Annotated in this window: 40 protein-coding genes and 1 tRNA gene (2 of these 41 running past the window's edge); 18 read left to right on the top strand and 23 right to left on the bottom strand. The window is 71.4% G+C overall.

Going from position 1 to position 57,671, the window contains the following annotated elements; all coding sequences use genetic code 11:
* The 9 genes in view from ACIRD7_RS03905 to ACIRD7_RS03865 are tightly spaced (at most 45 nt apart) and all read left to right on the top strand, a layout consistent with a single transcriptional unit that may run on beyond the window.
* On the top strand, positions 1-5,757 hold the 3' portion of the coding sequence (locus tag ACIRD7_RS03905; protein ID WP_403449326.1) for an amino acid adenylation domain-containing protein. Its footprint begins 1,359 nt before the window's first position; the window shows 5,757 of its 7,116 coding nt (coding positions 1,360-7,116); its start codon lies beyond the left edge, outside the window; the stop codon is at positions 5,755-5,757.
* A gap of 5 nt (positions 5,758-5,762) precedes the next feature.
* Positions 5,763-7,478 (top strand): thioester reductase domain-containing protein, encoded by a 1,716-nt coding sequence (locus ACIRD7_RS03900; RefSeq protein WP_403449325.1) that lies wholly within the window; start codon positions 5,763-5,765, stop codon positions 7,476-7,478.
* Entirely contained in the window at positions 7,475-9,229 is a 1,755-nt protein-coding gene (locus tag ACIRD7_RS03895) for a fatty acyl-AMP ligase (RefSeq protein WP_403449323.1), read from the top strand. The genes ACIRD7_RS03900 and ACIRD7_RS03895 overlap by 4 nt, the downstream gene beginning before the upstream one ends.
* On the top strand, positions 9,226-10,917 hold the full coding sequence (locus ACIRD7_RS03890) for an acyl-CoA dehydrogenase family protein (RefSeq protein ID WP_403449322.1): 1,692 nt from the start codon (positions 9,226-9,228) through the stop codon (positions 10,915-10,917). The genes ACIRD7_RS03895 and ACIRD7_RS03890 overlap by 4 nt, the downstream gene beginning before the upstream one ends.
* Positions 10,914-12,692, top strand: coding sequence for an acyl-CoA dehydrogenase (locus tag ACIRD7_RS03885; RefSeq protein ID WP_403449319.1), 1,779 nt, complete (start codon positions 10,914-10,916; stop codon positions 12,690-12,692). The genes ACIRD7_RS03890 and ACIRD7_RS03885 overlap by 4 nt, the downstream gene beginning before the upstream one ends.
* Before the next feature lie 20 nt (positions 12,693-12,712).
* The gene (locus tag ACIRD7_RS03880) at positions 12,713-12,988 is read left to right on the top strand and encodes an acyl carrier protein (protein WP_403449316.1); all 276 of its coding nucleotides are present in this window, start codon (positions 12,713-12,715) and stop codon (positions 12,986-12,988) included.
* Positions 12,989-13,019: 31 nt separating this feature from the next.
* A complete protein-coding gene (locus ACIRD7_RS03875) occupies positions 13,020-14,213 on the top strand; it encodes a cytochrome P450 (protein WP_403449313.1) in 1,194 nt (397 codons plus the stop codon).
* A 45-nt stretch (positions 14,214-14,258) separates the two neighbouring features.
* Positions 14,259-15,515: a cytochrome P450 gene (locus tag ACIRD7_RS03870; RefSeq protein ID WP_403449310.1), complete on the top strand. Its 1,257-nt coding sequence runs from the start codon at positions 14,259-14,261 to the stop codon at positions 15,513-15,515.
* A gap of 5 nt (positions 15,516-15,520) precedes the next feature.
* A complete protein-coding gene (locus ACIRD7_RS03865) occupies positions 15,521-16,078 on the top strand; it encodes an NADPH-dependent FMN reductase (protein WP_403449308.1) in 558 nt (185 codons plus the stop codon).
* 128 nt (positions 16,079-16,206) lie between these two features.
* Here ACIRD7_RS03865 and ACIRD7_RS03860 read toward each other — a convergent pair.
* From ACIRD7_RS03860 to sucC, 4 genes are all read right to left on the bottom strand, one after another.
* Positions 16,207-16,291 (bottom strand) — tRNA-Leu (locus ACIRD7_RS03860).
* Positions 16,292-16,482: 191 nt separating this feature from the next.
* Positions 16,483-18,024: an aldehyde dehydrogenase family protein gene (locus tag ACIRD7_RS03855; RefSeq protein WP_403449307.1), complete on the bottom strand. Its 1,542-nt coding sequence runs from the start codon at positions 18,022-18,024 to the stop codon at positions 16,483-16,485.
* A 107-nt stretch (positions 18,025-18,131) separates the two neighbouring features.
* Positions 18,132-19,016 carry a succinate--CoA ligase subunit alpha gene (gene sucD, locus ACIRD7_RS03850; RefSeq protein ID WP_403449304.1) on the bottom strand — a complete coding sequence of 295 codons (885 nt, stop codon included), beginning with the start codon at positions 19,014-19,016 and terminating at the stop codon, positions 18,132-18,134.
* Between the two features lie 14 nt (positions 19,017-19,030).
* Positions 19,031-20,164 (bottom strand): ADP-forming succinate--CoA ligase subunit beta, encoded by a 1,134-nt coding sequence (gene sucC, locus ACIRD7_RS03845; protein ID WP_403449303.1) that lies wholly within the window; start codon positions 20,162-20,164, stop codon positions 19,031-19,033.
* A 145-nt stretch (positions 20,165-20,309) separates the two neighbouring features.
* On the opposite strand from sucC, the gene ACIRD7_RS03840 reads away from it, so the two are divergent.
* The 5 genes from ACIRD7_RS03840 to ACIRD7_RS03820 all read left to right on the top strand — a co-directional run bounded on the left by ACIRD7_RS03840 (position 20,310) and on the right by ACIRD7_RS03820 (position 28,300).
* Entirely contained in the window at positions 20,310-21,992 is a 1,683-nt protein-coding gene (locus ACIRD7_RS03840; RefSeq protein ID WP_403449300.1) for a thiamine pyrophosphate-binding protein, read from the top strand.
* Positions 21,993-22,002: 10 nt separating this feature from the next.
* Positions 22,003-23,253, top strand: a complete 1,251-nt coding sequence (gene frc / locus ACIRD7_RS03835; RefSeq protein ID WP_403449297.1) for a formyl-CoA transferase — start codon at positions 22,003-22,005, stop codon at positions 23,251-23,253.
* Positions 23,254-23,257: 4 nt separating this feature from the next.
* Complete coding sequence (locus tag ACIRD7_RS03830) at positions 23,258-25,402, top strand: acetate--CoA ligase family protein (RefSeq protein WP_403449295.1); 2,145 nt, start codon at positions 23,258-23,260, stop codon at positions 25,400-25,402.
* Positions 25,403-25,521: 119 nt separating this feature from the next.
* Positions 25,522-26,910, top strand: a complete 1,389-nt coding sequence (locus ACIRD7_RS03825; RefSeq protein WP_403449292.1) for an OFA family MFS transporter — start codon at positions 25,522-25,524, stop codon at positions 26,908-26,910.
* A 1-nt stretch (position 26,911) separates the two neighbouring features.
* Entirely contained in the window at positions 26,912-28,300 is a 1,389-nt protein-coding gene (locus tag ACIRD7_RS03820) for an OFA family MFS transporter (RefSeq protein ID WP_403449289.1), read from the top strand.
* Positions 28,301-28,377: 77 nt separating this feature from the next.
* Here the strand turns inward: ACIRD7_RS03820 and ACIRD7_RS03815 are convergent, their stop codons facing one another.
* The 19 genes from ACIRD7_RS03815 to ACIRD7_RS03725 form a co-directional block, all read right to left on the bottom strand.
* Positions 28,378-29,427 (bottom strand): sugar phosphate isomerase/epimerase family protein, encoded by a 1,050-nt coding sequence (locus tag ACIRD7_RS03815; protein WP_403449287.1) that lies wholly within the window; start codon positions 29,425-29,427, stop codon positions 28,378-28,380.
* Between the two features lie 87 nt (positions 29,428-29,514).
* Positions 29,515-30,978, bottom strand: coding sequence for a nucleotide pyrophosphatase/phosphodiesterase family protein (locus tag ACIRD7_RS03810; protein WP_403449285.1), 1,464 nt, complete (start codon positions 30,976-30,978; stop codon positions 29,515-29,517).
* Positions 30,975-32,144 carry a metabolite traffic protein EboE gene (gene eboE / locus ACIRD7_RS03805; RefSeq protein ID WP_403449283.1) on the bottom strand — a complete coding sequence of 390 codons (1,170 nt, stop codon included), beginning with the start codon at positions 32,142-32,144 and terminating at the stop codon, positions 30,975-30,977. Before eboE ends, ACIRD7_RS03810 begins: the two co-directional genes overlap by 4 nt.
* A gap of 3 nt (positions 32,145-32,147) precedes the next feature.
* Complete coding sequence (locus tag ACIRD7_RS03800; RefSeq protein WP_403449281.1) at positions 32,148-33,068, bottom strand: TatD family hydrolase; 921 nt, start codon at positions 33,066-33,068, stop codon at positions 32,148-32,150.
* Complete coding sequence (locus ACIRD7_RS03795; RefSeq protein ID WP_403449279.1) at positions 33,068-33,973, bottom strand: EboA domain-containing protein; 906 nt, start codon at positions 33,971-33,973, stop codon at positions 33,068-33,070. The genes ACIRD7_RS03800 and ACIRD7_RS03795 overlap by 1 nt, the downstream gene beginning before the upstream one ends.
* A complete protein-coding gene (locus tag ACIRD7_RS03790; protein WP_403449276.1) occupies positions 33,970-34,935 on the bottom strand; it encodes a sugar phosphate isomerase/epimerase family protein in 966 nt (321 codons plus the stop codon). The genes ACIRD7_RS03795 and ACIRD7_RS03790 overlap by 4 nt, the downstream gene beginning before the upstream one ends.
* Positions 34,932-35,969: an SCO3242 family prenyltransferase gene (locus tag ACIRD7_RS03785; RefSeq protein WP_403449274.1), complete on the bottom strand. Its 1,038-nt coding sequence runs from the start codon at positions 35,967-35,969 to the stop codon at positions 34,932-34,934. The genes ACIRD7_RS03790 and ACIRD7_RS03785 overlap by 4 nt, the downstream gene beginning before the upstream one ends.
* A complete protein-coding gene (locus tag ACIRD7_RS03780) occupies positions 35,959-37,200 on the bottom strand; it encodes an inositol-3-phosphate synthase (RefSeq protein ID WP_403449272.1) in 1,242 nt (413 codons plus the stop codon). The genes ACIRD7_RS03785 and ACIRD7_RS03780 overlap by 11 nt, the downstream gene beginning before the upstream one ends.
* A gap of 85 nt (positions 37,201-37,285) precedes the next feature.
* The gene (locus tag ACIRD7_RS03775; RefSeq protein WP_403449271.1) at positions 37,286-41,005 is read right to left on the bottom strand and encodes a ThuA domain-containing protein; all 3,720 of its coding nucleotides are present in this window, start codon (positions 41,003-41,005) and stop codon (positions 37,286-37,288) included.
* 416 nt (positions 41,006-41,421) lie between these two features.
* Entirely contained in the window at positions 41,422-42,420 is a 999-nt protein-coding gene (locus ACIRD7_RS03770; RefSeq protein WP_403449269.1) for a sugar phosphate isomerase/epimerase family protein, read from the bottom strand.
* Between the two features lie 37 nt (positions 42,421-42,457).
* A complete protein-coding gene (locus ACIRD7_RS03765) occupies positions 42,458-43,714 on the bottom strand; it encodes a Gfo/Idh/MocA family protein (RefSeq protein ID WP_403449266.1) in 1,257 nt (418 codons plus the stop codon).
* A 169-nt stretch (positions 43,715-43,883) separates the two neighbouring features.
* Positions 43,884-44,921 (bottom strand): substrate-binding domain-containing protein, encoded by a 1,038-nt coding sequence (locus ACIRD7_RS03760; protein WP_403449263.1) that lies wholly within the window; start codon positions 44,919-44,921, stop codon positions 43,884-43,886.
* 48 nt (positions 44,922-44,969) lie between these two features.
* Entirely contained in the window at positions 44,970-45,989 is a 1,020-nt protein-coding gene (locus ACIRD7_RS03755) for an ABC transporter permease (RefSeq protein WP_403449262.1), read from the bottom strand.
* The gene (locus tag ACIRD7_RS03750) at positions 45,986-47,506 is read right to left on the bottom strand and encodes a sugar ABC transporter ATP-binding protein (RefSeq protein ID WP_403449260.1); all 1,521 of its coding nucleotides are present in this window, start codon (positions 47,504-47,506) and stop codon (positions 45,986-45,988) included. Before ACIRD7_RS03750 ends, ACIRD7_RS03755 begins: the two co-directional genes overlap by 4 nt.
* A 112-nt stretch (positions 47,507-47,618) precedes the next feature.
* Entirely contained in the window at positions 47,619-48,800 is a 1,182-nt protein-coding gene (locus tag ACIRD7_RS03745; RefSeq protein ID WP_403449257.1) for an ROK family protein, read from the bottom strand.
* Positions 48,801-49,175: 375 nt separating this feature from the next.
* Entirely contained in the window at positions 49,176-49,853 is a 678-nt protein-coding gene (locus ACIRD7_RS03740; RefSeq protein WP_403449254.1) for a GntR family transcriptional regulator, read from the bottom strand.
* 182 nt (positions 49,854-50,035) lie between these two features.
* A complete protein-coding gene (locus ACIRD7_RS03735; protein ID WP_403449251.1) occupies positions 50,036-50,974 on the bottom strand; it encodes a beta-ketoacyl-ACP synthase III in 939 nt (312 codons plus the stop codon).
* Positions 50,975-51,124: 150 nt separating this feature from the next.
* Positions 51,125-51,253 (bottom strand): hypothetical protein, encoded by a 129-nt coding sequence (locus tag ACIRD7_RS03730; RefSeq protein ID WP_403449250.1) that lies wholly within the window; start codon positions 51,251-51,253, stop codon positions 51,125-51,127.
* A complete protein-coding gene (locus ACIRD7_RS03725; protein WP_403449247.1) occupies positions 51,228-52,595 on the bottom strand; it encodes an OFA family MFS transporter in 1,368 nt (455 codons plus the stop codon). The genes ACIRD7_RS03730 and ACIRD7_RS03725 overlap by 26 nt, the downstream gene beginning before the upstream one ends.
* A 262-nt stretch (positions 52,596-52,857) precedes the next feature.
* Here ACIRD7_RS03725 and ACIRD7_RS03720 point away from each other — a divergent pair, with 262 nt between their 5' ends.
* The 4 genes in view from ACIRD7_RS03720 to ACIRD7_RS03705 are tightly spaced (at most 5 nt apart) and all read left to right on the top strand, a layout consistent with a single transcriptional unit that may run on beyond the window.
* Entirely contained in the window at positions 52,858-53,829 is a 972-nt protein-coding gene (locus ACIRD7_RS03720; protein ID WP_403449245.1) for a 2-dehydropantoate 2-reductase, read from the top strand.
* On the top strand, positions 53,826-55,745 hold the full coding sequence (locus tag ACIRD7_RS03715) for a molybdopterin oxidoreductase family protein (RefSeq protein ID WP_403449242.1): 1,920 nt from the start codon (positions 53,826-53,828) through the stop codon (positions 55,743-55,745). The genes ACIRD7_RS03720 and ACIRD7_RS03715 overlap by 4 nt, the downstream gene beginning before the upstream one ends.
* A gap of 5 nt (positions 55,746-55,750) precedes the next feature.
* Positions 55,751-57,568: an NADH-ubiquinone oxidoreductase-F iron-sulfur binding region domain-containing protein gene (locus ACIRD7_RS03710; protein ID WP_403451638.1), complete on the top strand. Its 1,818-nt coding sequence runs from the start codon at positions 55,751-55,753 to the stop codon at positions 57,566-57,568.
* On the top strand, positions 57,565-57,671 hold the beginning of the coding sequence (locus ACIRD7_RS03705) for a 2Fe-2S iron-sulfur cluster-binding protein (protein WP_403449241.1). It continues 754 nt past the right edge of the window; 107 of the gene's 861 nt are visible here — the first part of the coding sequence; it begins with the start codon at positions 57,565-57,567; the stop codon falls past the right edge of the window. The genes ACIRD7_RS03710 and ACIRD7_RS03705 overlap by 4 nt, the downstream gene beginning before the upstream one ends.

Raw genomic sequence — 57,671 nt, 5'->3', positions numbered from 1 at the left:
GACTACGGCCCGCCCGCACGCCTGCACGAGCTGATCGAGGCCCAAGCGGCCCGTACCCCGGACGCGGTCGCCGCCCAGATCGCCGGACCGGCACTGACGTACCGTCAACTCGTCGACAGCGGCCGTCGGCTCGCCGCCCATCTGACGGAGCGCGGGGTGACGCCGGGCGAGGTCGTCGGTGTGCACCAGGAACGCTCGCTGGATCTGGTGGTGTCGCTGCTCGGTGTGCTGATGTCCGGGGCGGCCTATCTGCCGCTGGACCCCGAACTGCCCACGGCGCGCCTCGCGTTCCAGATCGAGGACGCCGCGGTCACCACGGTGTTGAGCACCTCGAACCTGGCCGCACGGCTGACCGGCACCGGCGTCATCGCGGTGGACCAGGTCCTGCCGCAACTGCCCGCCGTGGACCGCGCGTTGCCCGTCGGCGACCCGTCCGACACCGCGTACGTCATCTACACGTCCGGCTCCACCGGCACGCCGAAGGGCGTCGCCGTGCCGCACCGCGGAGTGGTGAACCGGCTGCTGTGGATGCAGGAGGAGTACGGGCTGGCACCGCGCGAGTGCGTGTTGCAGAAGACGCCGTTCACCTTCGACGTGTCGGTGTGGGAGTTCTTCTGGCCCCTGCTCGTGGGCGCCCGGCTGCATCTGGCCGAGCCCGGCGCGCACCGCGACCCGCGCGCACTGGCCGACGTCGTCCGCGAACACGGCGTCACCACGGCGCATTTCGTGCCGCCGATGCTGGACCTGTTCCTCGCCGAGCCGTCGGCCGCCGACGTGCCGAGCCTGCGCCGGGTGGTGTGCAGCGGCGAGGCGCTGCGGCCGGAGACGGTCGCCCGGTTCCGGTCCGTGTACGGGACCGGCGCGGACGCGCCGGAGCTGTTCAACCTGTACGGGCCGACCGAGGCGTCCATCGACGTCACCCACTGGCGGTGCACCGAGGCGGACACCAGGGGTCCGGTGCCGATCGGCCGGGCGGTCGCCAACACCGGGCTGTACGTGCTGGATCCGGGCGGTGAGCCGCTGCCGTTCGGCGTCCCCGGCGAACTGCACATCGGCGGCGTCCAGGTCGCGAACGGCTACCTCAACCGGCCCGAGCAGTCCGCCGAGCGCTTTGTCACCGACCCGTTCGGGGAGCCCGGCGGCATGCTGTACCGCACCGGCGACCTCGCCGCGCTGCGCGAGGACGGCGTCGTCGAGTACCGCGGCCGCATGGACGACCAGGTGAAGGTGCGGGGCTTTAGGATCGAGCCCGGCGAGATCGAGTCCGCGCTGCTGGCGCTGCCCGGAGTCGAGAGCGCGGTCGTCACCGCTCCCCGACAGGCGGACGGACAACGGCAGTTGATCGCCCACGTCGTCGCCCCCGCCACCACGGACACGGACCTGACCGCGGCGCTGCGCGAGCGGCTGCCCGCCTACATGGTGCCGTCGCGCATCGTGCCGCTCGACGCGCTGCCCCTGCTGCCCAACGGCAAGGTGGACCGGCGCTCACTCCCCGTCCCCACGGACACCGCGCCCGCCCGGGAACCGGCGGACGCCGAGCCGCAGGACGACGCCGAACGGCTGGTGCACGACGCCTTCGCCGAGGTTCTCGGCGCCGGACGCGTCGATCTCACCGCGTCCTTCTTCGCGCTGGGCGGCGACTCGATCCTCAGCATCCGGATGCGCGCCGCCCTGGAGCGCGCGGGGCTCACCTTCGCCCTGCCCGACCTGTACGCGAACCCGACCGTCCGCGGGCTGGCGCGGCGCACCCGGCCATACCTCCCCAACGGCCCCCGCACCGAGCCGTTCTCGCTGCTGAGCGCCTCGGACCGGGAGCTGTTGCCCGAGGGTGTCGAGGACGCGCATCCGCTCAGCAGCATGCAGTCGGGCATGGTCTTCCACGCGGAGTACGAGGAGAGCTCGTCCGTCTACCGGGTGGTCACCAGCATCCGCGTGCGACTCCCGCTGGACGAGGGGAGGTTGAGCGCGTCCCTGGACGGCACCGTGCGCCGCCACCCGGCGCTGCGCAGTTCCTTCCACCTGACCGGGTACAGCGAACCGCTCCAGCTCGTGCACCGCGAGGTGCGCGTCCCGCTCACCGTGGACGAACGTCTCCTGGGCGTAGCGGCCGGCGCACGGGACGCCCACCTCGCCGAGTGGGCGGAGGCGGCCAAGCACCACGACTTCGACCTGACCGCCGCCCCGCTGCTGGCCTTCACCGCCCATCCGCTGGACGCGGACTCCTTCCAGCTGAGTGTGGTGGAGCACCATGTCGTGCTCGACGGGTGGAGCGACGGGGCGATGCTCGACGAGATCGTGGAGCGCTACCGCGCCGCGCTCTCCGGCGAGGACCTGTGGCTGCCCGAACTGCCCTTCACCTACCGCGACTTCGTCGCCGCCGAACGGGCCGCGGCCGGGTCGCCTGAGCATCGCGCCTTCTGGGTCGAGGAGTTGGCGGGGGCCGAGCCCGCGCCGCTCCCGCTGCGCACCGCCGGGCGGCCCGCCGGGGCCCGCCACCGCCGTTTCGACGTCCCGTTGGACGCGCCGACCGGGACCCGGGTCATGGCGGCGGCCCGCGCCGCCGGTCTGCCGCCGAAGTCGTTGCTGGTCGCCGCCCATGCGGCCGTGCTGCACTCCGTGACGCCCGGCGCCGAGGTGCTGACCGGCGTGGTCACCCACGGCCGCCTGGAGGAGGACGGCGGTGACCAGGTGATCGGCGTGTTCCTGAACACCCTGCCCCTGCGGCTCACCGTGGACGACGCGTCCTGGCTGGAGCTGGCCCGTCGGGTGCACGCGCACGAGCGGCGCACGGTGGCGCACCGCCGTTACCCGTACGCCCGCATCCTGCGCGATCACGGGGACCTCTCCGTAGACTCGTACGTCAACTTCATGGACTTCCATCAGGAGTGGGGCTCCGAGGCCTCGGTGGAGGGCGGGTTCGGCATCGCCGAGACCAACTTCCCGCTCGCGGTGAACTTCCTCGTCGACCCGTCGGGCGGCAGGCTCGGCCTGTGGCTGGACTGCGACACCTCGCTGCTGGACCCCGAGTTCTGCGCGCGGCTGACCGGCTACTACGCCCGCGCCCTCGCCGCACTCGCCGCCGACCCGGAGGCCATGCCGCCGGCCGAGCTGCGGGACGCGGACGAGCGCTGCCGGCTGCGGGCGTGGAACGACACGGCGGCGCCCTTCGACACCACCGCGACCGTTTCTGAGCTGATCTCTCGTCAGATCGCGGCCACACCCGAGGCGATCGCCCTCGTCGACGGCCACGCGCGGCTCACCTACGCCGAGTTGGACGAGCGCGCAGCCCGGCTGGCACACCATCTGCGGGGACGGGGCGCGAGGCGCGGCAGCCGGGTCGGGGTGAGCGTCCGCCGCTCGGCCGACCTGGTGGTCACGCTCCTCGCGGTCGCCCGCAGCGGGGCCGCGTACGTCCCGATGGACCCGGACTTTCCCGCCGACCGGCTGCGCCACATCGCCACGGACGCGTCCCTCGACTGCCTGGTAACCGGCCCCGGCGGCCCCGAAGAACCGCTGCCCGCAGGCGCGCTCGTACGGCTGGACCGGGACGCGGCGGACATCGCCGCGTGTCCCGCGGAACCGCTCGACGGGCCGGCCGGCCCGGACGACCCGGTGTACGTCATCTACACCTCCGGCTCCACCGGACGCCCCAAGGGCACGGTGCTGCTGCACCGCAACGTCGTGAACTTCTTCACCGGCATGGATCTGCGCATCGGTGTCACCGCCGACGATGTCGTCCTTGCGCTCACCAGCGTCTCCTTCGACATCTCCGTGCTGGAGCTGCTGTGGCCGCTGACGCGCGGGGCGACGGTCGCGGTGGCCGGCGAGCGGATGATCGAGCGGCTCGTACCGGCCGACGGCGAGGACTCCTTCCGTGAGCTTGTCGTCCGGCACGGCGCCACCCTGGCGCAGGCCACGCCCTCGTTCCTGGCGGCCGTGGCCGCGCAGCCGGAGGCACTGGACGCGCTCCGGCCGCTCCGGGCGCTGCTGGTGGGCGGCGAGGCCTTCCCGTCCGGGCTCGCCCGGCGGCTGCTCGGCACGCTGGAGTCGGTGCGGGTGTTCAACATGTACGGGCCGACCGAGACGACCATCTGGTCGACGGTCCACGAACTGGACCGCGCCCGTGACGTCCACGCGGCGGCGCTGCCGATCGGCCGTCCCATCGCCAACACCCTGGTACGGATCACGGCGGCCGACGGCCGGGAGACACCGGTGGGGGTGGCCGGCGAGCTGTGGATCGGCGGCCACGGGGTGGCGGCCGGCTATCTGGACCGGCCCGAGCTGACCGCGCAGCGGTTCGTCGAGGCGGGCGGCGACCGCTGGTACCGCACCGGCGACCGGGTGCGGTGGCGGTCCGACGGCGCCCTGGAGTTCCTTGGCCGGATCGACCGGCAGGTGAAGATCCTCGGCCATCGCGTCGAGCCCGACGAGGTCGAGAGCGTGCTCTCCCGGCACCCCGAGGTCGCCTCGGTCGCAGTGGTCGCGGCCCAGCGGCCGGGCGGCGGCGCCGAACTCGTCGCGTACGTCTCCCCGGTCGCCCACGGCGAGGACTCCGACGGCGAGCACGCACACGTCGACCGGTGGCGCGAGGTGTGGGAGGGGGCGTACACCCCGGGGGGCGCCGACGGCGGCACCGAGGAGCCCTCCCGTCCGGCCGGACCCACCGACGACGAACGGGACTTCGCGGGCTGGCTCAGCAGCTACACCAAACGGCCGATCCCCGCGCACGAGATGCGCGAGTGGCTCGGGCACACCGTGGAGCGGATCCGGGCGACCGGTGCCCGCCGGGTGGTGGACGTCGGCGTCGGCGTCGGCCTGTACCTGCGGGAACTGGCCCCGAGCGCCGACTCCTACCTGGGCATCGACCTCTCCCCCGCGGCGCTGGCCACCGCCGCCGCGTCGGTCTCGGTGCGCGGCCGGCTGCCCGAGCACATCAGCCTGCGCCAGGGCGAGGCCCTCGCGTTGACCGGACTGCCCGACGCCAGCGCCGACCTGGTGCTGTTCAACTCCGTGGTGCAGTACTTCCCGGGGGCGGACTATCTGCGCCGGGTCCTGGTCGAGGCGGTCCGGGTGGCCGGTCCCACGGGTGCCGTCTTCGTCGGGGACGTGCGGGATCTGTCCCTGCTGCCCGCCTTCCACGCGGACACCCAGCTGCGCCGGGCGCCCGCCTTCGGCCCGGCGCGCGAGGTGTCCGCGGCGGCGTCCCGCGCGCTGGCGGAGGAGCGGGAACTCTGCCTGACCACCGGCTTCTTCGAGGAGTTCGCCGCCTCGGTGGGGGCGGGCCTGCGCATCGAGCTCAAGCGTGGCCACAGCGCCAACGAACTCACCCGGTTCCGCTGGGACGTGACCCTGTTCGGCCACGCTCGCGTGCCCGGCCCGCCGGCCGACGGCAAGCGGCTGGCGTGGGACGACGTGGCCGGGGCCGAAGCCCTGGAGGAACTGCTCGGCGGCACGGCACCGGAGCGGACCCTGACCGTCACCGGGATGCCGGACCGCCGGCTGGTCCGCCCGCTCGCCGCCCTGGCCCTGCTCCACGGCGAACCGGACGCCGGGACGACGGCCTGGGACCTGGAACGGGCCCTGTGGGAGGCGAACGACCGCGACGCGCTCGCCCCCGAGGACATCGCCGCTCTGGCGGCCCGCCACGGCCGTGCCGTCCGCCTGAACCCGCCCGACACGGGCCGGACGGGTGAGTTCGACGCCCTGTTCGAGCCCGCCGACCACGTGGGCGACGCCTTTCAGCCGAGGGAGCGGTGAGCACCGTGAACGCATCCGTCACACCGACGGCCAACGACCCGCTGGCGCAGGCCGCGTGGGCGTCCTTCCGGACCGGGCTGCGGGGCTTCGCCGCCGAGCAGCTGCCCGACGCGATGGTCCCGTCCCGCTTCGTGGTCCTGCCCGAGCTGCCCAAGCTGCCCAACGGAAAGGTCGACCGGGGCAGACTGCCCGCCGTGGCGGAGGACGACTCGCCGGCCGCCGCCACCTATGTGGCCCCCCAGACGCCCCAGGAGGTCCAGGTCACCGCGATCTGGGCCGACGTCCTCGGCGTCGGCCGGGTGGGCCTGAAGGACAACTTCTTCGAGCTGGGCGGGGACTCCCTCGCGGCAGCGCAGATGGCGGCCCGGCTGCAGGCGGCGACCGGCGCCCGGATCAGCCTGCGCAAACTGTTCGACAACCCCACCGTGGAACGTCTCGTACGGCATCTCGGCGCCGCGGACACCACGGCCGCCGCCGGGGGCCCGGCCGGCCATCCGCGGTCCATCGCCGCCGAGGATCTGGCCGCCGAGGCCCTGCTGCCCGCCGACATCGTCCCGGCGCCGGACGCGCTCCCGCCCGGGTCCGCGCCGTACGGCAGTGTGCTGCTGACCGGCGGCACGGGCTACACCGGCGCCTTCCTGATGCGCGAGCTGCTCGACCGCTCCACCGCCCGGCTGTACGTCCTGGTTCGCGCCGACAGCCCCGGGCAGGCGGCGGCCCGGGTCAGGGCCGCCATGGAGGGGTACGGCGTGTGGCGGGACGGCGACGAGCAGCGGTTCACCGGGGTGCCCGGCGACCTGGCCCGCCCGTACTTCGGGCTGGACCGGGAGACTTATCTGCGGCTGGCCCGGGACGTCGAAATGATCGTCCACAACGGGGCCTGGTCCAGCTACGCGCTGCCGTACCGCCGGCTGAAGCCGGTCAACGTCCTCGGCACCCAGGAGGTGCTGCGGCTGGCCGCCCGGCACCGGGTCAAACCCGTGCACTACATCTCCTCGCTCGCCGTCTACCCCGGCCGGCCCGGCGAGCACCGGTGGGCGGAGGACGCGGCGACCGACCCCGAGGGCGTGGTGGGCGGATACCGGCAGACCAAGTGGGTCGGCGACCGCATGATGGCGCAGGCCCACGCGCGGGGACTGCCCACGTGCGTCTACCGTCCCGGCCAGATCACCGGCGCGCAGAGCACCGGCGCCTGTGCCACGGACACCTTCCTCAACGCGACCGTGAAGGGGTGCGTCCAACTCGGCGCCGCCCTTGAGTTCGATGTCTTCCTGGAGCTGACACCGGTCGACTTCTGCGCCGCGACGGTCGCCCATGTGGCGCTGGGCGGGCAGTGGCACGGCACCTCATTCAACCTGCCCGGCGGGCATCCGCTCGCCTGGGACCGGCTGGTCGAGCTGCTCGCCGAGTGCGGCTATCCGCTGCGCAGGCTGTCGTACGGCGACTGGTACGCCGAGCTGACGGCGGCGACGGAACGCGGCGAGGAGAACGAACTCGCCCGGTTCCTGCCGCTGTTCGGGCCGGAGCTGCCCGCGGAGGACCTCGGCTACCGGGGCAGCAGGCCGGTCTTCGAGACCGCCAACCTGCGGGCGGCGCTGGCCGGTTCGGGCATCGCGTGCCTGCCGCCCGAGCGGGAACTGATCGGCCGCTACCTCGACTACTTCGAATCCACCCGCTATCTGCCCGCGCGTGCGCGGAGGGCCGAGAGGACCGCACCGTGACCGACTCCCCGCTGACCGAGCGCAGCGCCCTGCACCTGTTGCGCCGCCACGCCGTGGAGCGGGCGGGGCGCGCCGCCGTCACCTTCGTCCACGACCACGACGCGGCCGCCGGCGCCCGTACCCTCGACTACGCAGCGCTGGACGCCGAGGCCCGCCGGGTCGCCTCCTGGCTGCAGCAGCGGTGCGCCCCCGGCGACCGGGTGATGCTGCTGCACCCGCCGGGCCTGCCCTTCGTCACCGCCTTCCTCGGCTGCCTGTACGCCGGTGTCGTCGCCGTGCCCTCGCCGATGCCGGGGCAGTTCCGGTACCAGCAGCGCCGGGTCACCGGGATCGCCCTGGACGCGGGGGTGCGCGTCGCCCTCACCGACACGGGGCAGCTGGACGAGGCCCGCCGGTGGAGCGAGAGCGAGGGCCTCGGCCTCACCGTCGCGGCCAGCGACACCGACGGCTTCGGCGACGCCGACGGGTGGCGCGACCCCGAGGCCCGCTCCGGCGATCTGGTGCTGCTGCAGTACACGTCCGGATCGACCGGCGACCCCAAGGGCGTGATGGTCGACCACGCCAACCTGCTGCACAACGCGGACAGCCTGCGGCGCGCGCTGGGGCTGACCGAGGACACCAACTTCGGCGGCTGGATCCCCCTGTACCACGACATGGGGCTGATGGGTCAGCTGCTGCCCAGCCTGTTCCTCGGCAGCAGCTGCGCGCTGATGTCTCCCATGGCGTTCCTGAAGCGCCCGCACCAGTGGCTGGCCCTCATCGACAAATACGACCTCGGGTATTCGGCGGCGCCCAACTTCGCCTACGAGCTGTGCGTACGCCGGGTCACGGACGCCCAGCTGGAGCGGCTCGACCTGTCGCGCTGGCGGTTCGCGGCCAACGGCTCCGAGCCGATCCAGGCCTCCACCCTGCGCGACTTCGCCGACCGCTTCGCCGCGGCGGGCTTCCGCGCCGAGTCCCTCGCGCCGTGCTACGGCATGGCGGAGGCCACGGTGTTCGTGTCGGGGCGGGCGAGCCGGCCGCCGCGGATCGAGGCCGTGGATCCCGAGGCCCTGGAGAAGCACACGCTGGAGCCCCCGCGGCCCGGCGAGGCGGCGCGGGAGCTGGTCGGCTGCGGCGATGTGCCGGACTTCGACGTACGGATCGTCGACCCGGCCGACCACCGGGTGCTGCCCGACGGCAGCACCGGGGAGATCTGGCTGCGCGGGCCCAGTGTGGCGGCCGGCTACTGGGGGCGGCCCGAGGCGACCGAGGCGACGTTCGGTGCCCGCACGGCAGACGGCGAGGGCCCGTTCCTGCGCAGCGGTGACCTGGGCGCCGTCCTCGACGGCGAGATCTATGTGACCGGGCGCATCAAGGACCTGCTGATCGTGCACGGCCGCAACCTCTACCCGCACGACATCGAGCACGAGCTGCGGCTGCAGCACGCTCCGCTGGCGACCTTGGCGGGCACCGTCTTCACCGTGCCGGTGCCGCACGAGGAGGTCGTGGTGCTGCACGAGATCCGCGGCCGGTTCGGACCGGAGGAACTGGCGGAGCTGGCCGTGGCTCTGCGGGCCACCGTCCAGCGCGAGTTCGGGGTCCGCACGGCCGGTCTCGTCCTGCTCAGGCCGGGTGCCGTGCGCAAGACCACCAGCGGCAAGGTGCAGCGGTCCGAGATGCGCCGGCTCTTCCTGGAGGGTGCGCTCACCCCGGTGTACGCGCAGATCGACCCGGCAGTGCGTGCCGTGATGGCGGAGGGGACCATATGACCGTGGCTCCGCCGGGCGGGCCCTTCGCCCTGCCCGCCGTCCTGGAGGCGGCGCTCAGGGACGCCGCCGTCGCGGACGGCCCGTTCGACCCGCGTCGCAGCGCGCGCCTGGACGCCCGGGAGGAGTTCCCCGCCGAGGCCTGCGCGCTCCTGGACCGCTGCGGGATCGCCCGCGCCTACGTTCCGGCCGAGCTGGGCGGCGCGCCCGGGGGCCTGCCCGAACTGCTCGCGTCGCTGCGGGTGGTGGCGTCTCGCGACGTGACCGTGGCGGTCGCGCACGGCAAGACGTTCCTCGGCGCGGTGTCCACCTGGGTCGCGGGTTCCGACGAGCAGCGGCGCGCGCTCGCCGGGCGTGTCCTCGACGAGAAGGCCGTGGTGTCCTGGGGGCTGACCGAGCTGGGCCGGGGCAGCGACCTGCTGGCGGGCCAGCTCACGGCGGTGCCGACGGAGGCGGGCGGCTGGCGCCTCGAGGGGACGAAGTGGCCGATCAACAACGCCACGCGCGGAGGGCTCATCGCCGTACTGGCCCGGACCGCGCCCGAGGGCGGGGCGCGCGGATTCAGTCTGTTCCTCGTCGACAAGGACCAGCTGTCGGCGGGCGGTTGGCGGCCGCTGCCCAAGGAGCCGACGCACGGCATCCGCGGGGCCGACATCAGCGGCATCCGCTTCGACGGCGCCGAGGTTCCCGCCGACGCGCTGACCGGCCGGGTCGGGGACGGCCTGGAGACCGTCCTGCGCGCCCTCCAACTGACCCGGACCGTGTGCTGCTCGCTCTCCCTCGGCGCGGGCGAGCACGCACTGCGGCTGGCGTACGAGTTCGCCGAGCACCGCGCGATGCACGGTACGACCCTGCTCCACCTGCCCCTCGCCCGCCGGACCTTGGGCCGGGCAGCGGCGTCCCTGGCGCTCGCCGAGGCCGCCTCGACGATGGCGGCGCGCTCGGCGCACTGTCTGACCGGTGAGATGAGCGTGGTGTCGGCCGTCGCGAAGGCCGGGGTGCCGGAAATCGTCCAGCAGACCATCGACGATCTCGCCGAACTCCTCGGCGCGCGAGGGTTCCTGGCGGATCATTTCGCACACGGCATGTTCCAGAAGCTGGAGCGCGACCACCGTATCGTCGCCGTCTTCGACGGCAGTACGGCCGTGAACCGCTCCTCGTTGATCGCCCAGTTCCCGGTCCTCGGCCGCCTGGCACGGACCGGCGCGCACGACGCAGCCGGGCTCGCCGCCGCGGCCGGGACGCGGGCGCTGCCGCCGCTGCGCTTCGACGGGCTGCGCCTGCTGAGCCGTACCGGGTGCAGCGTCGTGCAGGGCCTGGCCGCAGCGGCCGATCGAGCGGACATGGTCGTACCGCCACGGGTGCGCGAGCTGGTCACCGAGCTCTCGTCGGAGGTCGCCGCCCTCGCGCAGGACATGGCCGCTCTGCGTCCGGCCACCCGTGACACTCCCCCGGAGGCCTTCGCCGCGGCGCGCCGCTACGAGCTGTGCTTCGCGGGCGCGTCCGCCGCCCACCTGCTGCTCGCGGCCCCCTCCGACGCGGGGCGGGCGCTTCGGCTGACGGCCGCCCTGGAACGCGCGCTCGAACTGCTCAGGCCGGGCCACGAGGCGCCGGACGACGCGTACGAACCGGTGCTGACGGCTGTCCCGGACGCGTACCGGACGGCCATGGAGAAGGAGCTGGTCCCGTGACGTCGCAGGTTGCGCACGACAAGTCGACGGTGATACACGGCAAGTCGGAGATGGCGCACGACAAGTCGCGGGTGGCTTACGACAAGGAGGCCGGCGCGCTGGAGGAGCTGTTCGGTGACGCGGAGGCCCCGGGGAACCCGGTGGGCCGCGCCGAGGTCGTCGCCGCCGACGAGCGTGCCGAGATGCTCGCGGCGGGCGAGGAACTCCTCACGGGCTTCGGGCTGAACGCGCACTTCGTGCCGGAGGCGCTGGGCGGCCGCTTCACCGGCCTCGAACAGCTGATCTGCGTCATGCGGACCGTCTACCGCCGCGACCCCAGCCTGGGGCTCGGCTACGGCGCGGGGTCCTTCATGGCGGCGGTGAACGTCTGGACGGCGGGCAGCGTCGCACAGCAGGCCTGGCTGGCCGAGCGGCTGCTCGCCGGTGACCGGGTGGCCTGCGCCTACCACGAGCTGGCGCACGGCAACGACTTCTCCCGCGCGGGCCTCACCGCCCTGCCCGACCCCGACGGCCGCCTGCGGCTCAACGGCCGCAAGGAGGTCGTGGCCAATCTGCGCCGGGCCCGGGCCGTGGTGCTGTTCGCTCGTACGGATCCCGCGCACGGCAGCCGCAGTCACTCCCAACTTCTTCTCGACGCCGAGTACTTGACGCCGAGGGCGGTCCGGCACCTGGAGCGGTACGACACCGTCGGCATGCGCGGAGTGCAGCTCGGCGGCATCGAGTTCACGGACTGCCCCGCCCCGCCCGAGAGTGTGCTCGGGCGTCCCGGACTGGGCGTCGAAACCGCCCTGCGGTCCTTCCAGTTGACGCGGATCGCGGTGCCCGGGATGACCGTCGGGTTGCTCGACACCGCCCTGCGGACCGCGCTGCGCGGGGCACGGGCGCGCCGACTCTACGGCGGCGCGGTCACCGACCTGCCGCTGTCCCGGTCGATCCTCGCCGAGACCTTCGCCGACCTCCTCCTGGCGGACACCTTCACCGCGGTCGCCGCCCGCACTGTCCGAACGGCATCCGCCCAGGCCGGCGTATACGCGGCAGCGGTCAAGTCCTTCGTGCCCCGCGTGCTGATGCGGGCGGTCTACCGGCTCTCGGAGCTGCTCGGCTCGCAGTTCTACCTGCGCGCCGCCGAACAGCCCCTGTTCCAGAAGCTGCTGCGCGACGTCCAGCCGTCGGCCTTCGGGCACGCCTCCCGGGTCTCCTGCCTGTCGGCGCTGCTGCCTCAGCTGGCGCCGACCGCGCGCCGCAGCTGGCTCAGGGCGGACGCGGCCGAGCTGCCCGAGGAGACGTTCCGCCCCGGGCAGCCGCCGGCGCCGGTGCGGTTCGGGGACCTGGCCGTGACCGGCGGTGGGCGCGACCCGCTGGCCCGCTCGCTGACAGCGGGCGCGGCGGCCGAGCCGGCGGACGGCGAGGTCGCGGCCGAGGCCCGTGCCTGGTGCGCCGAACTGGACGCACTGGCCACGGCTGCCGCCGACCTCGGCCCGCACCAACTGGGGGCCGCCGCCTCGCCGTACGCGTTCGGGCTGGCCACGCGCTGGTCCGGGGTGCTGGCCGCCTCCGCCTGTCTCAACACCTGGTGGCACCGGCCGCAGGGCGCCACCGGCCTCGCCGCCGAGCCGGCGGGCGTGCTCGCCGCCCTGCACCGCCTCGGCGCGCACCTGGACCGCCACCGCGACCCGCTGCCCCGCGCGCTCGCGGAACCCCTCTACGCCGAGCTCGTCCGACGCTTCGACGCGGGCCTGACCTTCGACCTCGACTGCCGCCCCACCGGGGCCTGACCACTCACCCGGAGGACCCCATGTCCGAACTCACCACCCGGCCCGCCGCGGTCTCCGCGGACGAGGTGCGCGAATGGCTGCGCGGCCGCGTCGCCGCCCACACCGGACTCCCCGTCGACGAGATCCGGCCAGACCTTCCACTGGGCGAGTACGGCCTCGACTCCGTGTACGCGCTCGGCCTGTGCGCCGAGATAGAGGACCACTACGGCATAGAGGTCGAGCCGACGGTGATGTGGGACCACCCCGCGCTCACTCCGCTCGCCGAGGCCCTGGTCCCGCTGATCGCCGCCCCCTGACCGCCACACCCTCACCACCGGAGTCGACGCGATGACCGCCACCCTGCCCGAGTTCCCGATGCCCCGCGCCCACCCGCTGGACCCGCCGCCCCAGTACCGGGCGCTGGGCTCCGAGCGCCCCGTGTTCCAGGTGCGCACGCCGCGCGGCGACGCCGCCTGGGTCGTCACCCGGCACGAGGACGTGCGGGCCGTACTGACCCACCGCGCGTTCAGCTCGGATCCGCGCACCCCCGGCTTCCCCACCTATGTCACCGGAGACGTGCCGCCGCCGGCCGGCTTCTTCATGCAGGCGGACCCCCCGGACCACGGGCGGCTGCGCCGCTCGGTGACCCGGGAGTTCCTGATCAACCAGATGGAGGCGCTGCGGCCCACGATGCGCCGGATCCTCGACGGGCTGATCGACGACATGACCGCCGATGGCCGTGAATCGGCCGATCTGGTACGGCAGTTCGCGCTGCCCATGGCCGCCATGACCATCTGCGAGATCCTCGGCGTCCCATTCGAGGACCATGTGCTGTTCGTGTCCCTCACCGACACCGTCCTGGACCGCACCACCCCGCCCGAGGAGGCCGTACGGGCGGCGGGCGAGCTGATGGGGTACTTCGACCGGCTGGTGACCGCGAAGGAGGCGAAGCCGTCGGAGGACCTGTTCGGTCGGATGGTCACGCGGTCCGCGGAGGGCGGCCTCAATCACGAGGAACTCGTCGGGATGGCGGCCCTGCTGCTCCTGGCCGGATACGACACGATGGCCCAGATGATCGGCATCGGCACGGTCGCCCTGTTCGAACACCCCGACCAGCTCGCCGAGTTGAAGGGCGAAGCCGCTCTGCTGCCCGGCGCCGTCGAGGAGATGCTGCGCTACCTGTCGATCAACCACGCGGGTCTCCCCCGGGCCGCCACCGAGGACGTCGTGGTCGGCGGACAGCAGATCAGCGCCGGTGACGGCGTCCTGGTGATGCTGAACGCCGCCAACCGCGACGAGAGCGTCTTCGAGGACGCCGACCGCTTCGACATCCACCGCGAGAACACCGGCCGGCACCTCGCCTTCGGCCACGGCTTCCACAAGTGCGTCGGGGCCACCCTGGCGCGGGTGGAGCTGACCGAGGTCTTCGGCGGCCTCCTTCAACGGCTGCCGGGGCTGCGCCCGCTCCGGCCGATCGAGGAACTGCCGTTCCGGCACGACATGGTGCTCTACGGAGTGCGAGAACTGCCCGTCACCTGGTGACCCCCACACCCCCCACGCCCCCTCCCCCCGCCGATTGGACCAGCAGTGACCGCCTGCCCGCACGCCGCCTCCGCACCAGCCCTGTTCACCCCCGAGTTCGTTGCCGATCCCTACCCGGCGTACGCGGCCCTGCGCCAGGACGGCCGGGCGCACCGGGTCACCCTGCCCGGCGGCGTCGAGGCCTGGTTGCTCACCCGCTACGAGGACTGCCGCCGTGCCTTCCTCGACAACGACTCCTACTCCAAGGACATGGCCGGGACCTGGACGGCGTTCCAGGAGCAGCGCGTCCCGATCACGGGCGACGTGGTGATCGGGATGGGCGACTCCATGCTGGTCTCGGACCCGCCTCGGCACACCCGGCTGCGCTCGCTGGTGTCGAAGGGCTTCACTCCGCGCCGTATCGAAGCCCTGGCCCCCAGCATCGAGGAGACCGCGACCCGGCTCCTCGACGGGCTGCTGGCCCGGGGCGGCGACCGGGCCGGGCGGGCCGACCTGACCACCGAGTTCGCGGCGCTGCTGCCCATGGAGGTAATCCGGCACATGCTGGACGTGCCCGCCGAGGACGGTGAGCGGCTGCGGCGCGCGGTCGAGGCCGTGATGAGCAACGACGAGGACAGCCGGGACGCGGCGATGGCCGCGTTCCAGGAAGTGCACGGCTACCTCGGCGAGTTGGTCCGGCGCAAGCGGGAGAGCGGCGGTGACGACCTGACCTCGGCGCTCATCGAGGCCCGCGACCAGTCCGACCGGCTCAGCGAGGACGAGTTGGTCTCGATGCTGGCGCTGCTGCTCTCCGCCGGCCACGAGACGACCGTGAACCTGCTGGGCAGCACCGTGCTGGCGCTGCTGCGCCACCCCGGCCAGCTGGCGCTGCTGACCCGGGAGCCGGAGCGCTGGCCGGACGCCGTGGAGGAGGTGCTGCGCTGGGACGGCCCGATCCAGAACGCCATCTGGCGTTTCACCCGCAAGCCGGTCACCGTCGGGGACGTCACCATCCCGGCGGGCGAGGCCGTCGCGCTGAGTGTGGCCGCCGCCGACCGCGACCCTGCCCGCTTCCTGCGCGGCGAGGAGTTCGACATCTCCCGTGGCGAGCGGGGGCACCTGGCCTTCGGCCACGGCATCCACCACTGCCTCGGCGCTCCGCTGGCGCGCCTGGAGGCCCGTATCGCGGTCCCGCTGATCTTCGCGAAACTGCCGGACCTGGCACTCGCCGGCGAGCCCTCCTATCGCCCGTCGACCGTGTCACGCGCCCTGTCCTGCCTGCCGGTGACCTTCGGGCCGGCGACTGACGAGAACGTAGGCTGATCACCATGAAAATCCTTGCGCTGTGCGGAAGTCTGCGGTCGGGGTCGCTCAACGCGGCTGTGCTGCGGTCGGCTGCCGACCTGTTCGTACCGCCGTGGGAGATCACCGTCGAGCCGGACCTGGGCCGGCTGCCCTTCTTCAACGCCGACGTGGAGGAGAACGACCTCCCCGAGATCGTGGCCGAGCTGCGCGCCCGGCTCGGCGCGTCCGACGGCCTGCTGATCGCCACGCCCGAGTACGCGCACGGGACCTCGGGGGTGCTGAAGAACGCGCTGGAGTGGCTCGTGGGCGGCGGTGAGATCGCCGCGAAGCCGGTGGCCCTGATGAGCGCGTCGCCGGCCATCACCGGAGGGGACCATGCCCGGGCCTGGCTGACCCAGACGCTCACCGTGATGGGCGCGAGCGTCCTCCCGCAGAGCCTGCGCATCCCCCAGGCCACCCGCAAGGTGAGGGACGGCCGCCTGACCGACGAGCCGACGCTGGCCGAGCTGCGCGCACTGCTCGACGACCTCTCCCGGGCGGTGGCCGAGGCACGCACGGAGGATCACGTTCCCGCTTCGTGAGCGGGGGGGCGGCGGGCTGCGGGCTTTAGGCGGCGATCCGGGGCTTGCCGCTCGTGCCCGGAAACGACTCGTGCGGGTCGAGGCTGAGCCTCGACCCGCACGAGTGATGCGTGGTGCCGCGTTCTGTGTGTCCGAGGGGGGACTTGAACCCCCACGCCCGATAAAGGGCACTAGCACCTCAAGCTAGCGCGTCTGCCATTCCGCCACCCGGACTAGGTGTCTGCCGCCTTGCCGGGGGTGTTCCCCTCGGCGACGTGGACAACAATACCAAGGTTTCGGAGTGCCCTTCACCTGCATATCCGTCCGCCTGACGGCCCTCGGGACGCACGTGGCGAGGAGGCCCGTGCCCCTTCACGGCAGGTGACCGCGGGGTCACGGACGGGGGAGGCCCGCCCCGCGTCCGGTCACGGCATGAGGTGGTAGTCCGGGAAGTTCCCGGGCAGCCGCTCCCCCGCCGGTCCCTGCGTGACCGCGCGCACCAGAAGCTCGCCGCCGACGAACGCCCCGCGCCAGGACGCGCCGAACCCACCGAACAGCTCGTCGCGGTCGCCGCGGGAACGCGGCTTGCCGTGGCCGACCTTGAACGCGCGGATCTGGGGGGCCAGGCGGTCGTACGTCGCCCGGTCGTCCGTGGACAGCGTGGCGACCAGCGCGCCGTTGGACGCGTTCATCGCCGCCAGCAGCTCCGCCTCCGTGTCGACCAGGACGATCGTGTCGACCGGGCCGAACGGCTCCGCGTGGTGCAGCGGGGAGGAAGGCGGTGGGTTGAGCAGGGTGACCGGCTGGACGTACGCCGAGATGTCCTGGCCGGGGAGGAAGTGGGCGTCGGACTGCTTGCCGCGGTGCAGCGGGACGGCGCCGCGGTCGATCGCCTCGGCGACCTGGTCGCTCAGCTCCTTGGCCTTGGCCGCGTTGATCACCGGCCCGAAGTCGAGCTGCGGGTAGGGGTCGTCCCGGTTCTCGACCGCCAAGGGGTGGCCGACCTTCAGCGTGCGCACCGCCGGGAGGTACGCCGCGAGGAACTCGTCGAACAGCTCACGCTGGACGACGAAGCGCGGGTACGCCGTGCAGCGCTGTTTGCCGTAGTCGAAGAGCTTGGGGATGACGGCCGTGAGTGCGTCCCAGTCCGTGTGGTTCCAGATACCCCAGGTGTTCAGTCCCTCCTGTTCGAGTACGTGCCGCTTGCCGAGGTCGGCGACGGCCGTGGCCACCGCGGCGCCGGTGTCGCGGCCGCCGACGAAGGAGACACAGCCGATCTCCGGCGCCCGCACCAGCGCCTGGGACAGCTCGCCTCCGCTGCCGCTGACGAGGGTGACGGGAATTCCCTCGCGGGCGGCGAGCGCACAGGCCAGGGTCAGACAGGCGACACCGCCGTCGGTCGGGGTCTTGGCGATGACCGCGTTGCCTGCCAGTGCCTGTACCAGCATTGCGTGAACGAGCACGCTCATCGGGTAGTTCCAGCTCGCGATGTTGGACACCGGACCGGTCAGCGGGGCCCGGCCGGCGACCATCGGTTCGATGCCGTCGACGTACCAGCGCACGCCGTCGATGGCCCGGTCGACGTCGGCCCGGGCGAGCCGCCAGGGCTTGCCGATCTCCCAGACGAGCAGCAGGGCGAGCAGGTCCCGGTGCTGGGTCAGGGCGTCGAGGGTCGCTGCGACACGCGCCCGGCGTTCGTCCAGCGGGATGTGCCGCCATGCGCGGTGCTGGTCGAGCGAGGCGCGTACGGCCTGGTGGGCGGTGGCCCGGTCCAGGCGTGGCGGGCCGGCGATGCGGCTGCCGTCGACGGGGCTGGTGGCGGGCAGCGCACTGCCGTCCGCCTGCCAGGTGGAGTTCCAGAGGTTGAGGACGCGGTCGTCCCGGAAGGCCTCCGGGGCGACGGTGAGGCAGCGCTCCCAGGCGTCGGTCCAGGAGGTGCCGGATTTGAGGGTGAGGGTGGTTGCCATGGATCTCCGCTCTCGGTGCACAGTCGGGGGCGGTTGTGATGGGTATGGCGGAAGGTAGCGAGGTGCGGGCACACCCGAAAGTGACGTCGTATGGACTTTGAGTGACGTCACGCCTTCGCCTCGAGGCGATCCAGCACCAGGCGCGCGGTCTCGGTGGGCGTGCCGCCGACCCGTACTCCCACGGCCTCCAGCGCCTCCTTCTTCGCCGTCGCCGTGCCGGACGAGCCGGACACGATCGCGCCCGCGTGCCCCATCGTCTTGCCCTCGGGCGCGGTGAAGCCGGCGATGTAGCCGACGACCGGCTTGGTGACGTGGTCGCGGATGAACGCGGCGGCGCGCTCCTCCGCGTCGCCGCCGATCTCCCCGATGAGGACGATCAGTTCGGTGTCGGGGTCGTCCTGGAAGGCGGCGAGGCAGTCGATGTGGGTGGTGCCGACGACCGGGTCGCCGCCGATGCCCACACAGGTGGAGAAGCCGATGTCGCGGAGCTCGTACATCAGTTGGTAGGTGAGCGTGCCGGACTTGGAGACCAGGCCGATGCGGCCGGGCTTGGTGATGTCGGACGGGATGATGCCCGCGTTGGACTGGCCGGGGGTGATCAGGCCCGGGCAGTTGGGGCCGACGATGCGGGTGCCGCGCCCCTTGGCGTACGTGGTGAACGCCACCGAGTCATGGACGGGGATGCCCTCCGTGATCACGACGGCGAGTCCGATGCCGGCGTCCGCCGCCTCGACGACGGCCGCCTTGGCGAAGGCGGGCGGCACGAAGACGACGGTCACGTCGGCGCCGGTCGCGCGCATGCCGTCGGCGACCGAGCCGAAGACGGGCACGGCACGGTCGTCGAAGTCGACGCTCTGGCCCGCCTTGCGCGGGTTGACGCCGCCGACGACGTTCGTGCCGGCGGCGAGCATGCGCCGGGTGTGCTTCATGCCCTCGCCGCCGGTCATGCCCTGGACGAGGATCTTGCTCTCCTTGGTGAGGTAGATGGCCATGTCGTCATGTCTCCTCAGGCTGTGGCGGCGGCGAGTCGGGCGGCGCGCAGCGCGGCGCCGTCCATGGTGGTGGCCTGCTGGACCAGGGGGTGGGCGCGGTCGTCGAGGATGGCGCGGCCCCGGGCGGCGTTGTTGCCGTCGAGGCGGACGACGAGCGGCTTGGTCAACTGGACGCTGTCCAGGGCCTGCACGATGCCGTCGGCGACCGCGTCGCACGCGGTGATCCCTCCGAAGACGTTGACGAAGACGGACTTCACGGCCGGGTCGGAGAGGATGACGGACAGGCCGTCGGCCATGATCTGAGCCGATGCGCCGCCGCCGATGTCGAGGAAGTTGGCGGGGCGGGCGCCGCAGCCCGCGACGACGTCGAGTGTCGACATGACGAGGCCCGCGCCGTTGCCGATGATGCCGACCTCGCCGTCGAGCTTGACGTAGTTGAGACCCTTGGCGGCGGCCGCCGCCTCCAGCGCGTCGTCGTGCTCCACGCCGTCGGCGCCCCAGCGTGCCTGCCGGAAGCGGGCGTTGTCGTCGAGGGTGACCTTGCCGTCGAGGGCGAGGATCTGTCCCTGTGCGGTCCGCACGAGCGGGTTCACCTCGACGAGCAGGGCGTCCTCGCGGACCAGCACCTCCCACAGCCGTACGAGGACGTCGACCGTCTGCGGCGGCAGTCCGGCCGCCGCGGCGATCTCGCCGGCCTTCGCGGAGGTGACGCCCTCGGCCGGGTCGACGGGGATGCGGGCCACGGCTTGCGGACGAGTGGCCGCGACCTCCTCGATCTCCATCCCTCCCTCGGCCGAGGCGATGGCGAGGAAGCCGCCCGCCGCTCGGTCGAGCACGTAGGACACGTAGAACTCGGCCTCGATGTCCACGGGTTGGGCCAGCATCACCTTGCCGACCGTGTGGCCCTTGATGTCCATGCCGAGGATCTGGCGTGCCGTGATCTCGGCGGCGGCCGGGTCGGCGGCGAGCTTCACACCGCCCGCCTTGCCTCGACCACCGGTCTTCACCTGCGCCTTGACCACGACCCGGCCACCGAGTCGGCGGGCAATCTCGCGGGCTTCCTTGGGTGAGTCCGTCACCTCCGCCCGCGGCACCAAGATGCCGTGTTCCTCGAAGAGTTCCCTTGCCTGGTGTTCGTACAGGTCCATTCCGGCTCCTGACTCAAAAGTGCCGCACGCCCCCTGGACACCACCCACTGGATGCGGGATAACAAGGTTCATACAGTATTCGTCGACTGTATGCAATGTACCGCGAGAGCCGTTCCACCCCCCTACGAAGGGACAGGACTTCGCCATGCCCGACGACACCCAGGACGTCATTTCCGGTGGTCATCTCGTTGCCAAGGCTCTGAAGGCCGAGGGGGTCGACCGCATCTACACCTTGTGCGGCGGCCACATCATCGACATCTACGACGGCTGCGTCGACGAGGGCATCGAGGTCGTCGACGTCCGCCACGAGCAGGTCGCCGCCCACGCCGCCGACGGGTACGCCCGCATCACCGGCAAGCCCGGCTGCGCGGTGGTCACCGCCGGCCCCGGCACCACCGACGCCGTCACCGGTGTCGCCAACGCCTTCCGCGCCGAGTCACCGATGCTGCTCATCGGCGGCCAGGGCGCGCTCACCCAGCACAAGATGGGGTCCCTGCAGGACCTGCCGCACGTCGACATGATGACGCCGATCACCAAGTTCGCGGCGGCCGTGCCGGACACGGCGCGCGCGGCGGACATGGTGTCGATGGCGTTCCGTGAGTGCTACCACGGCGCGCCCGGCCCCTCCTTCCTGGAGATCCCGCGCGACGTCCTCGACGCCAAGGTGCCGGTGAGCAAGGCGCGTGTGCCGAAGGAGGGCGCCTACCGTGCCTCCACCCGCTCGGCCGGCGACCCCGAGGCCATCGAGAAGCTCGCCGACCTGCTGGTCCACGCCGAGAAGCCGGCCATCCTGCTCGGCAGCCAGGTGTGGACGACCCGCGGCACCGAGGCGGCCATCGAGCTCGTCCGCACCCTCAACATCCCCGCCTACATGAATGGGGCGGGCCGCGGCACGCTGCCGCCCGGCGACCCGCACCACTTCCAGCTGTCCCGCCGGTACGCCTTCTCCAACGCCGACGTCATCGTCATCGTCGGCACGCCCTTCGACTTCCGCATGGGCTATGGCAAGCGGTTGTCGCCGGACGCGACCGTCGTGCAGATCGACCTCGACTACCGCACGGTCGGGAAGAACCGCGACATCGACCTCGGGGTCGTGGGCGACGCCGGGCTGGTGCTGAAGTCGGTGACCGAAGCCGCCTCCGGGCGCGTGAACGGGGGCGCGTCCAAGCGCAAGGAATGGCTCGACGAGCTGCGCGCGGCCGAGCAGACCGCTCTGGAGAAGCGGCTGCCCAGCCTGAAGTCGGACGCCTCGCCGATCCACCCGTACCGGCTCGTCAGCGAGATCAACGACTTCCTCACCGAGGACTCGATCTACATCGGCGACGGCGGCGACATCGTCACCTTCTCCGGTCAGGTCGTGCAGCCCAAGTCTCCCGGGCACTGGATGGACCCGGGCCCGCTGGGCACGCTCGGCGTCGGGGTGCCGTTCGTGCTCGCGGCCAAGCAGGCGCGACCGGACAAGGAGGTCGTCGCGCTGTTCGGCGACGGCGCGTTCTCCCTCACCGGCTGGGACTTCGAGACGCTCGTCCGCTACGACCTCCCCTTCGTCGGCATCGTCGGCAACAACTCCTCGATGAACCAGATCCGCTACGGCCAGGCCCAGAAGTACGGCCTGGAGCGCGAGCGGGTCGGCAACACCCTCGGCGACGTCCACTACGACAAGTTCGCGCAGATGCTGGGCGGTTACGGCGAGGAGGTCCGCGATCCCGCCGACATCGGCCCCGCGCTCAGGCGCGCCCGCGAGTCCGGCAAGCCGTCGCTGATCAACGTCTGGGTCGACCCGGACGCGTATGCCCCCGGAACCATGAACCAGACCATGTACAAGTGAGGTGGCCGCCATGACCGGCACGACGGACACTCCGTCCAAGGCTCTCGAAGGCATCCGCGTCCTGGACATGACCCACGTCCAGTCCGGGCCCTCCGCGACCCAGCTGCTCGCCTGGCTCGGCGCTGACGTCGTCAAGCTGGAGGCGCCGACCGGTGACATCACGCGCAAGCAGTTGCGCGACCTCCCGGACGTCGACTCGCTCTACTTCACGATGCTCAACTGCAACAAGCGGAGCATCACTCTCAACACCAAGACCGAGCGCGGCAAGGAGATCCTCACCGAGCTGATCCGGCGCTCCGACGTCATGGTCGAGAACTTCGGACCGGGCGCGGTCGACCGCATGGGCTTCACCTGGGACCGCATCCAGGAGATCAATCCGCGTATCGTCTATGCCTCCATCAAGGGGTTCGGCGAGGGCCCGTACACCAATTTCAAGGCGTACGAGGTCGTCGCGCAGGCCATGGGCGGGTCGATGTCGACCACCGGTTTCGAGGACGGGCCGCCGCTGGCGACCGGAGCCCAGATCGGGGACTCGGGGACGGGTGTGCACGCCGTCGCGGGGATTCTCGCGGCGCTGTACCAGCGCGAGCACACCGGGCGTGGGCAGCGGGTCAACGTGGCCATGCAGCACGCTGTACTCAACCTGTGCCGGGTGAAGCTGAGGGATCAGCAGCGCCTGACACATGGGCCGCTCGCTGAATATCCCAACGAGGACTTCGGCACCGAAGTTCCCCGCTCGGGAAACGCGTCCGGCGGCGGTCAGCCCGGCTGGGCGGTCAAGTGCGCGCCGGGCGGCCCGAACGACTACGTGTACGTCATCGTCCAGCCCGTCGGCTGGCAGCCGATCAGTGAGCTCATCGGCCGGCCCGAACTCGCGGACGATCCCGAGTGGGCGACGCCGGAGGCCCGGCTGCCCAAGCTGAACAAGATGTTCCAGCTGATCGAGGAGTGGTCCTCGACCCTGCCCAAGTGGGAGGTGCTGGAGCGGCTCAACGCCCACAACATCCCGTGCGGGCCGATCCTGTCCACCAAGGAGATCATCGAGGACTCCTCGCTGGTCGACAACGAGATGGTCGTCACCGTGCCGCACCCCGAGCGGGGGGAGTTCGTGACCGTCGGCAGCCCGCTGAAGCTCTCCGACTCCCCCGTCGAGGTGGGCAGTTCGCCGCTGCTCGGTGAGCACAACGAAGAGGTCTACATCGGCGAGCTCGGCCTCGGTGACGAGGAGCTGCGCCTGCTCAAGTCGAACGGAGTGATCTGACGTGATGGCCGAAGACCGCGTCCTGAGGGTGCGGGCACTCCTCGACTCCGTGCGGGCCGAGGGACGCACGGCGCTCACCGCGCCCGAGGGCAAGGTGATCGCCGACGCGTACGGGATCGCCGTACCGGGCGAGGAGCTCGCGACGGACGTCGACGAGGCCGTCGCGTACGCGGCGCGCTTCGGCGGGCCCGTCGTGATGAAGATCGTCTCGCCCGACATCCTGCACAAGACCGACGCGGGCGGCGTGATCGTGGGCGTCGAGGGCGCGACCGACGTACGGGCCGCGTTCCACAAGATCGTCGACAACGCCCGCGCGTACAACGCGGACGCCCGCATCGAGGGCGTGCAGGTGCAGGAACTGCTGCCCAAGGGGCAGGAGGTGATCGTCGGCGCGGTCACCGACCCGACCTTCGGGAAGGTCGTCGCGTTCGGGCTGGGCGGGGTGCTCGTCGAGGTCCTCAAGGACGTCACCTTCCGGCTCGCGCCCGTGACCGCCGACGAGGCGCTGTCCATGCTGGACTCGATCCGGTCGGCGGAGATCCTGCGCGGGGTGCGCGGCCAGGCGGCCGTCGACCGGTGGGCGATCGCGGAGCAGATCCGCCGGGTCGCACAACTGGTCTCGGACTTCCCGGAGATCGCCGAGGTGGATCTCAACCCGGTGATCGCGACCGCGGAGGGGGCGGTCGCCGCCGACATCCGCGTGATCCTGTCGGAGGCGCCGGCGAAGCCCCGCCGCCGCTACACGCGCGACGAGATCCTCACCTCCATGCGCCGTCTGATGCAGCCCGCGTCGGTCGCCGTCATCGGCGCCTCCAACGAGCAGGGCAAGATCGGCAATTCGGTCATGCGCAACCTCATCGACGGGGGTTTTGCCGGGGACATCCACCCGGTGAACCCCAAGGCCGATGACATTCTGGGCCGCAAGGCGTACAAGAGTGTCACGGACGTTCCCGGTGAGGTGGATGTGGCGGTCTTCGCTATTCCCGCCAAGTTCGTGGCCTCGGCCCTGGAGGAGGTGGGACGCAAGAAGATCCCGAACGCCGTGCTGATCCCCTCCGGGTTCGCGGAGACCGGCGAGCACGAACTCCAGGAGGAGATCGTCGCGATCGCCGAGCGGCACGGCATCCGGCTGCTGGGACCGAACATCTACGGCTACTACTCGACATGGCAGGACCTGTGCGCCACGTTCTGCACGCCGTACGACGTCAAGGGCGGGGTGGCGCTGACCTCGCAGTCCGGCGGCATCGGCATGGCGATCCTGGGCTTCGCGCGGACCACGAAGACGGGCGTGTCGGCGATCGTCGGCCTCGGCAACAAGTCCGACCTGGACGAGGACGACCTGCTGACCTGGTTCGGCGAGGATCCGCACACCGAGTGCATCGCGATGCACCTGGAGGACCTCAAGGACGGCCGCGCCTTCGTCGAGGCCGCGCGGGCGACCGTGCCGAAGAAGCCGGTCGTGGTCCTCAAGGCGGGCCGTACGGCCGCGGGTGCCAAGGCCGCCGGCTCCCATACCGGAGCCCTCGCCGGCGACGACGCCGTGTACGACGACATCCTCCGGCAGGCCGGTGTCATCCGGGCGCCCGGGCTGAACGACATGCTGGAGTACGCGCGCGGGCTGCCGGTCCTGCCCGCCCCCAAGGGCGACAACGTCGTGATCATCACCGGGGCCGGCGGCAGCGGCGTACTGCTGTCGGACGCGGTGACCGACAACGGCCTGACCCTGATGGAGATCCCGCCGGACCTGGACGAGGCCTTCCGGAAGTTCATCCCGCCCTTCGGGGCGGCGGGCAACCCGGTCGACATCACCGGTGGCGAGCCGCCGTCGACGTACGAGGCGACGATCCGGCTCGGCCTGGAGGACCCGCGCATCCACGCGCTGGTCCTCGGCTACTGGCACACGATCGTCACTCCCCCGATGGTCTTCGCCGAGCTCACCGCGCGCGTGGTGGCCGAATTCCGGGAGCGCGGGATAGAGAAGCCCGTCGTCGCGTCGCTCGCGGGCGACGTCGAGGTCGAGGAGGCCTGCCAGTACCTGTACGAGCGGGGGGTCGTGGCCTACCCGTACACGACCGAGAAGCCGGTGGCCGTGCTCGGCGCCAAGTACCGGTGGGCGCGGGCGGCGGGGATGTTGGGGGGCGGTTCATGACGTAACCGGAGACGGGGTCGGCCGACAGTGCGGTCGGCCGACCCGGGACCCGTGCGCACACGAAAGGCATTGGACAGGGGGCGCTGGCCAGAACTTTCGACGCAAGGGGTGCAACCAACGTGACAACCACCGACGTTCCACGGGTCGCCGCCTATCGCGAGGTGACCGACAAGAACGGACGCGTCTATCGCGTCGGCGAGTCCGACATCGACATCATGGGCCGCAAACGCAAGTGGATGGTGATCCTGCCGTGGATCGGCATGATGGGCATCTCCTCCGCCGAGTACGCGTTCGCGTCCGCCGAGGACACCCTCCACACCGCGCACCACTGGGCCAGTGCGCACATCTTCTGGATGATGACGGTCTGGGTCTTCTTCCAGGCCGCGGTGGCCTTCCCCGCCGGCAAGCTGCGTGAGTCGGGCAGGCTGCCGGCCCGTTTCGCCATGATGCTGGGTGCGGCGGGCACACTGCTGGGCTATCTCTCGCTGGCCTACGCACCACATGTCGTCGTCGCCTATATCGGCTTCAGTATGTTCAGCGGCATGGGCGCGGGCATGGTGTACGCCACCTGCGTCAACATGGTCGGCAAGTGGTATCCGGAGCGCAAGGGCGGCAAGACCGGATTCGTCAACGGCGGCTTCGCCTACGGCTCGGTGCCGTTCGTCTTCCTCTTCACCGGCTACATGGACCTGACCAACTTCCGCTGGGTGCTGGTCTCGGTCGGCCTCTTCCTCGCCCTGATGGTGGGAGTGGCCGGGTTCTTCTTCAAGGACCCGCCGAAGAACTGGTGGCCCGCGGACGTCGACCCGCTCAACCCGCCCAAGGACCCGCGCGCCGCCCGCTCGCTACGGATGAACCCGCCCGCCGTGCGCCAGTACACCCCTCGGGAGGCCTGGAAGACCGGCCGGGTGGCCCTGATGTGGTTCTGTCTGGCGTGCACGTCCGGCGTGAACATCTTCGGTATCGCCTTCCAGGTGGACATCGGCGAGGAGGCCGGATTCGCGGGTGGCATCGTGGCTACGGCCATGTCGCTGAAGGCGGTCGTCAACGGTACCGGCCGCGGCGTGATCGGCTGGCTTTCCGACCTCTACGGCCGTAAGCGGTGCCTGCTCGCGGTCTGCGTCATCCTGGGCCTCGCCCAGTACGGCATCCTCTGGTCGGCCGAGAGCAAGAACCTCACCCTGTTCCTGATCTTCTCCGCGATCTCCGGCTTCGGCGGCGGCGCCATCTTCCCGATGTTCGCGGCGCTCACCGCCGACTACTTCGGCGAGAACAACAACGCGTCCAACTACGGCATGGTCTACAGCGCCAAGCTCGTCTCGGGTCTGGGCGCCGGCATGGGTGCCGTGGTCGTCAGCGCCTGGGGTCACTCCGGCGCCTTCATCCTGGCCGGTTCCATCTCGCTCTTCGCCGGCTGCGTGGCGCTGTTCCTCAGCCCACCGGGACGCGACAAGGAACAGAGCCGCATCGCCCCCAACCCGCAACCTCTCGGCGAGGACATGGCCTGACATGACGGCAGATCCGTACGCAGCCAACAGTTCGTCCGCACCATCCGACGCCGCACACCGTCCCTACCGTGAGGTGACCGACGCGCGCGGGCGCGTCTACCGCGTCGGCGAGACCGACCGGGACATCCTGGGCCACTCACGCAAGATCATGGTGTATCTCCCGTGGATCGCCATGATGGCCATCAGCGTCTTCGAATACGCGTACGGCTCCGCGGAGGACACCCTGTCCCACGCGCACGGCTGGACGCAGAGCAACACCTTCTGGATCCTCAGCGTCTGGGTGTTCTTCCAGGCCGGAGTCGCCTTCCCCGCGGGCTGGCTGCGGGAGAAGGGCATCCTGACGGCACGCCGGGCCATGTACCTGGGCTCGGGGATGTGCCTGCTGGGGTTCCTCGCTCTCTCGCACCTGAACAACGTCCTGCTGGCGATCCTCGGCTTCGGTGTCATCGGCGGCATCGGGGCCGGCCTGGTCTACGCGACCTGCATCAACATGGTCGGCAAGTGGTTCCCGGAACGCCGCGGGGCCCGGACCGGGTTCGTCAACGGCGGGTTCGCGTACGGATCGCTGCCGTTCATCTTCATCTTCAACTACGGGTTCGACACCGCGAACTACCACCGGGTGCTGGACCTCATCGGCTGCTACATCATGATCGTCGTCTTCGGATGCGCGTTCTTCTTCAAGGACCCCCCGAAGAACTGGTGGCCCGCGGACGTCGATCCCCTGTCGTTCTCGGGCGACCAGAAGAACGCGGTCAGCCTGGCGAAGAACCCTCCCGCGGTGAAGCAGTACACGCCCCGGGAGGCGATCAGGACGGGCATGCTGCCCCTGATGTGGCTGTCCGTCGTCCTGACCGCGGGAGTGTCGATCTTCGGCATCTCCTTCCAGGTCGACTATGCAAAGGAGGTCGGGTTCGGCCCGCTCGTCGCCGCGTCGTCCATGGGTGTGATGGCGGTCGTCAACGGCGTCGGCCGCGGCGTCGTGGGCTGGCTGTCCGACCGCTGGGGCCGTAAGCCGACCCTGGTGTTCGTGATCCTCGTCCTGGGTCTCGCGCAGTTCGGCGTGATCTGGGCCGGAGACCTCCGGAGCGAATCGCTGTTCCTCTTCTTCGCCTTCCTCTCCGGCTTCGGCGGCGGCGCGTTCTACCCGCTGTTCGCGGCGCTCACCCCGGACTACTTCGGGGAGAACTACAACGCGACCAACTACGGCCTCGTCTACAGCGGCAAGCTGATCAGCGGCCTCTTCGGCGGCGGTCTGGGCTCCATGGTCGTCGCGGCCTGGGGCTACGACGGCGCGTACGCGCTGGCCGGCGGCGTGTCCATCGTGGCGGCCGCGATCGCGCTGCTGCTGCGGCAGCCCGGCCGGACGGCAACACCGCAGCCCGCGAGCTGAGTTGTCGCGACGACCGGTCGCGTACGTGAGGAGGCCCTCCCCGCTCCGGGGAGGGCCTCCTCATGTCCGTACGGTCCTCAGCAGCCCTTCTCGCGCAGCGAGTGCAGATGCTGGCTCGAGCGGCGTGCGAACGTGAAGGACTCGGCCGGGTTGTCGTGCTCCGCCTGCCAGTGGTGGGCGAACCGCTGCCCGCGCAGTTTCGTCACGGCGGAGATGAACCGCTTGTAGTCGATGTCGCCGTCGCCGACGTCGACCATGCGGTAGCCGTAGGTGTTTGCCGGGTCGTTCACCCCGTCCTTGACGTGGAAGAGCGGGTAGCGGTGCGGCTGCTTCAGCACGTAGTCCAGCGGCTCGAAGGGGGCGGCCGAGCCGTCGGGCCGCTTGGAGAAGCGGAACTGGCCCGAGTACGCCCAGAAGATGTCCATCTCCAGGAAGACGAGATCGGGGTCGGTCTCAGCGAGCAGCACGTCGTAGAGGCGGACCTTGGGGTTGTCGGTGGCGAAGGAGAACTCCTCGGAGTGGTTGTGCTGGTAGAACTTCATGCCGCGCGCCTTCGCGGCCGCTCCGTAGGTGTTGAACTCCTCGGCGGCGCGCTTCCAGGCGTCGACGGTGGAGCCGTAGCGGAACGGCCCGGAGGCGGTGCCGATGTGCTTCAGGCCGAGTGCCTGGGCGTCGTCGAGGACCTTGGTGAGGTTCTGGGCGAAGGTGTAGGCGTTCGGGTCGTCGGAGTAGTAGCCGACGTGGCTGCCGATCGGGTTCAGTCCGTGGTTCCGCGCCAGCCGCTTGAGCTGGGCGAGGGTGATCGGGCCTGCCGAGCCCTGGGTGTATCCGGCGAACTCCACCTCGTCGTAGCCGTACTTCTCCAACTCGGCGAAGACGGGGGCGAAGCCGAGCGTGGAGACCTTGTCGCGGAGGCTGTAGAGCTGGATGCCGAGCCGGCCGGGCGGCAGGACGGGACGGCCGCGGCCGCCGCCGTGGGAGGCCGCGGCGGGTGCGGGTGCGGCGGTCGCGGGGGCGGTGGCCGCGCCCACCAGAGCGGCGGCCGTGGCGCCCGCCGCCACGCCGAGCATGCCTCGTCTGCTGAGGCGGTGGGTGAGTTCGGGGTCCGTCTGGGAAAAGCGGCTCATGCCTGGAACTCCTTGTGATCGAAGGCCGTTGTCAGTGGTGAGTGCTTCACTGGGGACCAGTCGGGAGAGACGGGCCGGTGAGGCCCCTCAGCCGAGACCGGCGAGTTGGAGCAGGAGTGACTTCACATCGGTGACCGCGACGCGGTCGCCGACAGCGCGGGGGGTGGAGCAGATGAGGAGCGGACCTTCGTCGTCGCTCGCGGGAAGGCGGCCGTGGCTGCCGCGAATAGGTGACGGATCCAGGGGCACGACCGCCATGCGGTAGCGCATGCCGAGCTTCTTGCGCGCGAGCGCGGTCGCGGCCTTCACCTTGACGTAGGGGTCGAGGGGATCCATGAAGAGTTCGACCGGGTCGTAGCCGGGTTTGCGATGGATCTCGACGAGCCGCGCGAAGTCGGGCGCGTGGGCGTCGTCGAGCCAGTAGTAGTACGTGAACCAGGCGTCGGGCTCGGCCACGGCGACGAGTTCGCCGGAGCGCGGGTGGTCGAGATGGTGGGCCTTCTTGCCCTCGTCGTCGAGGAGTTGCTCGATGCCGGGCAGTCCGGCGAGCGCGGCTCGGGTCGCGTCGAGGTCCTCCGGGCGCCGCACATACACGTGGGCGATCTGGTGGTCGGCGACGGCGAAGGCGCGTGACGCCATCGGGTCGAGGTACTCCATGCCGTCCTGGGTGTGCACCTCCAGCAGCCCAGCTCGGCGCAGCGCCCGGTTGATGTCGACGGGCCGGTCCGCGCGGGTGATGCCGTACTCGGAGAGCGCCACCACGGTCCGGCCCTGCGCTCGGGCGTCGTCCAGGAGCGGGGCCATGGCCGCGTCCAGATCGGCGGCCGCCTTCAGTGAGCGCGGGTCGTCGGGGCCGAAGCGCTGCAGGTCGTAGTCGAGATGAGGGAGGTAGCAGAGCGCCAGGTCGGGGTGGCGGGTGCGGAGGATGTGACGGGTGGCGTCGATGATCCAGCGGCTGGACACGAGGTCCGCGCCGGGGCCCCAGAAGTGGAAGAGCGGGAAGGTGCCCAGTTTCTCGGTGAGTTCGTCGTGCAGTGCGGGCGGGCGCGTGTAGCAGTCGGGTTCCTTGCGGCCGTCGGAGTAGTAGATGGGACGGGGGGTGACGGTGATGTCGGTGTCCGCGCCCATGGCGTACCACCAGCAGATATTGGCGACGGTGTAGCCGGGGTGGGCACGGCGGGCTGCGTCCCAGAGCTTGTCGCCGGCGACCAGTCCGTTGTGCTGGCGCCACAGGAGTACGTCGCCGAGGTCGCGGAAGTACCAGCCGTTGCCGACGATGCCGTGCTCCGACGGGTGGGTGCCGGTGAGGAAGGTGGACTGGGCGGCGCAGGTGACGGCGGGCAGGACGGTACCGAGCGACGCCTGTGAACCGGACTGGGCGAGCCTCTTGAGGTGGGGCATGTGGACGAGGAGACGGGGGGTGAGGCCGACGACGTCCAGGACGAGGAGGGGGGTGGGCCGGCCATCGGCGGTGGCGTCCGCTCCGGATGCGGTGCGGGTGGCCGGGTCTTGCGGGGCTGCCGGGACCGCCGGTCCTGGTCGCGCGTTCATGGCAGCTCCTTCAGGCCGAGGTCGGTCAACAGGTCGCGGGCGAGGGTGAGTTCGGCGGCGATGCCCTCGGCGAGCTGGCTGCGGGCGCGCGGGCGCAGTTCGGCCGGGAGGGCCTGCCAGGTGTAGGTCTCGACCTCCAGGTGCCGGGTGAGCGGACGCGGGCCGCCCACGAGCCGGGTCAGTGCGGACTTCAGGACGTCGAGCGTGGAGGTGAGCGGTGCGGTGGGGGCCGCGTGGAGCGGGACATGGAAGTGGGCGCGCCATGGAGAGGCGTCGGGGAGGGCCTCATCGCCCAGGGCCTGGCCGAGGTCGTCGGTGCCGCGCAGAGCGGCGGCGGTGGCAGTGCGGGTCTGGTGCAGGAAGCGGGGCTCGTCGAAGGCGGCGAGGGCCTCGCGGACCTCGGGGAGGTGCGGGTTCTCGGCGTGCAGGGCGGCCGACAGCTGGGACTTGATGACGGGGACGCGCGCTTCTGTGAGCGCGTCCAGTGCGGTGATTGGATCTTCGAAGGAGGTGGCGAGGTGGCAGGTGTCGACGCAGATGCCGATGCGGTCGTGCCCGATCTCGGTGAGCGGGGCGATGGCGTCGGCGGTGGTCTCGACGATGCAGCCGGGTTCGGGTTCGAGGCCGAGCCGGATGTCGCGGCCGGTCAGCTCCGCCAGCGCGTCGAGGCGTTCGGCGAGAGTGAGCAGGGCGGTGCGGGCGGTCTCGGCGCTGTGCTCGTCGTAGGCGGTCCGCCAGGCGAGGGGCAGGGTGGAGATGCTGCCGTCGGTGACGTCGTCGGGGAGGAGGCCGGCGAGGACGCGTGCCAGTGCGGTGGTGTGTTCGAGGCGTTCGGGGTCGGACCAGTCCGGCTTGTAGACGCGGTACTTGACCTCTTCGGCGCCGAAGTCCTCATAGGGGAAGCCGTTGAGGGTGACGACCTCAAGTCCGCGCCGGTCCAGCTCGGTGCGCAGCCCGCGCAGGGCGGACGGGTCGGTGACGAGGGCGTGGGCGGCGTCCTTGGCGAGCCACAGGCCGATGCCGAGCCGGTCGCGGCCGAGCCGTCGGCGGACGGGTTCGCAGTGGTCGCGGAGTTGGGCGAGGACACCGTCGAGGGTCTCGGCCGGGTGGACGTTGGTGCAGTAGGCGAGGTGGACGGTGGAGCCGTCGGGGTGGCGGAAGCGCATGCCTCACGCCCCCGTGGTGGGGACGCCGGCCGGGGTCTCCGACTCGCCTCTTGCGCCGGCCGTTCCGTCCGGGTCCTTGGGTGCGCCGCGGAGGATGGAGTTGCCCTCGTGGGTCGCCTCCGGGGTGGCCACGTCGAGGGTGAGGCGGCCGCTGAGCCCGTAGAAGGCGACGGGATTGCGCCACAGCACCCGGTCTACGTCGTCCTCGTCGAAGCCCTCGGCGAGCATCAGGTCGGCGACCTTGCGGGTCTTCAGGGGGTCGCTCCTGCCCCAGTCGGCGGCGGAGTTCACCAGCACCTGGTCGGGCCCGTACTCGCGGAGGATCGCGACCATCCGCTCCTCGTCCATCTTGGTGTCGGGATAGACGGAGAAGCCGAGCCAGCAGCCGCTGTCCTTGGCCTCCTTGACCGTCGTCTCGTTGAGGTGGTCGATGAGGACGCGCTCCGGGGGCAGCGCGGACTCCCGGACGACGTCGAGGGTGCGGCGCAGGCCCGCCAGCTTGTCGCGGTGCGGGGTGTGGACGAGCGCCGGCAGCTCGTGGGCGGCGGCGAGCTGGAGCTGGGCGGCGAGGGCGGTGTCCTCGGCGGGGGTCATCGAGTCGTAGCCGATCTCGCCGACGGCGACGACCTGGTCCTTGACGAGATAGCGGGGCAGTTCGTCGAGGACGGGGACACAGCGCGGGTCGTTCGCCTCCTTGGGGTTGAGGGCGAGCGTGCAGTGGTGGGCGATGCCGTACTGGGCGGCGCGGAAGGGCTCCCAGCCGAGGAGGGAGTCGAAGTAGTCGAGGAAGGAGGCGGGAGAGGTGCGGGGCTGACCGAGCCAGAAGGAAGGCTCGACGACGGCACGAACGCCGGCGGCGTGCATGGCCTCGTAGTCGTCGGTGGTGCGCGACGTCATGTGGATGTGGGGGTCGAAGAGGCGCATCAGGACTCCTTGCCGTCGGTGCCGCGGCCGCCGCGCTGGGCGGTGGACGCGGGTGGGGTGGCCATGGGGTCGGTCAGGGTCAGGACGCGGTGCAGATCTACGGGTACGGGACGGCCGGCGGCGGTGCGTTCGGCGGCGTAGTCGCCGAGCATGCGGGCGAGTTCGGCGTCGCCGTGGGCGCGGCGGTCCAGGTCGGCCACGGTGGCGACGGGGACCCCGGTGAACAGGCACTTCAGGACGGCGTGCCGCCACTGGTGAGGGTCGAGGTGCCGGGCGGCGTAGGGGCCGACGGCGGCGGCGACGAGCCGGGTGTCGTTGGTGCGCAGGGCGTCCTCGACGAGCGGGAGGGCATCCGGGCCGGGCACTAGGTGGGCCAGCGCGTACAGGACGGCCCGGCGTTCGGCGGCGGTGCCCTGGGAGTAGACCCGCGCGAGGGCGTCCGGGTCGGCGTCGGCCGCGTGCAGGATGAGGACGCGGACGGCGTCGGCGTACTCCTGGCCGCAGCGGCGTCCGGCCTCGGCGATGCGCAACTCCCAGACGGAGATGGGCCCGTGGGTGCCGGGGTTGGCGGCGGCCTCGTCCAGGGCCCGGTGCAGCCAGGCGCGGGGCGCCGAGTCCAGGCGTGCGGCTAGGTGGGTGCGGAGGGCGGTGGGCGGGGTGAGGGCGAGAGGGGTGTCCGGGGTGTCCGACGAAGGTGGGGTAGCGGTCCGGCTCTCGGTGATCGTTCTGTCGACGCCGGACCTGTCGCCACCGGACCTGTCGCCACCGGACCCGTCGCCACCGGACCTGTCGCCACCGGATCTGTCGTCGCCGGATCTGTCCCCGGCGCCCGCTCGGCTCTCCGTGCCCATTCGGTCCTCCATGTCCGCGCCCGGGGTCGCCGGGCTGGTGCGGGGGTGGCTCATGAGGTGCTCCCTTCGGGGGTGGCGGAGGGATCGCCATGGGGTGGCACAGGTACGAGAGATCGGGTGGCAGTGGCCTCGGCGCCGCGGAGGAACGGGAGGGAGAGTTCGGCGAAGTGCGGGCCCGCGTGCGAGTGGCGAGGCAGTTCGACGACGGTCAGGCCCTGGTAGCCGGTGGCGGCGAGGGCTTCCAGGACGGGCGGGAAGTCGATCTCCCCCTCGCCGAACGGGAGGTGTTCGTGTACTCCGCGGCGCATGTCCTCGATCTGGACGTGGCGCAGCCAGGGCGCGGCGGCACGTACGCAGTCGGCGGGAGGGAGGGGTTCGAGGCACTGGCAGTGGCCGATGTCGAGGGTGAGGCCGAGGGCGTCCGGGTCGCCGAGGAGGCGGCGCAGGCGGTGGAAGTCGTCGAGGCGGGCGAGGAGGTGACCGGGCTCCGGTTCGACGGCGAGCGGCACACCGGCGGCCGCCGCGGCGTTCAGGGCGGGGGTGAGGCTGTCGGCCAGCCGTTTCCACGCCGTGTCCTCGTCCGTGCCAGGCGGGAGGGTGCCGCTGAAGCAGTGCACGGCGTGGGCGCCGAGGTCGGCGGCGACCCGTACGGCGCGCAGCAGCAGGTCGACGCGGCGGGCCCGGTCTTCGGGCTCCGGGTCCAGCAGGGAGGGGCCGTGCTTGCGGCGCGCGTCGAGCACGTAGCGGGCGCCCGTCTCCACCGTGACGCCCAGACCGAGTTCAGCGAGCCGGCCGGCGACCCGGCGGGTGCGGGCGGGCAGGTCCGGGGCGAAGGGGTCGAGGTGCATGTGGTCGAGGGTCAGGCCGACGCCGTCGTAGCCGAGGTCGGCCAGCAGGGCGAGGGCGTCGTCGAGCCGGAGGTCGGCCAGACCGTTGGTGCCGTAGCCGAAGCGGAGGGGGGTGCGGCGGGAGGGCGCGGCGGCGGTGTCCTGTGCCGGGTGGGTCCGCGGGCTCATGTGATGCTCACCTTCTTCGCGTACTTCCGTCCGATCGGGGCGAGCGCGGCGATGGCCACGGCGGTGAGCCCGGATCCGGCGCGGGCGGCGAGCGCCGCCTGGAGCGGGATGGTGGCGCGGATACCGCCGCCGACGGCTCGCTGGGTCAGGGGAGGTGAGGGGTTGAGCGCGGCGTGGGTGTAGGGCCGGCCGGCGGTGGCGGCGTAGGCGGCGGCCAGGGCGGTGCGCAGGGCCCCGTCGAGCGTGAGGGCGAGCCGGTCGTGTGCGGGCGTCGGGCGCGTCGTGCCGATGCCGGGGCAAAGGGCGGCGGCGGGGGTGGTGGTGCTTCTGGGACTGGCCCCCATCTCAACCCCTATCCCCATCCCCGCTCGGCCACCGGGAGCCGACCCGGAGGCGGTCCCCATCGAGGCGGCTGCCCTCGTGCCGCGTGCGCCGCGCGCGAGGAGCCGTGTGAGGACGGCCGTCGCGGCAAGGGCGGCCAGGGGCGGAAGGGACGTGCCGCCCTGTGTCTCCCGGCGGGACACGGTCGTCACGGCGAGGGTGTGGGTGCCGAGGAGGACGGCGGAGGGCAGTGCCTGGAGTGGACGGCCGGTGGTGGCGGCGCCGAGCAGGTGGTCGAGGCCGCGCGCGGCGGCCATGGCCACGGGGCCCGCGGGCGTGTGCTTCAAGGCCAGGTCGTAGGCCCAGACCGTGGCGGCCAGAGGGGTGGCCACCGCCAGCGCCGGGCGGCCCGCGCCGGCGGCCAGGCCGAGCCCGGCGGCGGTCAGGGCGCAGGCCGCGGTGAAGGCGGAGGACGGCCGGATGCGGCCGGACGGCAGGGGGCGGTGGGGACGCTCGGTGGCGTCTTCCGCGCGGTCCGCCCAGTCGTTGAGGGCCATGCCGGCCTCGTAGAGACAGAGGGAGGAGCCGATGGCGAGCAGAGTGCGGGGGTTGGCCCTGCCCCCGGCGGCGACGGCACCGCTGAGGGCGTCGCCGGGGACGGTGAACAGGGCGGGGAGCCGCAGCAGTTCGGCCCAGGCGCGGCTACGGCTCACGGCCACTCCCGGGGGCGGGCTCGGCCGGATCGACGGCGCGTGCGGCAGCCTCCTCGGCGGACCGGCGGATGCCGGAGTCTCCGACAGCGGTTCGGCAGTGACCGGCGCCCGCCCCGCGGAGCCGCTCGCCCAGCCCCATCAGCGCCGCGTACTGCTCGGCCAGGCTCGCCGGTCCGTCCCCCACCGGATCCTTGAAGTAGAAGCCCAGTTCGCCGAGCGGGCCGGACAGGCCGGCCTCGTGGGCGCGGGCGGTCAGCCGTGCCAGGTCCAGCACCAGCGGGGCCGCGAGTGCCGAGTCGCAGCCCTGCCAGATGGTCTGGAGGATCATGCGGGTGCCGAGGAAGCCGTCGAAGGCGATGTGGTCCCAGGCGGTCTTCCAGTCGCCGAGGGCCGGGACGTCGTCGATGTGCACCTCGCCCTCGGGGACGGTGCCGAGGGTGTCGGCGAGGACGCGTTCCTTGCCGGCGTTCTTCGCCGCGGCGGCGGCCGGGTCGGCGAGGGCGGCGCCGTCGCCGCCGCCGAGGAGGTTGGTGCCGGACCAGGCCCGTACGTTCAGCGCCCGCTGCGCGAACATGGGGCCGAGCACGGCCCGCAGCAGGGTCTGTCCGGTCTTGCCGTCCCGGCCGGCGTACGGCAGTCCGTTGCGCTCGGCCTCGCGGGCGGCGACGGGGTGGTGCATGCCCTCGGACGGTGTGAAGTTGACGTAGGGGCAGCCCGCGCGCAGGGCCGCCAGTGCGTACAAGGTGCTGGCGGGGAGCGCAGAGCCGGGCCCCGCGGACGCGGGTTCGGTGGATGCGACGTTCACCACCACGGCCCGCTCCAGCTCGTGGCGGCGTACGAAGTCGCGCATGTCGTCGGCGAAGGCCGTGATCAGTTCGGCCTCGCTCCTGGTGTCGCCCGGGACCGGGCCGCCGGGCCTGATCTCCCCGTCCGCAGCGGCGAGTTCGGCGGCTACGGCGGTGGCGACGCCCGGCGGCAGGACGCCGCCGGCGGTCAGTGTCTCGGCGCGTTTGGGCAGGGGGCAGTCGAGGGTGTCGTGGCCGCCGAAGACGAGGTCGGAGAGCGCGGGCAGGCCGCTGTCGGTGAACGCCGGTGTCTCGGTCACCATGCCGGTGGGCGGGTGCAGCCCCGCGGTGACGGCGGCGCACCCCGTGACGACGGTGGTGGCGACGGAACCTCGGGCTCCGATCAGCCACACCCCCACACGCGGTCGGGAGAGGGACGCGGACATGTGCAGCCTCCTGGTCGTGCGCGAACGCGGCGGGGGGAGGAGACGGCGAGCGGGGGTCCGGCGTCCCCCGCCCGCCGCCGTTCGGTTACCCGGTGACGGGCAGTTCCTTCAACTGGATGTTGCGGAAGGCGACCTGGTCGTCGGCGCCGTGGTTCTGCAGGCCGATGTAGCCGTCGGTCAGGCTCCGCTCGGGGTCCTTGTTGGTGAAGTCGTTGATCCTGACTCCGTTGAGGAACACCTGGAGGCGTTCGCCCTGGACCTTGATCTCGTAGGAGTTCCACTGGCCGGGCGGCCGCAGAACCTGGTCACGGGCCTGGATGTTCGCCGACTTGAACGAGTAGACGGAGCCCGTGGTGCGGTCGGGCGCGTCGGTCGCGTCGATCTGGATCTCGTAGCCCTTGTTCACGGCGGACCAGGGGTCGTCGGAGGCCGGGAAGCCCACGAAGATCCCGGAGTTGTCGTCGCCCTGCATCTTCCAGTCGAGCTTGAGCGAGTACGACTTCAGCTCCTTGGCCTGGTACCAGAGCAGGCCCATGCCGCCCTCGGTCTCCAGGGTGCCGTCCTTGACGTTGAACTTGCCGGGGCCGGCCTGCTTCCAGCCGTCCAGCGTCTGCCCGTTGAAGATCTTCCGGTAGCCCTTGCCCGGCTTGCAGTCCGCCTTGATCTGGCCGGTGGCGTACTGGAGGCCGCCGAGCAGGTGGGAGCGGAAGGCCGCGTCCGCGTAGGACTCCTTGGTGTGGCCGCCGCCGGTGTAGAAGGACCGGCCGCCGCCGTAGGCCTGGCACCAGGCGATCGGGTGGTCGCCCTTCATGTTCCCGCCCTGGTAGGTGGTCTCGTCCAGGGTGGCGAGGACCTTGGCCTGCCCGCGCGGGTTGGTGCGGTAGTTGTACCACTCGTCGGTGCGTTCCCAGGCTTCGCCGAGGTGCGCGGTGGACGGGTGGTCGTGGTCCTCGACGCGGACCGTGGCCTTCTGGATGGCCGGGTGCGAGTCGAAGTAGGCGCCGACGAGACCGCCGTAGAAGGCCCAGTCGTACTCGGTGTCGGCCGCGGCGTGGATACCCATGTAACCGCCGCCGCCGGCCACGTAGTTCTCGAACGCCTTCTGCTGCTCGGCGTTCAACACATCACCCGTGGTGGACAGGAAGGCCACGGCGTCGTACTTCGCGAGGTTGGTGGTGGTGAACTGCCGGGCCTCCTCGGTCGCGTCGACCGTGATGCCGGCCGGGCCGCCGAGTTCCTTCAGCGCCGCGATGCCGGCCGGGATGGAGTCGTGCCGGAAGCCGGCGGTCTTGGAGAAGACCAGGACCTTCTTGCCGCCCTTGAACGGCTCCTTGGAGAACTCGAAGTCGTCCACGTCGTACAGCGCGCCCTCGCCGCCCTTGAAGACCAGGTAGATCTGCGTGGTCCCCCTGGGCAGCGCCCGCAGGGGCACGTCGACGTTCTGGAAGGTCTCCCAGCCGCCGGTCGGCGGGATGTACGCCGAGCCGTGCAGCGGTCCGTCGGGCGAGCCGGTGCGCAGTTCGATGAAGCCGCCCGCGCCGCCGGAGGAGGCCCGCACGGTCATCTTCTTCTGGCCGTCGAACCGGTAGGGGGTGAAGGCGATCCAGTCGCCGTCGTCGATGTTGCCGACGGTCTTGCCGCCGTTGGCGCCGGTCTTGTCGATGACCGACACGCCCGACTGGGTGGTGAAGTGCTCGCCCTGGCGGTGCAGCGGCTGGAGCACGGCGCGAGCGGTGCCGGTCAGGGCCTCCTGGCCGTTCGCCCCGCCGTCGGTGTAACTCGCGCCGACGACACCGTAGATGTTGGCGTTGGGGTCGTGGCCGCCGTCACCGGCGGGCGGTGTCAGGGTACCCTCGCAGCCCATCTCGCTGGTCAGCTCGTGGGCGTGGGAGTCGTGGCCGAGGCTGTAGGTGACCTTGACCTTGGAGCAGTCGATCGTCTCCTCGGGGTCGGTGACGGTCACCTTGAACGGGACGGGCTTGCCGAACTCGGCCAGGGCGCCGTTGCCCGGGATGTCGATCCGCACCTTGGGCTCGGTGTTGCCGACCACGATCCGGGCGCTGGCGTTGCCGGTGTTGCCCTCGGGGTCCTTGGCGGTGAAGGTCGCGGTGTAGGTGCCGACCTTCTTGTACTGGTGGGTGGGGGTGAGACCCTCGCCCTTCGTGCCGTCACCGAAGTCCCAGCTGTAGGTGAGGTTCGGTGAGTCGGCGTCCTTGGCGGAGGCGGTGAACTTGACCTTCAGGCCGGCCGCGCCGGACGTCTTGTCGGCGCTCACCTCGGCGATCGGGGAGAAGCCGTCCTCGGCGTTCTCGATCCGGTACAGCGCGGAGTGCTCGTCGCCCTGGAACCAGGAGATGCCGTAGTCGAGGACGTAGAGCGCGCCGTCGGGGCCGAACTCCATGTCCATGATCTGGGTGCCGGTCCACGGGAAGTCGTTGATCTTCGCGACGGAGCCGTCGTCGTTCTGCTCGATCCGCTTGATCCAGCGGCGGCCGAACTCACCGGCGAAGAAGTCGCCGTCGTAGGCCTCGGGGAACTTCACGCTGGACTCGAGGTCGGGGTCGTAGCGGTAGACCGGGCCGCCCATCGGGGACTCGGAGCCGGTGCCGAACTCGGGTACGGAACCGCCGTCGTACGGGATCCAGGCGGCCTGCGCGGGCGGCAGGTCGGTGAGGCCGGTGTTGTACGGCGAGGTGTTCTTGGGGGCGGCGCAGTCGAACTTCGCGCCGGAGGTACCGGTGGCGAAGTCGTAGTCGACGTAGGCGTCGTTGTTGCCGGTGCAGAAGGGCCAGCCGAAGTTGGCGGCCTTCGTGACCTTGGCGAACTCGACCTGGCCCGCCGGGCCGCGCGTCGGCGAAGCGGCACCCGCGTCGGGGCCGTAGTCACCGACGTAGACGATGCCGGTCTTGTCGTCGACGCTCATCCGGAACGGGTTGCGGAAGCCCATCGCGTAGATCTCGGGGCGGGTCTTCTCGGTGCCCGGGGCGAAGAGGTTGCCCTCCGGGACCGTGTACGAGCCGTCCTCGGCGACCTTGATACGGAGGATCTTGCCGCGCAGGTCGTTGGTGTTGCCGGCGCTGCGGCGGGCGTCGAAGGCGGGGTTGCGTCCCTCGCGGACGTCGATCGGCGTGTAGCCGTCGGAGGCGAAGGGGTTGGTGTCGTCGCCGGTCGACAGGTAGAGGTTGCCGGCCGCGTCGAAGTCGATGTCTCCGCCGACGTGGCAGCAGGTGCCGCGGGAGGCGGCGACGTCGATGACCTTCTTCTCGCTGGCCAGGTTCAGCGTGCCGTTGGCGTTCAGGGTGAAGCGGGAGAGGCGGTTGACGCCGTCGAACTTCGCGAACTCCGCGGCGGTACCGGTCTCCGGGGCGTCGCCCTCGGGCGTGTCCAGCGGCGGGGCGTAGTACAGGTAGATCGCCCGGTTGTTCTTGAAGTCCGGGTCGATGCCGACGCCCTGGAGGCCTTCCTCGTCGTGGCTGTACACGTCGAGCCGGCCGGCGATCTTGGTGACGCCGCCCTGGTCGGTGAGGCGCAGGGTGCCGTCGCGCGAGGTGTGCAGGACGCTGCGGTCCGGGAGCACGGCGAGCGACATCGGCTCGCCCGTCTCGGGTTCGCCCTTGGCGAGCGGAACCTGCTGGAACTGCCCTTCGGCGGCGGCCGGTTCGTCGTGCTCGGGGTGGCCGGGGTGGGCGCCGGCGACGGTGGCCGGGGCGCCCACGGCCAGGAGCAGGCCGGTGAACAGGGCGAGGGGGGTGCGAAGCCTTGGACGCCTCGCGGTGCGGGTGCTTCTGAGTCTCGTTCTGTGCACGAAGTCCCTCCGGGAACGGGTGGGCCGTACAGGGTGGGTGCGAAGACGTGCGGTGCGGGCGCCGGGGTGCGCCGTCACCCCGGAGGTGGCTGTGCCATAAACGCTTGCCTGTGTTCTGAACGCTTGCCTGTGTTCTGAACGCTTGCCTGTGTTCTGAACGCTTGCCTGTGTCCTGAACGCTTGCCTGTGTCCTGGACACCAACGTGTGCCGTGAACACTTCCGTGTGTCCTGAACGCCGCTGTGTGTGTCCTGAACACTTCAGGGACGGTAACCGCGTACGTCCGGGCCGAACACCCCTTGCGTCAGGATCCGTTGAACTTTTTCCCATCGCAGGACAAAGCGGGATCCGCGCAGGTCGGAGAGGGGACCGGCGGTGCTTCCGGTCCCCGTCCCCGACCTGCGCCGGGCGCCTGGTTCAGCTGTTGAACGCGGCGTCGAAGGACGCGCTGGGCGGCTCGAAGTCGAAGGCTTTCAGCCGTGTCAGCGCCTCGGGGGCGCCCTGGAGCCGGTCCATGCCGGCGTCCTCCCACTCCACGGAGATGGGCCCCTGGTAGTCGATGGAGCGCAGCATCCGGAAGACGTCCTCCCAGGGCACGTCCCCGTGCCCGGCCGACACGAAGTCCCAGCCGCGGCGCGGGTCGCCCCACGGCAGATGCGAGCCGAGGCGGCCGTTGCGGCCGTCCAGGCGCTTGCGGGCCTCCTTGCAGTCGACGTGGTAGATCCGGTCGCGGAAGTCCCACAGGAACCCGACCGGGTCCAGGTCCTGCCACACGAAGTGCGAGGGATCGAAGTTGAGGCCGAAGGCCGGCCGGTGGCCGACAGCCTCCAGCGCGCGCTGAGTGGTCCAGTAGTCGTACGCGATCTCGCTCGGGTGCACCTCGTGCGCGAACCGCACGCCCTCCGCGTCGAAGACGTCCAGGATCGGGTTCCAGCGCTCGGCGAAGTCCTCGTAGCCGCGCTCGATCATCGACTCGGGCGCGGGCGGGAACATGGCCACCAGATGCCAGATGGCGGAGCCGGTGAAGCCGATCACCGTGTCGACGCCGTAGGCGGCGGCCGCTCGCGCGGTGTCCTTCATCCGGTCCGCGGCCCGCCTGCGCACCCCCTCCGGATCCCCGTCGCCCCACACCTCGCCGGGCAGGATGGCCTGGTGGCGTTCGTCGATGATGGCGTCACAGACCGCCTGGCCGACGAGGTGGTTGGAGATCGCCCAGCACTTGAGGCCGTACTTGTCGAGCAGGGCCTTGCGGGAGTCGATGTACGAGGGGTCGGCGAGGGCCTTGTCGACCTCGAAGTGGTCGCCCCAGCAGGCGAGTTCGAGCCCGTCGTAGCCGAAGTCGCGGGCGAGCCGGCAGACCTCCTCCAGCGGCAGGTCGGCCCACTGGCCGGTGAACAGCGTGAACGTACGCGGCATTGCGCGTCAGCCTCCTCAGGCCGCTATCGGGGTGATTTCAGACGGCGATCGGGGTGAAGACGGAGTTCTTCTCGGCGCTCTCCTCGACCGCCGCGAGCACGCGCTGCACCTGGAGCCCGTCGGCGAAGGACGGTTGCGGCCGGCGGCCCTCGGCGACGGCGTGCACCAGGTCGCGGGCCTGGTGGACGAAGGTGTGCTCGTAGCCGAGGCCGTGGCCCGGCGGCCACCAGGCGTCCAGGTAGGGGTGGTCGGGTTCGGTGACGAGGATGCGGCGGAAGCCGGCGTGCGCGCCCGGTTCCCTGCCGTCGTGGTAGGAGAGCTCGTTGAGCCGCTCCAGGTCGAACGCGAGCGAGCCGAGCTCGCCGTTGAGCTCGATGCGCAGGGCGTTCTTGCGGCCGGTGGCGTAGCGGGTGGCCTCGAAGGAGGCGAGGGCGCCGGACGGGAAGCGGCCGGTGAACACGGCGGCGTCGTCGACGGTGACCTGGCCCGAGCCGTTCGCGGAGACGGCGGACAGACCGCTCGTGGGTCCGCCGGGCAGCGGCCGTTCCTTGACGAAGGTCTCCGTCAGCGCGGACACCCCGCCCAGGTGCTCCCCCGCCAGGTACTGCGCCAGGTCGATGATGTGCGCGCCCAGGTCGCCGAGCGCGCCCGAACCGGCCAGCTCCTTGCGCAGCCGCCAGGTCAGCGGGAACCCGGGGTCCACCAGCCAGTCCTGGAGGTACGTCACCCGCACATGGCGCAGGGTGCCCAGGCGGCCCTCGGCGACCATGCTGCGGGCCAGCGCGGTGGCGGGCACGCGGCGGTAGTTGAAACCGACCATCGCCAACTGACCGCGCCCGTACGCCTCCTCGGCCGCCGCGGTCATGGCCTCGGCCTCCTCGACGGTGTTCGCCAGGGGCTTCTCGCACAGAACGTGCTTGCCCGCGGCGAGCGCGGCGAGCGCGATCTCGGCATGGCTGTCGCCCGGGGTGCAGATGTCGACGAGGTCGATGTCGTCGCGCGCGATCATCGCACGCCAGTCGGTCTCCGCCGACTCCCAGCCGTGGCGCTCCGCGGCCGCGCGCACGGCCGTCGCGTCCCGCCCGCAGATCGCGGTCAGCACCGGGGTGCGAGGGAGGTCGAAGACACGGCCCGCGGTGCGCCAGCCCTGCGAGTGGGCGGCGCCCATGAAGGCGTAGCCGACCATGCCGACGCGCAGTGGTGGCTTGCGGGTCCCCGTGACCGGCACTCCCGCCTCGCCGGCCGTGGCCCGTGCCTCCGCCTCGGCCTCTTCGGGCTGCTGCGGCTGTCCCATGCGATGGTCCTCCTCGTCGTCGTGCCGCGGTGGGGGGTTGCGGGGCGTCCCGCAGAATCGCACCGGCCGCTCGGCCCGCACCCCGGCTTCGCCGCGCGGGCCGGCCCGTTCCGCCGGACGCTCCCGGCCTGCCCGACGGACCCCTGCTCCCCGCCGGGCAGGGTGCGCCTCACTTGAAGCCGGTGGACATGTACTGGTCGACGTTCTCCTTGTCGACAACCGCCGAGTACAGCGTGATGGAGGCGGGAATCTCGAACTCGGCCATGCCGCCGACACCCTTGCCCTGACCGAGCGCACGGGCCAGGTCGATGGCGGACGCGGCCATGGTCGGCGGGTACAGCACCGTGGCCTTGAGGACACCGTTGTCCTGCTTGATCGCCTGGAAGGCGGAGAGCGCGCCCGCGCCGCCGACCATCAGGAAGTCGTCACGCCCCGCCTGCTCGATGGCCCGCAGGGCACCCACGCCCTGGTCGTCGTCGTGGTTCCACAGGGCGTCGAACTTCGACTGGGCCTGGAGCAGTTGCGCCATCTTGGCCTGGCCGGACTCGACCGTGAACTCGGCGGCCTGGCGGGCCACCTTCTTGATGTTGGGGTAGTTCTTCAGCGCGTCGTCGAAGCCCTGGGTGCGCTGCTTGGTCAGCTCCAGGTTGTCCAGGCCGGCGAGCTCGATGACCTTGGCGTCGGCCTTGTCCTTGAGCTTCTCGCCGATGTAGTGCCCGGCGTTGAGGCCCATGCCGTAGTTGTCGCCGCCGATCCAGCAGCGGTACGCCTGCGGGGTGTTGAAGATCCGGTCGAGGTTGATGACCGGGATGCCCGCCCGCATCGCCTTGAGCCCGACCTGGGTGAGCGCCTTGCCGTCGGCCGGCAGCACCACCAGCACGTCGACCTTCTTGTTGATCAGCGTCTCGATCTGACCGATCTGCGCGGCGGTGTCGTTGGAGCCCTCGGTGATCTCCAGGGTGACGTCGGAGTACTTCTTCGCCCGGCTCTTGGCGTTGTCGTTGATCGCGTTGAGCCAGCCGTGGTCGGCCTGCGGACCGGCGAAGCCGATCGTGACCTCCTTGCCGGGCTTGTCGTCGGCGGCCGGCTGGTCGTTCGCGGCCGGCTCGTCGCCGGACTCGTTGCTCGTGCAACCCACGAGGAGGGCGCCGGCGCCTATGGCGGCGGTCCCGAACAGCAGCCCTCTGCGACTGGTGAGCTCTGGCATGGCGGTGAACCCTTTCCTCAGGTCGTGCTCGGGGTGGCGGTACGACCCTCAGGTCGTGCTCGCGGTACGGCGCTGGACCAGCACGGCGGCGACGATGATCGCGCCCTTGGCGATCTGCTGGACGTCGCTCTGCAGGTTGTTCAGGGCGAAGATGTTGGTGATCGTGGTGAAGATCAGGACGCCGAGCACGGAGCCGACGATGGTGCCGCGCCCCCCGGTCAGCAGGGTGCCGCCGATGATCGCGGCCGCGATGGCGTCGAGTTCGTAGAGGTTGCCGTTGGTGTTCTGGCCGGAGCCGGCCAGGACGATCAGCAGGAAGGCCGCGATGCCGCAGCACAGTCCGGACAGCAGGTAGAGGTAGAGCCGCTGGCGGCGGACGTCGATGCCGGCGAGCCGGGCCGCCTCCGCGTTGCCGCCGACGGCGACCGTGCGCCGCCCGAAGGTCGTGCGGTTCAGCACCAGCCAGCCGATGATCGTCACGACCGCGAACACCATGACCAACGGCGGGATGCCGAGGACGTAGGCGTCACGCTCGCCGAGGTCGAGCACCGAGGGAATGGTGACGATCTGTGTCTTGCCGTCGGTGATCTGGAGGGCCAGGCCGCGCGCGGACGCCAGCATGGCGAGCGTCGCGATGAACGGCACCATCGCGCCGTACGCGATCAGCACCCCGTTGACCAGCCCGCATCCCACACCGACGATCACCGCGGTGAAGAGGATGCCGGCGAAGCCGTACTCCTGGGTGGCCACCGTCGTCGCCCACACCGAGGCCAGCGCGACGATCGCGCCGACGGACAGGTCGATGCCGCCGGAGATGATGACGAAGGTCATGCCGACGGTGACGACGCCGATCACGGACGCCTGGGTGAGGACCAGCTGGAGGTTGCGGGTGTCGAGGAACTCGTCCGGCTTGGTGATGCCGCCGATGACGATGAGCGCGGCGAGGACGCCGAACAGGGAGAGGGTGCGCACGTCGGCGCGGGCCATCAGGCCCCGCCAGGCGGGCGGTCCGTCGGCCGACGGCACCTTGCCGGTGCTGTCCCGCGGCGGAGAGGCGTGCTGCGTCATGACGCCGGGCTTCCTTCCATGACGAGGTCGAGTACGCGGTGTTCGTCGAGTTCGCGTGCGGGAGCCGTGTGCACGACACGGCCCTCGCGCAGCACCAGGACGCGGTCGGCGAGGCCCAGTACCTCGGGCACCTCGCTGGAGACCAGCAGCACGGCGAGGCCTTCGTCGGCCAGCCGCCGCACGACCGCGTACAGCTCGGCGCGGGCGCCGACGTCGACGCCGCGCGTGGGTTCGTCGAGCAGCAGGACGCGGCAGCCGCGCAGCAGCCAGCGGGCCAGGACGGCCTTCTGCTGGTTGCCGCCGGAGAGGGTGCGCACCGGCACCGACGGGTTGTCGGGCCGCAGCGACAGCTCCCGGGTGGCGGCGCGCGCCGCGCCGAGTTCGGCGGCGCGGTCGATCCAACCGCCGCGCGAGAAACGGGACATGGAGGACACCGACACATTGCGGGTGACGGACTCCAGCATCAGCAGCGCCTGCGCCTTGCGCTCCTCGGGAGCGAGCCCGAGTCCCGCGCGTACGGCGGCCCGGACGCTGCCGGGCTTCAACGCCCGCCCGTCCACGAGGACCTGGCCGGCGCTGGGCTTGCGGGCGCCGTAGATCGTCTCCAGGATCTCGGAGCGTCCCGAGCCCACGAGTCCGGCGAGCCCGACGATCTCCCCGGGCCGCACGCTCAGGTCCAGCGGCTCGAACTCACCGTCCCGGGCGAGCCCGCGGACCTCCAGCAGCGGCTCGCCGCCGGTCGCGTCCTCGGCGGGCCGCTCGGGGAAGACGTACTCGACGTTGCGTCCCGTCATCATCGCCACGACGTCCCGCGTCGGCGTCGACTTCGCGGGGAGTCCGCCGGCCACGGCCCGTCCGTCCTTCAGCACGGTCACCCGGTCGCCGATCCGGCGGATCTCCTCCAGCCGGTGCGAGATGTAGACGACGGCGACACCCTCGGCGGTGAGGTCGCCGACGATGCGGAAGAGGTTGTCGACCTCGTCCGGGTCGAGGGCGGCGGACGGCTCGTCCATCACGATCAGCCGTACGTCGTGGGAGAGCGCGCGCGCCATGGAGACGATCTGCTGCTGCGCCGCCGACAACTCCCCCACGAGTCGGCCCGGGTCGATCTCGGGATGCCCAAGTCGCTTGAGGAGCTGGGCAGTTGACGCTCGCGCCGCCTTTCCGCGTACGACGAATCCGGCGGCCGTGGGTTCATGGCCGAGGTGGACGTTCTCGGCGACCGACAGGTGCTCCACCAGGTCGAGTTCCTGGTAGATGGTGGCGATGCCGAGGCGCATCGCGGCGATCGGCGAGCGGAGGGTGACCTCCTCGCCGCGCCAGCGGATGGTGCCGGTGTCGGGCTGGTGGGCGCCGGCGAGGACCTTGATGAGCGTGGACTTGCCGGCGCCGTTCTGGCCGAGCAGGCAGTGCACTTCACCGGCCTGGACGTCGAGGTCGACGCCGTCGAGGGCGCGGACTCCGGGGAACGACTTGGTGATGCCGTTCATGCTGAGCAGCGGTGGTTCTGGTGCCATGAGGTCCCCTTGGCGGGCATGCGGGCCGGTTTCAGGGCAGGACGAGGCAGGGCAGGGCGAAGCCGAGCGCTGTGCGGGGTGCGGTGCTGGTGAGCCGTACTCGAGTGGTGGCTTACGCGGGTGAGAACAGGTGGTCGCTGATGAGCCGGGCCGCGCCGATCACTCCGGCGGTGGGGCCCAACTCCCCCAGCACGATGGGGAGGTTGCCGGTCGCGAGCGGCAGCGACTGGCGGTAGACCTGGGTGCGGATCGCGGCGAGCAGGTTGTGGCCGAGGCCGGTCACCCCGCCGCCGATCACCACCAGGCCCGGGTTGAAGAAGCTGACGAGTCCGGCGATGACCTGCCCGACCCGGTTGCCGCCCTCACGGATCAGGTCGAGGGCGGTGGCGTCACCGGCGGCGGCCGCGGCGGCGACGTCGACGGCGGTCAGCGTGCCGTTCGCCTCCAGCCGCGCGGCGAGTTCGTCCGACCGCCCCTGCTGGGCCGCCTCGACGGCGTCCCGGGCGAGGGCCGCCCCGCTGAAGTGCGCTTCCAGGCAGCCCCGGTTGCCGCAGGCGCAGGGGCGGCCGTCGGGCACGGCCTGGATGTGCCCGATGTCGCCCGCGCTGCCGGTGACACCGCGGTGGACGTCACCGCCCGCGACGATGCCGCAGCCGATGCCGGTGCCGATCTTGACGCAGAGGAAGTCGCCCACGGAGCGTGCGACGCCCGCGTGCTGCTCCCCCATCGCCATGAGGTTCACGTCGTTGTCGACCATGACCGGGCAGCCGAGTTCCTGGCTGAGCGCCTCCCGCACGGGGAAGCCGTCCCAGCCCGGCATGATCGGCGGAGCGACCGGGACGCCCTCGGGGAAGCGGACCGGTCCGGGGACGCCGATGCCGGCGCCGTCGAACCCCTCCGCGAGTCCCGAGGCCCTCAACTTCGCGGCCATGGAAAGGACTTGCTCGAAGACCGCGACCGGTCCCTCGCGGACGTCCAGGGGCTGGTTGAGGTGGCCGAGGATCTCCAGCTCGGCGTTGGTGACGGCGACGTCGACCGAGGTCGCGCCGATGTCGACGCCGAGGAAGCGCAGTCCCGGGTTGAGCCGTACGTTGTGGGAGCGGCGGCCACCGCGCGAGGCGGCGAGTCCGTCGGCCACGACCAGGCCCGTCTCCAGCAGCCGGTCCACCTCCACGGCCAGCTTGGACCGCGAGAGGTCGATCTGATCGCCCAGCTGGGCCCGGGAGTTGGGACCTCCGTCGCGCAGCAGCTTCAGCAGCCTGGCCTGATGCGCGTTCGCGGGTCGTGCCGTCATGCGCCTCACGAGCCCCTCCCCGCCTCAATCGGCCTGAGCGCGCCGGGTTTCGGCCACCTTCGCGGCCTGCTTTCGAGGGGAACGTAGCAGTGGCCGCCGGGACTGGGAAGAACTTGAGCAGAGATTGCAGTCAACTTTCTCCACTCACAGGACAAAGAAGCGCGGACGAGTCCCCGGGGTGTCCTGTCGTGCGACAACCGCCCTGTGGGCGGTTCACTGGGATCACCGGTCCGTCGACCCCGCGACCCGAGTCCGGATACTCACTACCGGCGTCGCGAAACAGGCGCCTGGACGCCGCTCACCCCTCCGCGCACGGACGCCTCGACGAACAACGCGCCGCCATGACCGGGAACCGGCCCGGCCACGGCCCTCACCTCAGGAGTCGGACCGCGCGTGATACGAACGCCGCGTGTGCTCCGTGTGCTCCCGCATCAGTGCGGTGGCACTCGCCTCGTCCCGGGCCGTGATCGCGGCGATCATCCCCCGGTGCTCGATCCAGGACTGGTGCCCGCGCTGACGGGCGACCGGCGTGTAGTACCAGCGCACGCGCCGGTCGACCTGGGCCGCCAGCTCGGCGAGGACCGCGTTGCCCGCCAGCTCCATGATCTTGGCGTGGAAGCGGGCGTTGAGGGCGACGGCGGCGTCCACGTCGTCGGCGGCGACGGCCTTCTCGCCCTCGGCGCACAGCTCTTCCAGGGCCTTGATGCCGGCGCTGTCCGCATGGGCGGCGGCGAGCCGGGCGGCCTCGGCCTCCAGGAGGGTGCGCACGGTGAGGAGCTGGTCGGCCTCCTCCTCCGTCGGCTCGTGCACGAACGCGCCCTGCGCGGGCCGCAGATCGACCCAGCCCTCGGTGTTCAGCCGCTGCAGCGCCTCACGCACCGGCTGGCGCGACACGCCGAGGTGGCCTGCCAGTTCGCTCTCGACGAGGTGCTGGCCGGGCCGGAGGGCGCGGGTGGTGATGAGTTCGAGCAGCGCCTCGTAGACGCGGTCGCGCAGCGGGCCGGGCCGTTCGAGCTTGGGCACCGCACCCTGCGGCAGTCCTGTCGACAACATCGGTTCCCCTCCTGGGCGAACGCCGGGCGACTGCGTCCCGTAGCCGACCGTCACGGAAAGCCAGTATCAATTGTCTTTCGTCTACAGTCTACGGCGCACAAGTGCCAGAGGGCTGAGGAGTCGGCCACATCACACAGGCGATTGGCCACATCACACGGGCGTTTGTCCGCATCACACGGGCGTCAGGGGCACCGGACGACCTGTCCGGCGTAGGAGAGGTTCCCGCCGAACCCGAAGAGCAGCACCGGGTCCCCGGTGGAGATCCGCCCCTGCTCCACCAGCTTGGACAGCGCCAGCGGAATGCTGGCCGCCGAGGTGTTCCCCGACTCGGAGACGTCCCGCGCCACCACGGCGTTGACCGCGCCGAGCTTCTCGGCGAGGGGCTCGATGATGCGCAGGTTGGCCTGGTGCAGCACGACCCCGGCGAGGTCCTCGGGCGCGAGACCTGCCTTCTCGCAGGCCTTGCGGGCGATCCCCGGCAGCTGCGTCGTCGCCCAGCGGTAGACGCTCTGCCCCTCCTGCGCGAACCGCGCGGGCTGCCCCTCGATCCGCACCGCGTGCCCCATCTCGGGCACCGAACCCCACAGCACCGGCCCGATGCGGGCCTCCTCGGACGCCTCCACGACGGCCGCGCCGGCCCCGTCCCCGACCAGCACACAGGTCGTACGGTCGCTCCAGTCGGTCACGTCGGACATCTTGTCGGCGCCGATCACCAGAGCCCGGGTCGCGGCCCCGGCCCGCACGGCGTGGTCGGCGGTGGCCAGGGCGTGCGTGAACCCGGCGCAGACGACGTTGACGTCCATCGCCGCGGGCGAGGGGACGCCCAGCCGGTTCGCGACCCGGGCGGCCATGTTCGGGGAGCGGTCGATGGCGGTGGAGGTGGCGACCAGGACCAGGTCGATGTCGCCGGGCGCGAGGCCCGCCGCCGCGAGCGCCTTGGCGGCGGCGTGGGCGGCTAGCTCGTCGACCGGCTCGTCGGGCCCGGCGATGTGCCGCGTGCGGATGCCCACCCGGCTCGTGATCCACTCGTCACTGGTGTCGACCATGCCCGCCAGCTCCTCGTTGGTGAGCACTCTGGCGGGCTGGTAGTGGCCGACTGCGGCGATGCGCGAGCCGTTCATCGCTGGTGATCCCCCTCGGACCTCGGGTAGCGGGATTCACCAGTCTGATCAGTGACTCACGGGTACGGCGGCACGTGATGCCACAGGAATCGGGCGTCCGCGTTGTCAGCTTCCGTCAGGCCCTCGGACGCCCGGACAACTCCCGAACGCCTACCCGGTGAACAGCTGCGTCGCTTTCTGCACGAGTTCGTAGAGCCCGTACGCGAGCGGCACCCCCACCCATGCCCAGGCGAAGGCGATCAGCCCCCGGCGGCTAGGCGGACTGCTGTCGCTGGACATCGGCTGCCTCCTTCTCCTTGGACGCCGGGACGGGAACGTGATGACGCGGGTGGACGGGCCGGACGAGTTCGTTGGCGACGAAACCCACCGCGAGGAGCCCGATCATGATGAACAGGGACAGGGTGTACAGGGACGAGCCGCTCTTGCCCGCCTCCTCCTGCCGGTCGGCGATCCAGTTCACAATAAGTGGCCCGAGGACACCGGCCGTGGACCAGGCGGTGAGCAGCCGCCCGTGGATGGCGCCCACCTGGTAGGTCCCGAACAGGTCCTTCAGATACGCCGGGATCGTCGCGAAACCGCCGCCGTAGAAGGACAGGATCACCAGGGCGCAGAGGATGAACAGCGGCTTGGAGGAGTCGCCGGCCAGCGCGATCAGGCCGTACATCAGCGCACCGGCGCCCAGGTACACACGGTAGATGTTCTTGCGCCCGATCAGGTCGGAGGTCGACGACCAGCCGATCCGGCCGGCCATGTTGGCGGCGGACAGCAGGGCGACGAAGCCGGCCGCGGCCGAGGCCGACACCGTTGTCGAGGTGTTCGCGAAGAAGTCCGTGATCATCGGCGCGGCCTTCTCCAGGATGCCGATGCCCGCGGTCACGTTCATGCAGAGCACGACCCACAGGCACCAGAACTGCGGCGTGCGGATCGCCTGCTTCGCGCTCACCTGCGGGCCGGTGGGGGCTTGTCGCGCCCCCGCGGCGGTAGCCGCAGATTCAACACCGCCCCGCGCCCCTTGGTCGGCTCGCGGCACCCTGACCAAGAGGACGCCCAGCGTCATGAACACCGCGTACGACAGTCCGTGCACGAGGAACGCCAGCGCGATCCCGGAGCTGTCGCTGCCGAACGACTCCAGCATCTGCGCCGACCAGGGCGAGGCGATGAGCGCACCGCCGCCGAAGCCCATGATCGCGATTCCGGTGGCCATGCCTGGCCGGTCGGGGAACCACTTGATCAGTGTGGAGACCGGTGAGATGTAGCCGATGCCGAGGCCGATGCCGCCCACGAAGCCGTAGCCGAGGACGATCAGCCAGTACTGCTCGGTCGCCGCACCGAGGGCGGAGAGCAGGAAGCCGGACGAGAAGCAGATCAGGGCGACGGTCATGGCCCAGCGCGGGCCGTTGCGCTCCACCAGCGTGCCGCCGAACGCGGCCGACAGGCCGAGCATGACGATGCCGAGCTGGAAGGGCAGCGCGCTCTGCGTGCCGCTGAGGCCGAGCGCGGATTCAAGCGGGGGCTTGAAGACGCTCCATGCATAGGCCTGGCCGATGGACAGATGGACCGACAGAGCGGCGGGCGGAACCAGCCAGCGGCTCCATCCCGGGGGTGCGAGCGGTGGACTCATGATCCCGAACGGTAGGGATCACGCGGGGAGTTGAGAAGGCGGCACGTCGACCGTATGCGGTGAGCGGTATGCGGGAAGCGACGAACGGTCGAACAGCGTCCGGAACCCCTTCCCGAACGCCGTGCGCGAACCCTTGCTGCACCCCCATCCATACTGTAGACAATATTCAGTCGACGAGATTCGGCTCATCGCCTGAGACGGATCGGACGCTACTTCCCAGCCACCTCCGCGGTACTCCCTCGACCGAACGGAGCGTTCCGAAGTGAAAGTTGCAGTCCTCGGTGCCGGTGCCATCGGCGCCTATGTCGGAGCCGCGCTGCACCGCGCCGGCGCCGACGTGCACCTGATCGCCCGTGGACCGCATCTCGCGGCCATGAGGCAGCACGGAGTACGGGTGCTCAGTCCGCGCGGCGACTTCACCGCCCGCGCCCACGCCACCGACGACCCGGCCGCGATCGGGCCGGTCGACTTCGTCTTCCTGGGCCTGAAGGCCAACTCGTACGCGGCGTGCGGGCCGCTCATCGAGCCCCTTCTGCACGACGGCACGGCGGTCGTGGCCGCCCAGAACGGCATCCCCTGGTGGTACTTCCACCGGCACGGCGGCCCGCACGACGGCCACCGCGTCGAGAGCGTGGACCCCGGCGGCGCGGTCAGTGCGGTGCTCGCGCCCGAACGGGCCGTCGGCTGCGTGGTCTACGCCGCCACCGAACTCGAGGGCCCGGGTGTCGTACGGCACTTGGAAGGCACCCGGTTCTCCATCGGCGAGCCCGACCGCAGCGTCTCCAGGCGCTGTCAGGACCTCAGCGAGGCCATGGTCGCCGGCGGTCTGAAGTGCCCGGTCGAACCCGACCTGCGCAACGACATCTGGCTCAAGCTGCTCGGCAACATCTCCTTCAACCCGATCAGCGCGCTGGCCCGCGCCACCATGCGGCAGATGTGCCTGCACGGCGGCACCCGCAAGGTCATCGAGATCATGATGACCGAGACGCTCGCCGTCGCCGAGGCCCTCGGCTGCGAGGTCGGCGTCTCCATCGAGCGCCGGCTCGCGGGCGCCGAGAAGGTCGGCGACCACCGCACCTCCACGCTCCAGGACCTGGAGCGCGGCAAGCCGCTCGAACTCGACGTACTCCTCGCGGCCGTCGTCGAGTTGGCGGAGATCACCGGCGTGGACGTGCCCACCCTGCGCACCGTGCACGCCATCTCGGACCTGCTCGCGCTGAGGAGCGCCGCATGAGGAAACGGCAACCGAAGAACTACACCCGGCTGACGCACCCGCTCGTACGGGACTCCCGCGACGAGCCGTTCCGCCGGGCGACCTGGGAGGAGGCCCTGACCCGCGCGGCCGAGGGCCTGGCCCGCAACCGCGGCGCCTTCGGCATGTTCTCCTGCGCCCGGGCCACGAACGAGATGAACTACGTGGCGCAGAAGTTCGCCCGGGTCGTCATGGGCACCAACAACGTCGACTCCTGCAACCGCACCTGCCACGCGCCGAGCGTCGCGGGTCTCTCGGCGGCCTTCGGCTCGGGCGGCGGGACCTCGTCGTACGAGGAGATCGAGCACACCGACGTCATCGTGATGTGGGGCTCCAACGCCCGCTTCGCGCACCCGATCTTCTTCCAGCACGTGCTGAAGGGGATCAGGAACGGCGCCCGGATGTACGCCGTCGACCCGCGCCGCACCTCCACCGCCGAGTGGGCGGAGAGCTGGATGGGTCTGAACGTCGGCACCGACATCCCGATGGCACACGCCATCGGCCGCGAGATCATCCACGCGGGCCTCGCCAACGAGGCGTTCATCGAGCGGGCGACCAGCGGGTTCGAGGAGTACAGGGCACTGGTCGAGCCGTGGACCCTGTCGCTGGCCGAGAAGGTGACGGGCGTACCGGCCGCCGCGATACGGGAGCTGGCGCACGCCTACGCCCGCGCCGAGCGCGCCCAGCTGTGCTGGACCCTCGGCATCACCGAGCACCACAACGGCACCGACAACGTCCGCGCGCTGATCAACCTGTCGCTGCTGACCGGCCACGTCGGCCGCTACGGCTCCGGCCTGCAACCCCTGCGCGGCCAGAACAACGTGCAGGGCGGCGGCGACATGGGCGCGATCCCCAACCGCCTGCCCGGCTTCCAGGACATCCTCGACACGAGCGTTCGCCTGAAGTTCGAGTCGGCCTGGGACACGGTCATCCAGCCCCACTACGGCCTCAACCTCACCGAGATGTTCGAGGCGATGGAGGAGGGCGAGCTCAAGGCCGTCTACTGCATCGGCGAGAACCCGGCGCAGTCGGAGGCGGACAGCGAGCAGGCCGTACGGCGGATGCGGCAGCTGGACTTCCTCGTCGTGCAGGACATCTTCCTGACCCGGACGGCGGAGCTCGCGGACGTCGTCCTCCCCGCGACCGCCGGGTGGGCGGAGACCGACGGCACCACCACCAACAGCGAGCGGCGGGTTCAGCGGGTGCGGCGGGCGGTCACTCCGCCCGGCGAGGCCCGTGAGGACATCGACATCATCTGCGACCTGGCGGTGCGGCTCGGCCACGACTGGAAGTACGCCGACGCCGAGGCCGTCTGGAACGAGCTGCGCTCGATCTCCCCGGACCACTACGGGATGACCTACGACCGGCTGGAGCACCACCAGGGCATCCAGTGGCCGTGCCCGAGCACCGACCGGCTCGAACCGACCTATCTGCACGGCCGGTTGTGGCAGAAGGACCCGGCCGAGCGGGGCAGGCCCGCCCCCTTCGGGATCGTCCAGCACGATCCGCCGGTCGACCTCACCGACGAGGAGTACCCGATCCGGCTCACCACCGGGCGGCGGCTCGACTCGTACAACACCGGTGTGCAGAGCGGGAGTTTCGCCTCCCCGCTGCGGCGCGGCGAGTTCGTCGAGCTGTGCCCGGAGGACGCCGAGCGGTACGGGGTGGTCGTCGGCGAGGAGGTCCAGGTGACCTCGCGGCGCGGCTCCGTCGTCGCGCCGGTGTGGGTCGACACCGCGCTGCGCCCCGGCCTCGCCTTCATGACCATGCACTTTCCCGACGAGGTGGACACCAACCAGCTGACGATCGAGGCGAACTGCCCGATCGCGGGGACGGCGGAGTTCAAGGCGTCGGCGATCCGGATCGAGAAGCTCCCCGTCGCGACCATCGTGAGGTGACGCAAGTGGACCTGCACTTCGGCGACAGCAAACCGACGGACGACGAACGGGCGGCCGTCGACGCCCTGTTGGGCCCCCCGGAGTCCTCCTGGGAGGGCGCCGACCGCACCGACGCCGATCTGCGGTGGGCGCGCGGCGGCCGGGAGGCCCGGGACCGCCGCGACCTGCTGTTGCCGGGGCTGCACGCGATCAACGACCGGGTCGGCTGGATCAGCGAGGGCGCCCTCGACTATCTGTGCCGGCGGCTGACGGTGCCGCCGTCGGAGGCGTACGGCGTGGCCACCTTCTACGCCATGTTCTCCGTCAAGCCGCGTCCCGCGACCGTGCTCCACGTGTGCACGGACCTCGCGTGCGCCGCCGCCGGCGCGAGCGAGCTGTGCGCCGGTGTCGAGGCGGGGCTCGGTCCAGGTGTCCAGGTGGAGCGCAGCCCCTGCCTCGGCCTGTGCGAACGGGCTCCGGCGGCGCTCGCGATCAGGGCCGGGGATCCGGTGCGTACGGCGGTCTCGGCGCCGGCGACCGTGCACGGGGCGGTCCTCGCCGCGAGCGCACCGGACTCGGCGCCCGAGGAGCCGTCGGCCGCGACGGCCGTACCGCAGGCGGGCAGCGACGATCTGGTCCTGCTGCGGCGCGTGGGAGTGGTGGACCCGGCCTCGCTGGACGACTACCGCGCCCACGGCGGTTACACCGCACTGCGCCGGGCCTTCGCGCTCGGCCCCGCCGGAGTCATCCGCGAGGTCACCGACTCCGGCCTGGTCGGCCGTGGCGGCGCCGCCTTCCCCACCGGCCGCAAATGGCAGGCCACGGCGTCGCAGCCCGACCATCCGCACTACCTCGTCTGCAACGCCGACGAGTCCGAGCCGGGCACCTTCAAGGACCGAGTGATCATGGAGGGCGACCCGTTCGCGCTGGTCGAGGCGATGACGATCGCGGCGTACGCGACGGGCGCGCACCAGGGGTACCTGTATCTGCGCGGCGAGTACCCGCGCGCCCTCGCCCGTCTGGAACACGCCGTCGCCCAGGCACGCGCGCGTGGGCTGCTCGGGGACGACATCCTCGGCCAGGGGTACGCCTTCGACATCGAGATCCGGCGCGGCGCCGGGGCGTACATCTGCGGCGAGGAGACGGCACTCTTCAATTCCATCGAGGGCTACCGGGGCGAACCCCGCTCGAAGCCGCCGTTCCCGGTGGAGAAGGGCCTGTTCGGCAAGCCGACCGTCGAGAACAACGTGGAGACGCTGGTCAACGTACTGCCGATCCTGACCATGGGGGCACCGGCGTACGCGGCGATCGGCACGGCGAGGTCGACCGGGCCGAAGCTGTTCTGCGTGTCGGGAAGCGTGGCGCGGCCGGGGATCTACGAGCTGCCGTTCGGCGCGACGCTCGGCGAGCTGCTGGAGCTGGCCGGGGTGCGGGAGGGACTGCGGGCGGTGCTGCTGGGCGGCGCGGCGGGCGGCTTCGTACGGCCCGACGAGCTGGACATCCCGCTCACCTTCGAGGGCACCCGGGAGGCCGGCACGACACTCGGCTCCGGTGTGGTCATGGCCTTCGACGACACCGTCCCGCTGCCGCGGCTGCTGCTGCGCATCGCCGAGTTCTTCCGTGACGAGTCGTGCGGGCAGTGCGTGCCGTGCCGGGTCGGGACCGTCCGGCAGGAGGAGGCGCTGCACCGGATCGCCGAGCGCACGGGTGCGGCGGCCGCCGATGACATCGCCCTGCTCAGGGAGGTCGGCCGCGCCATGCGGGACGCCTCGATCTGCGGTCTGGGGCAGACCGCGTGGAACGCCGTGGAATCCGCCATCGACCGACTGGGGGCGTACGAATGACCGTGACACCGCTGGGGATTCCGCGCCGGCTGCTGGAGTTCACCCTCGACGGGGAGCCGGTGCGCGCCCCCGAGGGGTCGACGATCCTCGACGCCTGCCGGGC

The organism is Streptomyces sp. NPDC093568, assembly GCF_044764945.1.
In the GTDB taxonomy this organism is placed as follows: domain Bacteria; phylum Actinomycetota; class Actinomycetes; order Streptomycetales; family Streptomycetaceae; genus Streptomyces.
This window is presented reverse-complemented; position numbering and strand designations above follow the sequence as displayed.

Bases quoted from the DNA above. Each gene is read 5' to 3' on its own strand.
- ACIRD7_RS03890 (WP_403449322.1), top strand. From the start codon at position 9,226: ATGACCGTGGCTCCGCCGGGCGGGCCCTTCGCCCTGCCCGCCGTCCTG.
- ACIRD7_RS03880 (WP_403449316.1), top strand. From the start codon at position 12,713: ATGTCCGAACTCACCACCCGGCCCGCCGCGGTCTCCGCGGACGAGGTG.
- ACIRD7_RS03875 (WP_403449313.1), top strand. From the start codon at position 13,020: ATGACCGCCACCCTGCCCGAGTTCCCGATGCCCCGCGCCCACCCGCTG.
- ACIRD7_RS03865 (WP_403449308.1), top strand. From the start codon at position 15,521: ATGAAAATCCTTGCGCTGTGCGGAAGTCTGCGGTCGGGGTCGCTCAAC.
- ACIRD7_RS03855 (WP_403449307.1), bottom strand. From the start codon at position 18,024: ATGGCAACCACCCTCACCCTCAAATCCGGCACCTCCTGGACCGACGCC.
- sucD (WP_403449304.1), bottom strand. From the start codon at position 19,016: ATGGCCATCTACCTCACCAAGGAGAGCAAGATCCTCGTCCAGGGCATG.
- sucC (WP_403449303.1), bottom strand. From the start codon at position 20,164: ATGGACCTGTACGAACACCAGGCAAGGGAACTCTTCGAGGAACACGGC.
- ACIRD7_RS03840 (WP_403449300.1), top strand. From the start codon at position 20,310: ATGCCCGACGACACCCAGGACGTCATTTCCGGTGGTCATCTCGTTGCC.
- frc (WP_403449297.1), top strand. From the start codon at position 22,003: ATGACCGGCACGACGGACACTCCGTCCAAGGCTCTCGAAGGCATCCGC.
- ACIRD7_RS03830 (WP_403449295.1), top strand. From the start codon at position 23,258: ATGGCCGAAGACCGCGTCCTGAGGGTGCGGGCACTCCTCGACTCCGTG.
- ACIRD7_RS03820 (WP_403449289.1), top strand. From the start codon at position 26,912: ATGACGGCAGATCCGTACGCAGCCAACAGTTCGTCCGCACCATCCGAC.
- ACIRD7_RS03815 (WP_403449287.1), bottom strand. From the start codon at position 29,427: ATGAGCCGCTTTTCCCAGACGGACCCCGAACTCACCCACCGCCTCAGC.
- ACIRD7_RS03810 (WP_403449285.1), bottom strand. From the start codon at position 30,978: ATGAACGCGCGACCAGGACCGGCGGTCCCGGCAGCCCCGCAAGACCCG.
- eboE (WP_403449283.1), bottom strand. From the start codon at position 32,144: ATGCGCTTCCGCCACCCCGACGGCTCCACCGTCCACCTCGCCTACTGC.
- ACIRD7_RS03800 (WP_403449281.1), bottom strand. From the start codon at position 33,068: ATGCGCCTCTTCGACCCCCACATCCACATGACGTCGCGCACCACCGAC.
- ACIRD7_RS03795 (WP_403449279.1), bottom strand. From the start codon at position 33,973: ATGAGCCACCCCCGCACCAGCCCGGCGACCCCGGGCGCGGACATGGAG.
- ACIRD7_RS03790 (WP_403449276.1), bottom strand. From the start codon at position 34,935: ATGAGCCCGCGGACCCACCCGGCACAGGACACCGCCGCCGCGCCCTCC.
- ACIRD7_RS03780 (WP_403449272.1), bottom strand. From the start codon at position 37,200: ATGTCCGCGTCCCTCTCCCGACCGCGTGTGGGGGTGTGGCTGATCGGA.
- ACIRD7_RS03770 (WP_403449269.1), bottom strand. From the start codon at position 42,420: ATGCCGCGTACGTTCACGCTGTTCACCGGCCAGTGGGCCGACCTGCCG.
- ACIRD7_RS03765 (WP_403449266.1), bottom strand. From the start codon at position 43,714: ATGGGACAGCCGCAGCAGCCCGAAGAGGCCGAGGCGGAGGCACGGGCC.
- ACIRD7_RS03760 (WP_403449263.1), bottom strand. From the start codon at position 44,921: ATGCCAGAGCTCACCAGTCGCAGAGGGCTGCTGTTCGGGACCGCCGCC.
- ACIRD7_RS03755 (WP_403449262.1), bottom strand. From the start codon at position 45,989: ATGACGCAGCACGCCTCTCCGCCGCGGGACAGCACCGGCAAGGTGCCG.
- ACIRD7_RS03750 (WP_403449260.1), bottom strand. From the start codon at position 47,506: ATGGCACCAGAACCACCGCTGCTCAGCATGAACGGCATCACCAAGTCG.
- ACIRD7_RS03745 (WP_403449257.1), bottom strand. From the start codon at position 48,800: ATGACGGCACGACCCGCGAACGCGCATCAGGCCAGGCTGCTGAAGCTG.
- ACIRD7_RS03740 (WP_403449254.1), bottom strand. From the start codon at position 49,853: ATGTTGTCGACAGGACTGCCGCAGGGTGCGGTGCCCAAGCTCGAACGG.
- ACIRD7_RS03735 (WP_403449251.1), bottom strand. From the start codon at position 50,974: ATGAACGGCTCGCGCATCGCCGCAGTCGGCCACTACCAGCCCGCCAGA.
- ACIRD7_RS03730 (WP_403449250.1), bottom strand. From the start codon at position 51,253: ATGTCCAGCGACAGCAGTCCGCCTAGCCGCCGGGGGCTGATCGCCTTC.
- ACIRD7_RS03725 (WP_403449247.1), bottom strand. From the start codon at position 52,595: ATGAGTCCACCGCTCGCACCCCCGGGATGGAGCCGCTGGCTGGTTCCG.
- ACIRD7_RS03715 (WP_403449242.1), top strand. From the start codon at position 53,826: ATGAGGAAACGGCAACCGAAGAACTACACCCGGCTGACGCACCCGCTC.